Below are 41293 nucleotides of genomic sequence, written 5' to 3'. Positions count from 1 at the left end.
CCGCTCGACGTCGAAGTCCGTCGTGTAGCCGTAGCCGCCGTGGATCTGGACGGCCTCGTTCGTCACCGACATCGCGGTCTCGCTGGCGCGCAGCTTCGCCTGCGAGGCGGCGACGCGGTTGTCCTCGCCGGCCTCGGCCTGCCGGCACGCCTCGCGGACGAGCAGGCGGGCGGCGGCGATGTCCGTCGCCATCTCCGCGACCTTGTGTCGGACGGTCTGGATCTCGGCGATCGGCGCGCCGAACTGCTCGCGCTCCGCGGCGTACGCCGTCGCCTCGTCGAGCGCGGCCTGCGCGAGCCCCACCGCCTGCGCCGCGATCCCGATCCGGCCGCCGGTGAGCGTTCGGAAGGCCGCCGAGAGCCCCGCTCCTTCCTCGGTGAGCCGGTTCTCGGCCGGGATCCGGCAGTCGGTAAGCGAGATGCCGGTCGTGTCCGAGGCGCGCAGCCCGAGCTTCTCCTCCTTCTTGCCGACCTCGAACCCCTCGGTGTCGGCCGGCACGAGGAACTGCGTGATCGACCTCCCGTCGCCGTCGTCGTCCTCCTCGCCGTCGGGGTCGACGGCCTTCGCGAAGACGATCGCGACCCCGCCGCGCTTTCCGTTCGTGATCCACTGCTTCTCGCCGTTTAAGACGTACTCGTCCGCCTCCGAGTCGTACTCGGCGGTCGTCGACATCTCCGCCGGGTTCGACCCCGCGTGCGGCTCGGAGAGACAGAACATCCCGACGGGTCTCCCGTCGGTCGCCATCTCCGGGAGCCACCGCTCCCGCTGGGCCTCGCTCCCGAACTCGCCGATACAGGAGGTGGCGAGACAGTGGACCGAAAGCGCCGTCGCGACCGCGAGGTGGCCGTGCGCCAGCTCCTCGTTGACGATCGCGTACGTCGTCTCGTCGGCGTCGAAGCCGCCGTACGCCTCGGGGACCGTCAGGCCGGTGAGCCCCAGATCGGCGAGGGCGTCCCAGACGTCCTCCGGGAACGTCTCCGTCTCGTCGGCCTCGGCGGCGCCGGGCCGGACCTCCTCGGCCGCGAACTCCCGAACGAGATCCCGGACCGCCTCCTGTTCGTCGGTCAGCGACGAGCCGACGCGTGCGCCAGTCATAGCGCCTCGTTCGATCTCACACGGAAAAAGGTGAGCGATCGGGGGTGGGGATCACTCGCCCTCCCACAGCGGGTACAGCTCGTCGCGCGGCGCCTCGGCGAGCCGCTCGCCGTCGACGAGGACGCGTCCGTCCCCGCCGGAGCCCGCCCGTACGTCGCCGATCACGCCGGCGTCGATCCCGGCCGCCTCCAGCGCGTCGGTCGCCTCGTCGACGCGCTCGGGCGGGACCGACGCGAGCAGCGCGCCGGAGCCGAACGTCGCCAGCGGGTCGACGCCCAGCGCCTCACAGCAGGCCCGCGTCTCGGGTCGCACCGGAACGCGATCGCGTTCGACCGCCAGTTCGGTTCCGCTCGCGGTCGCGGTCTCGACCAGCGCGGTCAACAGCCCGCCCTCGGTCGGATCGTGGAGCGCGTTCGCGTGATCTCGGACCGCGGCCGCGTCGGAGACGACGCTCACGTCGTCGAGGAATTCGGCGGCGGCGTCGAGCGTGTCCGTCGGAACGCCGGCCGCCGCGCACTCCTCGCGGAAGTCGGTCGCGAGGATCGCGGTCGCCTCGATGCCGGCGCCTTTCGTCAGGAGCAGGCGGTCGCCGGGGGCGGCCCCGCCGCTCGACACGAACCGATCGGTGGTGCCGAGCGCGGTCATCGAGCAGAGCGGGCGCTCCAGCGACCCCAGCACCTCCGTGTGGCCCCCGACGATCGCGACGCCCAGCTCCGCGGCGGTCTCGTCCACCTGCCGGGTGACCGTCCGCCGGCGCGCCGGATCGGCGTCGGGCAGAAAGAGGGTGTGCGTGAGCCACCGCGGGTCCGCGCCGCTGGCGGCCACGTCGTTGCAGGCGACGTGAACGGCCAGCTCGCCGACCGCGTCCGCCGCCAGCGACAGCGGGTCCGCGGCGACGACGAGCGTCTCGTCCGCGCCCGAGAGGTCGATCGCGGCCGCGTCCTCGCCGTACGTCGGGCCGACGGTGACCGCCGGGTCGTCCGCGCCCGTCGCCGCGAGCACCTCCGCGAGCGCCTCCGGGCCGAGTTTGCCGGTCATCGCTCGCGGAGCCACGAAACGATCGCGTCGGGATCGGCGTCGAGACCCCCGCCCTGCGCGAACGTCGGACCGCCGCCGCCGCCGCCACCGAACTCGTCGGTGATCGCGTCGACGACCGCGCCGGCGTCGATACCGGCCGACGGATCGCCGACCGCGACGACCACGAACGGCGCGTCGCCGGCGCCGACCGCCGCGATCGCATCGGGGGCGCTCTCGCCGTCACCGCCCGCGAGCACCGTCTCCGCCGGCTCCCGAAGGTCGTTCGGGGCCGCGTCTGCGACCGTGTCGATCGCCCACGTCGCGCCGTCGACCTCGGTCGTCGGGAACTCGCGCAGGCGGGCCGCGAGCAGGTCCGCGGTGGCCGCGCGGAGTTCGGCTTCGAGTCGATCGTTCTCCTCGCGGAGCCGACCGATCTCGTCTGGCAGTTCGGCGATCCGCGTGTCGAGGCTCGTCGCGGCCGAGAGCGCCGCCGCGTGGACCGCCGCGTCGTGGTCGATCGCGGTCGGGCCGACCGCGAACTCGACGCGGGTGACGCCCTCGCCCGGATTCGATCGAGCGAGCACCGATATCGGCCCGATCTCGGCGGTGTTGTCGACGTGGGTGCCGCCGCAGGCGGCGACGTCCCACGGGGTGGCGTCCGGCCCGTCGTCGCCGATCGTCACGACTCGAACTGCTTCCCCTCCGCTCATCGCGCCCTCCTCCGTCTTCGTGTTGAACGCGATGCCGTCGACCCCCCGCGCCTCGGACTCGGTGAGCGTCTCCCACGAGACCGGCAGCGAGTCCCAGACGGCCCGGTTGGCGAGCCGCTCCAACTCGACGAGGTCGCCGTCGTCGAGCGGCTCGGCGGTCGTCAGGTCGACGCGTACCTTCTCCGGTGCGATGTCGAAGCCGGCGTATCCGAGGTCCTCACAGGTCCGGCGAGCGGCGCCGTAGAGCACGTGCGAGGCGGTGTGCGCCCGGGTGCAGTACGTTCGGAACGCGTCGTCGACGATCGCCGTGACGGTCTCGCCGGGCGCGAGCGACGGTCCGGAGTCCTCCTCAAGGACGTGGACTACCTCCCCGTCGCGCTCGGTGACGGTGTCGACGAGCGCCCCGTCGATCGTGCCGCGGTCCGCGGGCTGGCCCCCGGACTCCGCGTAGAAGTACGTCTCGTCGAGGACGACCTCGCGCCCGTCGACGCGCTCGACCGTCGCCTCGAACTCCCGGACCTCGGGCTCCGCCGGCGCGCGTGAAGCGGTCATTGGCGGTCCGTGGTGGCGGGCGAATATATATGTGGGCGACGCGGCGGCGTTCGCTTATAAACGGACCGCGGTGGCGTCGCCGGCGCGGAGCGCCGGCTGCAAGCGAGAGCTTTGCTCTCGCCCTGCGCTCCGGTGAGCGCCGCAACGCGGCGCGAATCCGAGCGCGAGGGAGTCGCTGGCGCCCCGAGCGAAGCGACGGGCGACCGACGAGGCTGGGGAGGCGTGAGGTGCGGTCACGCGCGGGACCGAGCGATGTGGGGGACCGAGCGACGCGGAGGACCGAGCGATGTGGGGGACCGAGCGGGCGCACGGTCCACAGGCCCGCAGGTTCACGACCCCGCGATAACGCCGCGGGGAAAGCGACGGCACGGCCGAGCCGTCGAAACCGCCCGCCTCGCCGGCGATCATTTATACGCGACCGGTTGTCCGCTGATCGTCCCACGACCGTCCACTGACCGTCCCACGACCGCCCCACGACCGTCCACCGACCGTCCACTGTCAGTCGACGCCGACATCGTGCCACATTCAAAAAGAACGCTCGCACGGCCGCTCCGACGGCCCGGATCTCTCCGGCCGCTTCGGCCGCTTCAGTCTTGCAGTTCGAACGCGACCTCGACTTCGGCCTGGTACTCTCGGTCGGCCGCTCCCTGCAACTCGACGCCGAACTCCTCCACCTCCGCCCAGTACACGTTTTCGAGGGTGTTCTCGGCGCGGTCGATCGCGTCGTCCGCGGCGGCGTCGAAGCTCTCCTCGCTCGTTCCGATCAGCGTGATCTTTTTGAAAACCATGTGTAGTCACCACCCGGCGCACGGCATCGCGCGCCCGGCGAACGTGTCATCTCCCCGTGAGCTATTATACGTTCGGTACAGGACGACTACGAGAGTCGGTACACTCGCGCCTCGTACGGTCGCAGGGCGATCGAACTGAGATCGGTTCCGGGGTCGTCGTAGTTGCACGCCAGCACCGATTCGACCGTCCCCGCGGATCCGAGGTCGACTCTCGACGTCCGACCGGCCCAGTTCACCGCGATCAAGACCACTTCGTCGCCGGTCCGGCGGGTGTACGCCCACACGCGCGGGTGGTCGTCGGTCAGGAGGTCGTAGACGCCGTATCGGAGCGCCTCCGTGTCATCTCGGACGTCGATCAGGTCGCTGTAAAAGCGGAATATCGAGTCGTCGCGGTCGCGGTCAGCTGCGACGTTGACGCGGTCGTGGTCCGGATTGACCGGTATCCACGGCTCGCCATCGGTGAAGCCGGCGTGTTCCCCGTCGGTCCACTGCACCGGCGTGCGGGCGTTGTCGCGCGAGCGGTAGCGGACCACGCCCTCGGCCTCCGCGAACGACTCGATCGCTCCGGACTCGATAGCGGTGTCCACGCGGTTGGTCGCGTCGGCGTCGCGCATCTCCTCGCGGGCGGACCACGGGTAGTTCGCCATCCCGATCTCGTCGCCTTGAAACAGGAACGGCGTCGCCGGCATCGTCAGCAGGACCGTCGCCAGAAGCGTCGCGGACTCGTAGCGATAGCGGTCGTCGTTGCCGAACCGGGAGACGATACGCGGGGTGTCGTGGGTCCCGAGGTACACCGTGTTCCACGCGTCGGTCAGCTCCAGCGCCCGAGCCCAGTCGCTGAGGACGGATCGCACCTCCGAGACCTCCCAGTCGACGACGTCCCACCAGCCGTCCTCGCCGACGTCCAACGAGGTGTGGCCGTAGTGATACGTCATGCTGAGTCCGTCGCCGGACGGGCCGCAGTACCGCTTCGCGTCCCGCGGCGAGAGATCCATCCCCTCGCCGACCGTCATGGCGTCGTACTCCGACAGGACGTCCTCGGACAGGCCGCGGAGGTACTCGTGGATCCGCGGACCGTTGGCGAAGTGCTCGATCCCGACCCACTCCTCCTCCGGGTCGCCGTCGGGGTACCCCTCGGGCTTCGACATGACGTTGAACACGTCGAGCCGAAACCCGTCGACGCCCTTCTCGAGCCAGAAGCGGACCTCCTCGTGCATCATCTCGCGGACCGCGGGGGTCCGCCAGTTGAGGTCCGGTTGCTTCTCGTCGAAGAGGTGGAGGTACCACGCGCCTCGCACCTCGTCGTAGGTCCACGCCGAACCGCCGAACCCGGTCGTCCAGTTGTTCGGCGGCTCGTCGGGCTCGCCGTCGACCCAGTGGTAAAACGACTCGTAGCCGTCTTTCTCACGGCGCGATCGCTGGAACCACTCGTGTTCGTCGGAGGTGTGGTTGAGGACGATATCGAGGACGACTCGGATGTCCCGGTCGTGGAGTTCGGCCAGCAGCGCTTCGAAGTCGGCCATCGTCCCGAACTCCTCGAGGATCGACCGGTAGTCGCGCACGTCGTAGCCGTTATCGGCGTGCGGGGAGTCGTATATCGGCGTCAGCCACACGGCGTCGACGCCGAGGTCGTCGAGGTAGTCGACCTTCTCTGCGATCCCCTGCAGGTCGCCGATCCCGTCGCCGTCGCTGTCGTTGAAGCTCTGCGGATATATCTCGTATACAACGGCCTCCTGCCACCACTCCCGACCCGCGTCGCCCGGAAGGACTGTCTCCTCGACGGATGTCTCCTCGACCATGCACGCACCCACTTCGGAGCGACGCAAAAACCGTTGGGAATCGCGATGCGGTGGCGGACCGTTGGAGGGGAGCGACGCCGTCGCGCTCAGGGGCTCCCCGGCGCGCCCTCCATCACCGCGAAGTCGCTGCCGTCGGCCTCGATACCGATCACCGCCCAGTCGTACGGGGGTTTCCGCGAGACGAGCTGATCGCGGAGGTCCTCGGCGCGCTCGCGCCACGTGACGAAACACCGGAGCCGCGGGGCGTCGCCGCCGTCGGCGAGATACGGGTCGATGTCGTCGCTCTCGAGACACAGCACGGTGACGAGCACGCGCCGCCACTTGCGCTCCGCGACGAACTCTCGACCGCCCTCTGAGACGGTGTACCCGAGCTCGCGAAAGACGTTTCTGGCCTCCGTCGTCGGTGGGATGCTCGCAGGGGCCATCTATCCGACCGTTGATCGTCTTTTGTGTTAAACTTTCTCACGATTCCGGCCCGGCGCGAGCCGGCTTCCGCGATCCGCTCACTCGTGAGCCGCGTCCCACTCGTCGGGCTTCCGGAAGTTCCCGCACTCGGTACACTGGATGCGTCCCATGGTGTCCATCGCGGTGTCGAACGACTCGCAGTTGCCACAGCGGAACCCCCAGCGCGCCGATCCCTCGGCGTCGGCGAACACGACGTAGAACGGGCCGTCGGTCCCTCGCTCGACGTGCGTTCGATCGGTGTACCCCCGCTCGCCGTCGGCCGTCGTCGCTGCGTCGAGACTCATACGGGTCCGTATCCGTTGGAGCGGTTTAAAAACGTGACTCGCCGATCGCTCGACCGCACCGCGGATCGCGCCGGGGGTGACGACGTTCGGGACGACTTACGTGCGGAACGACTTACGTGCGGAACGACTCGCCGCAGCCGCATTCGGAGACGACGTTCGGGTTCTCGACCTCGAAGCCGGCGGCCTGCAGGCCGTGCTCGTAGTCGAGTTTGCTCCCGCCGATGTAGTTCCGGCTCGCCGGATCGACGAAGACCCGGAGCCCGTGGTGTTCGACGACCAAGTCGTCCGACTCGGGCTCGGTGTCGAACCGCATCCCGTAGGAGAGTCCCGCACACCCTCCCTGCTGTACGAACAGCCGCAGTCCGGCCTCCTCCGTGTCGAGCCCCTCGCCCTCCAACAGCGAAAGCGCCTCCTCGGCGGCATCGACGGTTACCTCGATCGCCGGGTCGCCACCCGTTTCGACCGTTTCCGTGCTCATGCGAACACGTTCCGCTCGAACGGTAAAAACCCTGCCGGCGCCCCCGACCGCGGCGTGATTGAAGACGGTTACGTCGGCGAGGTGAGACGGTCCCGTCGCCGTCCGCGTCGGCCGCGCGCTGTGGTTCGAGCGGCGGGCGCGGACGACACGGTTTTGACTCGGTACCGAGTGAGTGTTCGTATGACGGAGTTGTCGTCCCGCGTCGGCGTGCTCACCGACGGCGATCTATCCGACGAGCAGCGCGCGGTCGTCGACTGGCTCGCCGCGCACGACGGAGTCGCCGTCGAGCCGGTCCCGTTCGACCTCCTCGCTGAGACCGACGCCGCACCGACCGCTACGGCCGCCGTCGACCCCGCGTCCGATGTCGCACCGGACGCGGCGTCGGACGCGACCTCCCTCGGCGGGTCCTACCCCGGACCGGGCGTGGGCGACAGCGCCGACACGCTCCACCGGTTCGACGTCCTCTGGTGGCACCGAGCGGCGCCGTGTCCCGACACCGACCCGCTCGGCGAGGCGGCGCCCGCGATCGAGGCGTTCCTCGCGGACGGCGGCGGGCTGTTCTTGACGCTGCACGCGCTGGCGTCGGTCGACAGCCTCTCGATCGAATCGATCGCGCCCGACCGGGTCGACGAGGAAGCGCTCGTTGAGCCGACGGGCGTGCTGTGGCGGTCGCTGTACGCCGACCACCCCGCCCTCGAGTCGCTCGACGGGCTCCGCCACCCCCTCCGCGCGCACGGCGTCGCGCCCGCGGTCCGCTACGAGCGGGTGCTCCCCGCGAACGGCGAGGTGCTCGCCTCGACCGTCCGCGGTGACACCGAGGTGCCCGGCCAGATGACCGCCGTCTCGTGGACCGCCGGCGATGGAGCGGTGCTCGGCCTCGGTGCGCCCGTTCTCTTCGCCGATCGGCCGGCGCCGGAGGGCCCCGACGCCGCCGCGCTCGCCGAGACGCGTGACCGACTCGTCGCCGGCTGTCTCCGGAGTCTCACGGTTCGAGACGGCACGCCCGGTCGCCCGACGACCGGAGACGACCTGCGCCGCCTCCGCGACCGGACCGCCGAAAGCGGGGAGTCCGGCGTCGGCGGCCGGCCCAAGTACCACCTCACGCCGCCCGCGAACTGGCTGAACGACCCGAACGGGCTGATCCGCTGGAACGGCCGGTACCACGTCTTCTACCAGTACAACCCCGCCGGCCCCTTCCACAACACGATCCACTGGGGGCACGCGGTGAGCGACGACCTCGTCACGTGGCGCGACGAGCCGGTCGCGCTCACCCCCTCCCCGGACGGTCCCGACCGCGACGGCTGTTGGTCGGGCTGTGCCGTCGACGACGACGGGACGGCGAGCCTGCTGTACACGGGCGGTGACGGCCGCGACCAACTCCCCTGTCTCGCGACCACGGACGACCCCGGGCTCCGGACGTGGGACAAGTACGACGGGAACCCCGTGATCGCGTCGCCGCCGGCGGATCTAGACGTCTTGGAGACCGACCACTGGCGCGCCGAGTTCCGCGACCACAACGTCTGGCGCGAGAACGGGCGCTGGTACCACCTGGTCGGCACCGGGCTCGAAGACGGCGGGGGCGCGGCGCTGTTGTACACCTCCGAGACGCTCACCGAGTGGACCTACGAGGGGCTGCTCCTCGCCGGCGGCCCGGACGCCGGCGCCGTCTGGGAGTGCCCCGAGCTACTCGATCTGGGCGACCGGCGGCTGTTGCACGTCTCCGACTACGAGAACGTCGTCTACTTCCTCGGCTCCTTCGTCGACGACGAGTTCACGGTCGAGTCGCGCGGCCTCCTCGACCACGGCGACTTCTACGCCCCCCAGTCGCTCGACGACGGCGATCGGACCCTCACGTGGGGGTGGCTCCCCGAGGCGCGCGACGTCGAGGGGCAGTGGAACGCCGGTTGGTCCGGCGCCATGTCGCTCCCGCGCGTGATCGAGGCCGGTCCCGACGGCGGACTCCGACAGCGACCCGCTGCGGAGGTGACGGAGCTTCGGACCGAACGGATCGCCGCGGCGACCGACGTCGCCCTCGCACCCGGCGACCGCCGTCGACTCGACGTCGAGGGAGCGGCGATCGAACTCGAGATCGAGATCGCGCTCGACGACGCCGAAGCTGTGGAGCTGTCGGTGTTCGAGACGCCGGACCGGGCGGAGCACACGCCGATCCGCTACGAGAAAGACGGCACTCTCTCGGTCGATCGGGCGCCGTCGAGCGGCGATCCGCACGCCTTCGCCGACACCCAGTCGATGTCGGTGCCGCCGTACGACGAGCCGCTCTCCCTCCGGATCTTCCTCGACCGCTCCGTGATCGAGATCTACGCGAACGAGCGGCACTGCCTGACGAGTCGGGTGTACCCGACTCGCGACGACGCGGTCGGCGTCTCCGCGGTCGCCGAGGGCGGTCGCGCCGCGCTCACGTCGCTGTCGGCGTGGACGCTCGGCGAGGCGATGCCGACGGACGACTCCTGATAAACCGCTGCCGATAGATCTTATAAACCGTCGACGGTGGAGTCGACATCGCCGCCATCGCCGCGCGTGCCGTCGTCGTCGCCGTCCGTCTCAGCGCCCCCGTCCGCCCCGCTCGGGCCGAGAATATACCCGCCGATGGCGCCGCGCTCGCGGATCTCCCCGCCGAGTTCCGCGTCGGTCGGCAGCGACGAGCCGTCCGCCGGCGGCAGCGGCTCGTCCGGCGTCGGGATGTGCCACGCGTCGAGCGTTCCGAGCAGTCGCGTTCGGTCCCCCTCGACCGCGAGTCGGAGCGTCGGCGCGAGCGTCCCGCCGAACCGCTCGCGCTGGTCGGTCTCGGGAAGGTCCGCGATCGCATCGAGCGAGTCCCCGGCGAAGTCGTAGTAGTTGAGGAAGCTCTGCACGAGCACCTCCTCGTCGTGCGCGAACGCCATCCACGAGTACGCCTGGAACGGGGCCGACGGCGGGTTCGTGGCGACCAGCCCGGAGCCGTTCAGCGCTCGGAACTCGCCGTCGAACGCGTCGGCGACGAACCCGTACAACGCGTCGGGGCCGGTGACCCCCGGCGCGAACGTGTGGACGTGGCTGCAGACGAACAGGTAGTACCGGCCGTCCGCGACGACGACGTGCGGGCGTTCGAGCTCCTGGTTCACCTCGACCGCGTCGAGCAGCGGGGGACGGAGCTCCCACGAGAGCGGGTCGCCGGACTCCGAGACGGCCACGCCGATACACCCGTTGAACTCGCGCCGCCGATCGGTCTCGGCGTCGTCGCCCGGCCGCGCCGGCGCGGGGGCGTTCCCCTCGAACAAGAGGTACGTCTCGCCGGTCGCGGGGTCCTCGAAGAACCAGGGGTCACGGAAGGTGTAGATCATGCCCCGAGACTGGTCTTCGGTCTCGTACCACTCGCCGTCCGGCGTCAACAGCGTCTCGTGAGTCCACGGCCCGGAGAGCTCGACCCCTTCGTCGGACGCGGTCACCGTCCCGCCGTGAGCGACCGCGATCCGCTGGGTGTACGTCATCTCCGCGGCGGTCTCGTCGCCGGCGGCGGTGTAATAGAGGTACAGGTCGCCGTCGTCGTACAGCGCGGAGCCCGCCCACTGTCGCTGGCCGAGCGCGCCGTCGTCGAAGACCGGCCCGGCGTCGTGCCACCGCGTCCCGTCTGCGGAGTAGAAACACCGTATCTCGGCGACGTCGTGTCGCTTCCCCGGGAGGAGATCGGCGGGCGCCGTCAGCGAGAAGGCGAGTCGCCAGCCGTTGACGTCGGCGATCTCGCCGTGTCGGTCGCGGAGCAGCCACGTGTCCCAGATGTGGATGTCGGGGAACGGATCGACCGTCGGCGGACCGGCCGGCGGCGCGACGTTCCCGTGTCGGCGCTCGATCGACGCCGCCTGCTCTCTGGTCCACCGCGACCGCCCTCGACCGCCGTCGGCCTTGGCGGTGTTACCCTCGTCGTCGCCCCCGACGCCGTCGGCCCCGATAGTGTCGTTCCCGGACGTTTCGTGCATACGCGCACTGCACGACGGACCGAATAAAGCCTTTTCAGTCGTGACGACAGAACGCGTCTCTCCGGGCCGCGCGGCTGTCCACGGCCCGCACGGCGCCTCGCGGCCCGGCGGGGCCAGCACGGAAATAAAACGTTTTATCACAGCCGTGGTAGTCCAAAACATGGTAATAGATCGGTCCAAACACGCGGAGACGAGCGCCGTGGCGCGGCACTCGAACGGGACGAAGGGGTAATCGTGGACCGCGATGACCTCACGGAGACGCTCAAAGACGCCGGCCTCTCGCCGTATCAGGCCGACGCGTACGTGACCGTGCTCGAACTCGGTGCCGCGCCGGTCACCCGCGTCGCCGACGCGAGCGGAGTCCCCGACCCGCGGATCTACGACGTGTTGCGCGATTTGGAGAGCGCCGGCTACATCGAGACGTACAAACAGGAGTCGCTGTACGCCCGCGCCAACAGCCTCGATGAGATCACCGACGACCTCCTGACGCGAGCGAGCCGGTTCACCGAGGCGACCGAGGAGATCGAGCGGCGCTGGAACGAGCCGTCGGTCGAACAGTCGACCGTCAGCATCGTCACCCGCTTCGAGACGGTGATCAAAAACGCCGACGAGTTCATCCGCGAGGCGGAGATGCAGGTGAACGTCTCGCTCGGCGTCGAACACTTCGAGCGCCTCCGACCGGCCCTGCAGGCGGCGACGGAGCGCGGCGTCCGCGTCAACCTCTCCATTCACACGCCGGACGGGAGCACCGCATCGCTTCCCAGCCCCGACGAGCTCGCCGACGTCTGTTCGGAGGCCCGCCACCGCCGGCTCCCGTCGCCGTTCGTCGTGATCGTCGACCGAACGAAAACGTGTTTCGCGCCCCACACCGGCTCGACCAACGAGTACGGCGTGCTCGTCGACGATCGGACCCACACGTACGTGTTCCACTGGTACTTTTTGACGACCCAGTGGGACACGTGGAAACCGATCTACACCGCCCTCGACGAGGAGCCCCCTATCGACTACATCGACATCCGCTACTGCGTCCGCGACGTCGCGCCGCTCCTCGACAGCGCGGCTGTCCGGGTTCGTATCGAGGGTACGGACACCGAGACGGGTTCCGACTGCGTGATCGAGGGCGTTCTCTCCGAGGTCGTCGTCACCGACGCCGACGACCCGGTCGGCTCGGAAACCATCGCGAGCTACGGCGGGCGAGTCGGGCTCGTCGTCGAGACCGAGGACGGTCCGGTCGAGGTCGGCGGCTGGGGAGCGATGGTCGAGGCCATCGAAGCCCACCGGATCACCGTCCTCGGCATCGACTGACTCGCAGATCCGAGGTCCGTCGGCGACGAGTACCCCGCAGTAACGCTCGTCGCGATATGCAGGCCGAAGAAGGGATCTGCAGAGCGGTCGGTCGCGGTGCCCGAACGGGAATCCGCCTCGGTCGCCCCGAACGTGCGCCCGAACCGATCACTCGTGCGAGCAAGCGACGCGCCGCCTACTCCAGCGAGTGAGTGATCGCGTCGCCGCTCGCCCGGTCGAAGAGGTGGATGTTCTCGCGGTCCATCACGACTCGGATATCGTCGCCCTCCGCGATGTCCGTGTCGGGTGCGAGATTGATGAGGAGCTGACCCTCACCGCGCCCCTCGGCGCTCGCCTCGACGTCGCGGTTGAACAGCAGATAGGCGTTGACCTCCTTCCCCATCGGCTCGATGACGTCGACGACGGCGTCGAACGCCTTCGTCGGCGAGGCCGCCTTCCTGGCGTCCTCCTCTAGGAACACGTCCTCGGGGCGGATGCCGACCGTGATATCCTGTCCCGGTGTGACCCCGTGGGTCTCGGGGTCGAAGTCGATCTGCGTGTACTGGGACTGGAAGCCGTCGTCGATGACCTCTCCCTCGATGAAGTTCATCGCGGGCGATCCGATGAAGCCGGCGACGAACAGGTTCGCCGGCTCGTTGTAACACTCCAGCGGCGGCGCCACCTGCTGGAGCACGCCGCCGTTGATGACGGCGATTCGGTCAGACATGGTCATCGCCTGCGCTTGGTCGTGCGTGACGTAGATGATCGTCGTGTCGAGCTCGCGGTGGAGCCGCTGGAGCTGTGTGCGCATGTGGACGCGCAGCTCCGCGTCGAGGTTCGCTAACGGCTCGTCCATCAGGAACACCTCCGGCTCGCGGACGATGGCGCGGGCGATGGCGACGCGCTGCCGCTGCCCGCCGGACATCTCTTTCGGCATCCGGTCCATCATCCCCTCTAGCTGGACGACGTCGGCCGCCTCCTCGACGCGGCGGTCGATCTCCTCCTGGTCGTACTTCCGGAGCCGGAGCCCGAAGGAGATGTTCTCGTAGACGTCCATGTGCGGGAACAGTGCGATGTTCTGGAACACCATGGAGATGCCCCGGTCCTTCGGCGGCAGGTCCGTGACGTCCCGCTCGCCGATGCTGATCGTCCCCTCGGTCGGCAGGGTGAGGCCAGCGATCGTTTCCATCGTCGTCGACTTCCCGCACCCCGAGGGTCCGACGAAGGTGATGAACTCACCGTCGCGGATCTCGAGGTTCATGTCGTCGACAGCTGTTACGTCCTCGTACTGTTTCGTGATCTCTTGCAGTGTTACGGATGCCATGGTTTACTCTTTGACCGCCCCCGCGGTCAGTCCGCTGACGATCTTCTCTTGTGCGACGATGACGAGTATCGCGACCGGCAACACCGCCACGATACTGGCCGCTGCCATGAGGTTAAACAGCACCTCGAACTCGCCTTGGAAGCGTAAGATTCCCTCCAACATCGGGGCCCAGCTCTGTGGCCGTCCGTCCGTCATCAACGAGGAGAAGAAGTACTCGTTGTAGACGGTGATGAACGTCAACACGCCGGCGGTCGCCACGCCCGGCGCCGACAGCGGCACGATGATTCGGAAGAGCGCGCCGAGACGCGTCGTCCCCTCGACCCGAGCGGCGTCCTCGAGCCCGTCGGGGATCTGTGAGTAGAACGTCATCAGAATAAAAATCGACAGTGGCAGGTACAGCGCCGACAGCGGGATGAAGATCGCGTACGGCGTGTTGTACAGCGATCCGTCCTGCATCAGCGGCCGCAGGATGTCGATGTTCCGGTTGAACAGTCGGTTCAGCGGCACGAAGAAGGCCGCGGGCGGGAAGAACGACGTGACGAGCACGCTGAGCAACAGCACGTTCTTCGCGCGGAACCGTAGTCGTCCGAAGACGTACCCGGCGAGACTCGCGACGAGCAACACGATGACGGTCGCGACGACCGCGATCAGGAAGCTGTTGAAGATGTACCGGTGGAACGGCAGCCGGGTGAAGATCTCGACGAACGCCCCCGGGTTGAACCCGCCGGGCGTGAGGACGCCGACGCTGCTGAGCCTGTTCCGCGGCGTCAGCGCCACCATCAGCAGCCAGTAGAACGGGAACAGCGTGGTGACCAGGAAGAATATCGTCGCGACGTAGAACGTCGCTCTGTACGCCCGGTCGGGGTTCGATATCATCTTTGCAGCCCACGCCTCCACTATCCCGCGGTCGAGGTCGGGCTCGTCTGTGCGTTCCATCGCCGCTAGGTCAGCTTGGTCTTTCTCGCTCATGTCACACCGGCCTCCGTATCGCGCAGACTAACCAGATACAGCAGGACTAAGACGGCGATGACGACGGCCGTCAAGAATGCGACCGCGGACGCGGTCGCCCAGCGTCGCGTGTTCTGCAGCGCAGTGATAACCAGACAGCTCATCGAGGGGACGGTCTGACAGCCGGCCGTCGCGTCGATGAGACCGTAGATACGCATCGCGTCCATCGTCCGGAACAGCATCGCGACGAGTAGCGCCGGTGCGATGAGCGGGAGCGTGATGTACTTGAACTGCTGCCACGGCGAGGCCCCGGAGACGCGCGCGACGTCGTAGAGCCCGCGGTCGATGCTCTGGAGCCCGGCCAGGATGAGCAGCGCCATAAACGCCGACGTCTTCCAGATGTCGGCCACCAGCACGATGATAAAGGAGTCGGTGGCGTTCGTCAGCGGGTTGCTCCCGAAGACGCCGATGCCCTGCATGAAATCCGCCGCGAAGCCGACGGTCGGGTTGAACATGAGGTAGAAGATCATCGCCTGAATGACGATGGGGATGGCGTACGGGATGATGATCGCGACGCGAACCCAGCGTCGTCCGTAGAAGTCCTGGTCGAGAACGATCGCCTGTCCGAAGCCGATCAGCGTCTCGAAGAGCACGCTGAGGATCGCGAACGCGAGCGTCACGAAGAGCGCCTGCTGGAGTATCGGCGTCGCGAACGACGGATCGAGGAACTGCTGTGGCAGCAGCGCCTCGCCCGTCAGCAGGGCGACGTAGTTGTCGAACCCGACGAATTCGCCGAACGGGGTCGCCGCCGCCGTCTGGTCGGCCAGCAACGAGAACGAGAACGTCCGTATCAGCGGGAAAAACGCGATGACGGCCAAGAGCAGAAACGCCGGGGCCAGCAGGATGTAAGCGAACGTCGCCTCGCTCTGGGTTTCGAGCCAGTTCAGCGGTCGCATGAGCAGCCGCGTGTCGGTGTCTTGTTTCGTTGTCACGGTTGTCTCCGGTCGTTACTGCCCTTCGTTCTCTATGCTGGCGAGCTCTTCTTCGAGGTCAGCCATGGCGTCCTCCGGCGACTTCTCGCCGCGGTACGCGTCGCTGACCTCGCCCGAGATGAGCGGCGACTCGTCGGGCCACGCCGTCGTCACCGGCCGCGGCACCGTGTTGTCGGCGGCGACGGCGAACGTGTCGAGGAAGTTCGCCAGGTCGCCGACCTGGTCTTCCGTGGCCTCCTGCGTGACGGAGGCAACCGGCGGCAGGTTGCCCAGCTCTTCGAAGACGGTCAGCATCACGTCCTCGTTGGCGAACGCCTCCAGCACCGCGATCGCGTCGTCGAGGCGCTGGCTGTTCGGGTTGACGGTGAGGTGCCACCCGCCGAGCGCGTGGCTCGTTCCGCCGGTTCCCTCGTAGTTCCCCTCGCCCTCCTCGACGCCGTACGGCATCGGCATCACGTCGTAGTCCTCACCGGCCGAGAACCCTTCGTCGAGGTTGATGTTGATCGCGTACGGCCAGTTACGCATAAACACGGCGTTGCCGCCCGTGAACGGCTCCCGCGAGGGCTCCTCGGTGAACTCCACGAGGTCGCTGTTGCTGATCTGCGGGATGTCCGGGTTGGTGTTCTCCTCGTCCGGCCCGTACATGAACGAGCGCATCATCCTGATGGTCTCGTGGAGGGGCTCCTCGTCGACCGTGATCGGCCGATCGCCGACCGGCCCGAACAGGTTCTCGTGGTCGCCGAAGTAGGCGCCGCCCATCGAGGTCATCATCTCGTTGAACGTACAACAGGCGGTGCCCTCGTAGTCGCCTCCCTGCGTGGTGAACCCGTACTCGATGTCGGGGTTCTGCTCGAGGACGTCGGCGGCCACATCGGCGAATTCGCTCCACGTCATCGGCTCCGTGCTCCAGTTGGAGGTGTCGTAGCCGGCATCCTCGACGAGGTCCTTTCGGTAGTGCATCACCGGGTAGTCAGGGAACACCGGCAGCCCGTACAGATCGCCTGACTCGGGGTGACTCGCGGTGCTGACCGCCGCGGAGAGGTAGTCGCTCTGGACGAAGTCCAGCGTGTCCGAGGACAGCTCCTCGCTGAGGTTGACCAGCTGTTCGCGGACGATGAACGGAATCGTCCAGCCGGAGTCCATCATGAAGATGTCGGGACTCGATCGCCCGGCGTCCAGCGCCGACGTGAAGTCCGTCTGTCGCGCGCCCGTCTCGAAGTCGCCCGGAAGGAACTCGACCTCTATATCCTCGCTGAGCCCGGCGTCGTACAGCGCCTCGATGATCGGATCCTGTGCATCGGCCCACTCGCCGTCCATCGACATCTGGATGGGCTGATCGCCGTCACCGCCGCCGTCGCCGCCGCCGAGACAACCGGCGACGCCCATTGCGGCACCCGTGCCCGTAGCACCGAGGAACTTCCGTCTCGAAACTCCACTCTCACCTTTGTCTGGATCTGGATGAACCATTACAGGTGTGGTTAATTCTCATCATTAATATAACTAATGGGAACAACTCGGACGGGAATAAATATAACACAACAGGGTGTACGGCCGAGAAGCGGCCGTTAAGGCCCTCTAACTGGATTATAGAGGTCGTTTGGAATAATTCGGTCATCTAGGACAGAAATAAATCTGACGGTAACGATTCGTTTAACGATGCCGTCATGCCCGTGTTTCACAACCCTATTTTCAACTAGCAGACATGCTACCCACGTGATGTAACCAGGTCGGAACGGAGCGATCTCGAACGACATTTGGAGCGGTCTACCCGCCACTACTGAGACCGTACTCGACACACCAGCGCGGTGAACGCGACTGCGAGAAGCGTTCGTCCTGCGCCTGTCGGGTGAGTGCGTCTCGAAACACCTGCGCGTACGTTGTCGCGTCAGCAACTTCCGGCTGGCGGACACACCGGATGAGACCCGACGACACCGAGGGAGGAGTACCGATGGCCGGCACCGTCCCCAGAGCGCGCTGGGCTCTGGTCGAGTTCCGCTGCGAAGCGGTGTCGGAGTCGTCGAACGACTTATCATTCTGCGGTTGAAACCCACGCCGACTAACGATGAGTGGATGGTACACGCGGTTCTTCGACTGGCTGGAGGGTATCTTCTTCGGCGGCATGGAACTCTCTTTTCTCTCGTCGCCGGGGTTCGCCCTCGTGGTGGTCTTTCAGGACGTGTATCCCGACGCGGTGTCGCTGGCGGGGTTACTCGCTATCGGCACCGGGAGCGTCGCGCTCGCCGAGTTCCGAAACCGAACCATCGACGTCGGCGCGTGGCCGCAACGGAGCGAGTTGACTTCGCTTCCGCTTCGAGTCGGGTACTTCAGTCTCCTGTTTCTCGCGTCGTCGATGGGGGTCGCAGCCGTCGTTACCGCCGTCGACAACTGGTGGCTCACGCTGCTCGGCGCCGTCGTGCAGGTGGGCGGTCTCGCCGCATTCCCGACCGCGTACCACCTCGTTTACGGCGAGCCGCTCGGCGACAGCGCGCTCCGCGCCTGATCGCTCGCTCGTCCCGGAGATTTATCCCGCCGCGACCCACAACTCGACCGATGACCGGATTCGAGTCGCTTCGCCGGACCGCCGACCGTCTCCGACGGCCGGAGTACACCGGCGAAAACCGATGTCTTCCGTGTACCGTTCTCAACGCCGCCATCGTCGGCGTCGCCGCGATAGCGCTCTCCCGCCGAAACCGTCCGCTCGGAGTGCTCGCGCTCGTGGCCGGCGCCGCACTCATCTCGCTCCGCGGATACGTCGTCCCGGGGACGCCGCAGTTCGCCCCCGCGCTCGTCGAGCCGCTTCCCGTGGAGGTCGGCCACGAATCGCCTGCGGGCGTCGAGTCGGGATCTCTCGCGGACGACCGCGATCCAGAAGCCATGATGGCGGCGCTCGTCGAGGCCGATGTCATTGTTCCCGACGGCGACCAACTGTACCTCGACGACGCGTTCCAGACGGCCTGGGAAGAGCGGATGGCCGAACTCCGGGACCTCTCGGGAGCGGAGCTCGCCGCTCGTACGGCGGCGGTCTCTCACGACTCGGTCGAGGGCTCGTACCACGACGGTCGCGTGCTGTTGGCCGGGAACCGAGACGCGTGGCTGAGTCAGGCGGTCGCGATCGCCGAGACCGCTGCCGTCGAGACGCTGGCAGACCGAGGTCTCTCACACGAGGTGCGGGTGCAGGCGGCCGAGCCCCTTCGCACCTTCGTCCGCACCTGTCCGGTCTGCGGCGGCGACGTCACCGACACGACCCTGCGGAACTGCTGTGGGGGTCCCGGCGGCGTCAGCGGCAACCCCGAGCGTCCCGTCAGGGCCTGCGCCGACTGCGACGCCGTCGTCTTCGCCGACCTGTCCTGAGCGAGCCCGCCGCGAGCGTTCTCCTGCACCTCGGTCCGTCGGCCTAGCCGCTCACGCCGGCGGTACCGACGACAGCTACAATCTCCTTCGATCCGATGGAATGGTATGGGTATCGGTAGCACGGCTGAGCTCGCGTTCCGGCTCGCGGTCGCCGCGGTCGCGATCGGCGGCCCGACGGTCCTGTACCTCGGGCTCTGGCGCTTCCTCGCGTGGCTCCGCGACGACGCGCTGATCGATCGACTCGCGGCGCAGGGGGTGGTCGAAGAGCCCCGACCGGCGCCGGTCGACGTGCTCGCGTCCGCGACTGCGGGCATCGACGGCCGGCGCTGCTCGGCGTGCGGGACCCGGGTGGTCGCCGGCGGGGCACGGTGTCCACGCTGTCGAAGGGATCTCGGTTCGGACGATAAACGGTGACCCTCGCGGGACACGCGCCCGCTTCGAGGGCGATCAGCGCCCGCGAACGAGCGGGACGAGCTCGTGGAGACTACCGATCTCGACGGTCGGCTCCACGTCGAGCTCCAGCGAGGCGTTGTGCTCTCTGCGGACGAACACGCCGTCGAGGCCGGCGCGTTCGGCGGCGATGATGTCGGTGGCGCGGTCGCCCACGTAGAGGCCGCCGGACGCGTCGAGCGCCTCCAGCGCCTCGTTCAGGTAGTGCGGGTTCGGCTTGCGTCGGCGGAACCCGGCCGCCCCGAGGTCGCGACCGCGGACGAAAGAGAACGCGTCGAGCCGGAAGTGGTCGACGACGAAGGCGACGGTCGGGTCGTAGTTGTTGCTCACGAGGCCGACCGACGCGTGCTCGGTCAGCTCGTCGAGCGCATCGACGTCCGGACAGAGGCGCCGGGTTCCGGCCGCCAGCCGCTCGACCGACCGCTTCGCGCTGCGCTCCTCGCGCGCTCGATAGAACGCCGCCGGATCGACGCCGAGCTCCTCGCAGGCGGCCCGGAAGTCGTCGTCGTACTCGTGGGTCTCGAGCGGGCGTCGGAGGTCGCCGGTCACCCGCATGTCGCGCTCGTCGAGGACGTCCTCGAGCGCGCGGCTGTGAACCACGGCTTCCGTCCCCCAGCCTTCGAGGATCACGCCGTCCATGTCGAACAGCAGCACCTCGTCGTTCGTCCGATCGATGCGAGCGTCGGTGTCGTGAACCGTCGTCATGTGTATCTCCGTGTTCCGCGCCGCGTCGTCCGTTCCGAGCCGCTCGGATCCGTTTCGTGCCGCGTCGTTCTTCTCCCTGTCCGTCGTCGGGGTGCGCTCGCCGTGTCAGCGCACCTTCCGGCGCGCGTACGCCGAGATCCCCTCGCTCACCAGCACGACCGCGAGAATGGCGAACAACAGCGCCGACACCGTTCGCCAGGCGAACGAGTCGATCGCCTCGAACAGCTGGACGCCGATACCGCCGGCGCCGACGAAGCCGAGGATCGTCGCCGCGCGCACGTTGATGTCCCACCGGTACACGGTCAGCCCGACGAGCGCGGGCTTGATCTGCGGGACGATCCCGTAGATCAGCAGCTGGGCGGGGCTCGCACCGACCGCCCGGATCCCCTCTACTTGCCCGAAGTTGATCTCCTCGATCTCCTCGCCGAGCAGCTTCGCGAGGAACCCGATCGACCGGACCGCGGTCGCGACGGTGCCCGCGAGCGCGCCCGGCCCGAACATCACGACGAACAGCAGCGCCCACACGATCGTGTGGACCGACCGCGACACCGTGACGATGAGCTTCCCGAGCGCGTACGTCGCCCGGTTCGGCGTCGTGTTCTCGGCGGTGATGTACGCGACTGGCGCCGCCATCGCCACCGCCGCGATCGTTCCGACGACGGCGATCTGGATCGTCTCGGCGAGCGGTCCGACCGCGTTCGGCAGGTACCCCCAGTCCGGTGGATACATTCGACCGAGGAGGTCGCCGACCTGCGCCGGCGCGGTGGTCACGTACTGCAGGCTCATGTCGAGCCACTCCCACGAGGCGACCACGACGGCGACGGCGACGAGCGCACCGCCGATCCGGAAGAGCCGCTCTCGCGCGTCAAATCGACTCCACTCGCGCGTGGCACCCGCCATCACTGGACCCTCCGTCTGACGACGGCGCTCACGAACTCGGCGACCAGGACCACGGCGATGATCGCGACGAGGATCGCCGCCACGTAGTCGTACTCGTACCGGGAGTAGGCCCGCTGGAGGAGCACGCCGACCCCGCCGGCCCCGACGATCCCGACGATCGTTGACGACCGGATGTTGATGTCCCAGCGGTACACGGCGAGCCCGGCGAAGCGGGGGACGACTTGCGGGACGACCCCGTAGACGAGCGTCTGAAAGCGGGAGGCGCCGGTCGCCTCCACCGCCTCGACGCCGCCCATGTCGATGTCCTCTAGGTCCTCGGCGAACAGCTTCGAGAAGAAGCCGATCGTCTTGAAGCTGATCGCGACGATCCCCGCGAGCGGGCCGAACCCCAGCGCGATGACGGCGACGATCGCGACGATCAGTCCGTCGATCGCCCGCGAGACGCTGATGATCCCGCGGCTGAGGTAGTAGGTCGGTCGCGGCGAGATGTTCTCGGCCGCCCCGAACGCCACCGGGAGGCTCATCCCGATCCCCGCGACGGTCGCGACCATCGCCATCGCGATCGTCTCGACCATCCGGTCCGCCAGCCGAAGGAGGTTCTCTTGGCCGGTCTCGGGCGGCAGCATCGAGTTGATCAGTTCGTAGCCGTACCCGAACCCGGAGAGGAAGCGGCCCGGCGTGATCCGGAGGCTCGTGACCGACCACGCGATCACCGCGAGCACGATGCCGTACACCAGCCACTTGACCCGGCGGCTCCGGAACGCGGTCGGGCGCTGCCACGTCCGTCGGTCCGCCGCGCCCGCCGATCCGGTCGGCGAAGACGACTCGGTCGCCACGGTCAGTCCTCCGCCGGCACGCGATCGGAGCCGGCGTTCGACCCGTTCCGCGAGCTCGATTCGTCGCTCGCCCCCGACAGCCAGTCCGGGTCGGTCGCCGCCGACTCCGGCGGCTCCTCGCCGCGGTAGATGACGCCCTTCGACTCCTCGGTGAGGTCGCTCGCCGGCCCGTCGAAGACGAGCTCGCCGGCGTGGAGGCCGAGGATTCGGTCCGCGTACGCCTCCGCGAGGTCGACCTCGTGGATGTTGATCAGCACGGGCACGTCGCGGTCCTCGGCGATGTCGGTGAGCAGCTCCATCACGTCGCGGGAGGTTTCGGGGTCGAGGCTCGAGGTCGGTTCGTCGGCCAACAGGATCTTCGGCTCCTGGACGACCGCCCGGGCGATCCCCACTCGCTGTCGCTGGCCGCCGGAGAGCTCGTCCACTCGCTTGTTCTCCATGTCGTCGAGTCCGACGAGATCTAACAGCTCGTAGGCCCGCTCAACATCTTCCGGGGGGAAATTCCGCCGGAGCGCGGCCCAGTTCGAGACGTAGCCGAGTCGCCCGGAGAGCACGTTCTCCATCACGGTGAGCCGCTCGACGAGGTTGTACTCCTGGAACACCATCCCGATGTTCCGGCGCGCGTCCCGCAGCTCGTCGTCGTCCAGCGCGGTCAGCTCCGTGTCGTCGAGGCGGACGCTTCCCGTCGTCGGCTCGACCAGCCGGTTGATACACCGGACGAACGTGCTCTTGCCGGCCCCGCTCGGGCCGATCATCGCGACGACTTCGCGGCCGTCGATCCGCACGGAGACGTCCCGGAGCGCCTCGTCGCCGGTCGGGTACGTCTTTCCGAGCTTCTCCGTTTCGAGCATCGTTACAGGTTCCCGCTCTCGTACTCGACGCCGTTGTACCGCTGGATGACCATGATGTCGTTGAAGACGGTCTTGTAGTCGATCGGGACGTACTCGGCCTCGCCGGTCGCCTCCGCGTAGTCGGTCCCCGTCCAGTCGGTCTCGATGTAGGCCTCCTTGATCCCCTCGACGAGGTCCGGGTGGAGGTTGTAGCGGTGGACGACCGGCCCCGGCGGGAACGGGTTGCTGGCCCAGACCACTTTGAAGTCGTCGTAGTCCATGTCGTCGTTCGCCTGGATGAGGTCGTCCACGCACGTACTACAGATCGGGCCGCAGTCGTAGTCGCCCACGGAGATCCCGCGCCCGGACTGGTCGTGGCCGCCCGAGAACTCCACCTCGTAGTCCTCCCCGGGGGTCACGTCGAAGTACTGATCGAACAGCGCCGACGGCGCCTGATTCCCGGAGTTCGACGCCGGCTCCGTGTGGGCGACGTCGTAGTCCGGGAAGTCCTCGACCGACTGGATCTCGTCCATGTCGGCGCGGGTGATCGCCAGCAGTCGGTACCCGAACTGGCCCGTGGGGCTGATGGGGTCCGCGAACGGAACGGCGCCGCCGAGATTGACCGCGAACGCCGTCGTCCCCGTCGAGACGTTCCCCAGGTGGGCGCGCCCAGACCGGAGCGCTTCGACCGACGCCGCGTTAGAGTCGACGGGCTGCCACCTGACCGACCGGCCCGTCGTCTCCTCGATCCGGTCCAGCATCGGCTGGATCGTCTCCTGGAACTGCGCCTCCCCGGACTCGCCGGGTTTGTCGACGAACACGAGCTCGTCGGGATCGACCCAGTCGCTCTCGTCCTCGGGCAGCTCCCGCGGCGGCTCACCGTGGGCGACCTCGTCGATGTCGCGGTTCTGCATGTTCTCCAGGTCCGTCGAGCTCCCCTGGAAGTAGTCGTTCTCCGCGATGGCCGTCATCAGGTAGTTGTTTTCTTCCCAGTTGGGCTCCGCGGGATCGAACTCCGAGGCGTCCGTGAGCATCGGGTCGCCCGACCCGCCGTCGTCACCGTCGCCGCCGTCGCTACCATCGCCGCCGTCCTCGCTGCTCGACTCCAGACCCGCGCCGGCCCCGTCGCCGCCGGCCCCGTCGCCGCCGCCACCGGTACAGCCCGCTACCCCGGCGATTCCGACGGCCCCGCCGGCCAGGATGAATCGGCGTCTCGAACTCGTTTCCGTCCGTTCGCCGGTGTGTTCCACCATTACGACCGTACGATCTCTATTTTTGTGTAAGAAGGCTGCTATGAGGTGTATTTTGGGGATCTAACTAGTCAGTACCGGACCGAGAGTCCACGTATCTGTATGTGCCGATCGATCCGGTACATATCGATCCAGAGCGCTCCTGATCGGCTCCGTGTCTTCACTCGAACCGCTTGCGGACGCTCTCGGCGTGCGCCTCCAACCCCTCCGCCTCCGCGAGCGTCGTGATCGTGTCCGAGAGGTCGGCGAGCGCGTCGCGGTCGAGCCGCTGGACCGTCGACGAGCGGAGGAAGGTGTCGACCGAGAGCCCGCCGTAGCGCTTCGCACCGCCGTTCGTCGGCAACACGTGGTTCGTCCCGGTCGCGTAGTCGCCCGCGGCGACCGGCGAGTGCGGCCCGAGGAACACGGAGCCGGCGTTCGTGATTCGGTTTAATAATGCCTCGTCGTCGTCGGCCATGATCGAGAGGTGCTCGGCGGCGTACTCCTCGGCGAACAGCACCGCCTCGGGCATCGATCGGGCGTGAAGGACCCCGGAGGCGTCGTTGCCGAGCGCCGCCCGGATCGTCTCCTCGCGCTCGCGCTCGCCGGCCTGCGCCTCGACCGCCTCGGCGACCGCGGCGGCGAGGTCGGTGTCGTCGGTGACCGCGACCACGGACGCGTTCGGGTCGTGTTCGGCCTGCGCGACGAGTTCGCTCGCGACGAGTTCGGGGTCGGCGGTGCCGTCGGCGAGCACGAGCACCTCGCTCGGCCCGGCGAGGAAGTCGATCTCCACGTCGCCCTGCACGACCGCCTTCGCGGCGGTCACCCACTTGTTGCCCGGCCCCACGACCTTCTGCGCGTTGGTGACGGTCTCCGTCCCGTACGCGAGCGCCGCGATCGCCTGCGCGCCGCCGACCTGGTACACCGCGTCGGCGCCCGCTTCGTGGATCGCCGCGAGCGTGACGGGATTGATCTCGTCGGCCGGCGGGGTCGCGACCGAGACGTGGTCGACGCCCGCCACGGTCGCGGGGATCACGCCCATCAGCGCGCTGGAGGGGTACGCCGCCGCCCCGCCGGGCACGTACACTCCGGCGCGGTCGATCGGGCGGAAGCGCCGCCCCAGCTCCCGGCCGTCGAAGTCGTCGCGCCAGTCCTCGGGGCGCTGTCGCTCGTGGAACTCGCGCACGTTGGCGGCCGCGTCGCGGACCGCGTCGAGCACCGGGTCGTTCGCGTCGTCGAGCTCGGCGTGGGCGCGCTCGGCGTCGTCGGTGATGTCGATGTTGCCGACGGCGACCCCGTCGAACTCCTCGGAGAACTCTCGGAGCGCGACGTCGCCCTCCGTCCGGACCCGGTCGACGATCCCGCTCACGTCGTCGCGGACCGCGTCGACGCCGGCGTCGCGCTCGAAGAAGGCGTGACGCTCGGCGGGCGAGAGGTCGGCGACGGTTCGTACGTCCATGCACCCTCTCTGCGCCGCGGTCAAAAGGGCGTTCCGACTTGCTCACTCCGGCGAGCGGCCTCGACCGCTTCTCCGGATCGTTCACGTGCAAAACAGCCGGTCGTTGGCGGCCACTGCGTGAACGATGGCAAGAGTACGTGAATCGACCCGGTGGAGCGGCTATTTATAAGCGAAGCAGTGGTGTTGCTGGCGGCCGCTTATAAACCACTGAACGAGGGGCGAACGGTGACAATGGCTCACCTGCGCCACACAGCCCCGCACCTCACGCCTCCCCAGCCTCGTCACCGGCGCCACGCGCCGGTTGCAAGCGAGAGCTTGCTCTCGCCCTGTCGCTGGCGCTTATAAACGCCGAGCCGACTCCAGCGAGAATCGGAGATTCTCTGGCAGCCGGCGCAAAGCGCCGGCGACCTCGCGCTCGGATTCGCGCCCGATGGGCGCTCACCGGAGCGCGCCACCGCCGTATCTGTTTATAAATGGTCATCGCCGCCGCGACAGAGTTCAACAGCGCAGGTTACTCCAGCCGACGGATCCCGGTCACGTCGAGTGCCGCGAGCACGACGAGCGCGGCCAACAGCCCGGCGGCGGCGAAGAGAATCGGCGCGGACAGCGCGACCGCCAGTTCGTAGGGCGCGAGAAGTCGGGTCGTGCCGCGGACGACGAACGAGAGGAACACGAGCCCGAACGCGAGCAGCGCGAGACCGACGAAGCGGGAGCGGTTCATCTGGGGTGCGAGAGACGCCATCTCGGGTACGAGAAACGGTTCATCGGTGGCGACGGGGCACGTCGCACTCAGTCCGACTGGGCGACGCCCGGGCCGTGCGGCCCGTGCTCGCGGTGCTCCCGGCTGCCGTCGAAGCCGTGGCACATCTCGTAGAACACGGCTTCGGGGTCCTTGTTCCACTGCCACTTCCACCGGGTCCGGACGAGCAGCGAGATTTTGCGGGTGAACGACAGCTCCGGGGTCGTCGACACCGTGTCGTAGTCGAGGTTCCGGATGAGCCGGTGGTGGTCGGCGTACAGCACGGCCGCGAGCAACACCGCTAGCTGGCAGTCCTCCGGGAGGTACTTGATGCCCGCGACCCCCTCCTCGTAGAGCCGCTCGGTGCGGGCGAGCTCCTCGCGGATCGCCGCCGCGACGTTCGCGTCGAACTCCAACTCGAGGATCTGCTCCTCGCTCACGTCGTGTCGCCGGAGGGTCTCCAAGGGGAGGTACACCCGGTCGCGCTCGATCACGTCCTCGCGAACGTCGCGGAGGAAGTTCGTCATCTGGAACGCCTCACCGAGCCTCGTCGCGTGCGGGAGCGCCGCGGCCTCGGCCGCCTCGTCGAGCTCCATGATCGCCGTCATCATCCGCCCGACGGCGGCGGCGGAGCCGTCCATGTACGTCTCCAACTGGTCGTAAGTCTCGTACCGGTCGGTGTCGATGTCGCTCGCCATCGCGTCGACGAACGAGTGAACGTCGTCGTCGGCGATGCCGTGCTCCTCGCGAACCGCGGCGAACGCGTCCAACACCGGATCGTCGGTCGGCTTTTCGCCGAGTGCGGCGTCGCGGAGCCGGTTCAGCTCGGCGCGCTGTTCGTCGGGCGGCGCGGTCTCTTCGGCGTCGACGACCTCGTCGGCGATCCGGAAGAACCCGTACAGCACGTACGTCGGGTGACGGATCCGCTTCGGCAGCAGCCGGGTGGCAACGTGGAAGGTCTTCCCGGTGCGGCGCTGGATCCGCTTGCTCCGGGCAACCTGTGTCTTCTCTACCATGCGGACCTCGTGAGGTCGGCAGGGAGGATTGCGAGCGGGTCGCCCATCATGGAGAAAAAGTCGGCCTCCAACAACATAACAGTTCGCACATCAGTTGTTGTTTTCACTTCGTGGGCGGTTGATTTCGCACCGCTCAGAGAAACCCGAAGTCGCCCCTCGACGCGACTCGCCGCGGTCTCGGTACCGCGATCTCGCCCCGGAATTTCCCGCCGCGATCGATCAGTAAAACGTGTCGCTGCAGTCGTAGACGACGCCGTGTTCCGGACAGACGTATTTGCAGTGTCTGTGGTACATCGGCGTCTCACAGAGCGGACAGGGGCGACCCCCACCGTCCGCCTGCGATCCGCCGTCCGCTCGGTCCGCGGTGTCGCTCATGCTCGCCTCGACGGTCGCCCGCGTAATAATCGCTCTCCATCGATCCCGGATCGGCTTACCCCCCCTCCGTCGATCAGGCGTCGTCCGCCGCCAGCGACGCGTACACGTCCTCGGCGACTGAGGCCTGTTGAAACGGGAGCGTCAACACGCCGCCCCACTCCGCGTCGGTGAGCGCGTCGACCGTCGCGTCGTCCAGCTCGACGCGTCTGACCTCGATTCCGTCGAGCGTCATCGACACGGCGAACCCCGTCGGATCGTCGGTCGCGCCGGCGTCGGCGAGCCGCGACTGGAACGCGTCCACCCCGTCGTCGCCGAGCGCGACGTACACGAGATGTTCGCTCTCCTCGGAGATGACGCCCTGCACTCGGGCCAAGTCGCTCGCGTCGAACAGCCGCCGGTCGTCGTCGCCCTCGCGGCGCAGCCGCGCCTCGAACGGCGCGTCCGGATCGGCCGCAACCGACCCCCCGTCGGCGCTACCGTCTCCGCTGCTTCCGCCTGCGTCACCGCCGAACGCGCCGTCACCGGCATCACCTCCACCGCCGCCATCGGGTCCGTCGTCGGTCACCGAAGCCGCCCCGGCGAATCCGACGACCCCGAGCGCACACGCGCTCCCGAGTCCGCCCAGCATCTCGCGTCGAGAGAGTTCCATACGCGACGGTTCCGGCCGGTATTCAAAAGGCTTACACGCCGATTCACGCGCCTGATAATCGTCTCCGACGTCTCTCGTCCGGTCTCGGGTCGGTGCCGGCACGGCGCCGTGCCGGCACCGTGCCGGCGGTTCGCTCATCCCTCGAACGCGACGGCCTCGCGGGTCGTCGTCTCGCCGAACAGCCAGTCGGCGTGGTCGACGGCGTACTCCCGGTGGTCCTCGGTGATGTAGCCGAGCGCGTCCTCGACGACGACGGGCCGGTAGTCGCGGAGCCCGGCGCTGCCGGCGGTGTGGAGCACGCAGACGTTCGCGAGCGTTCCGCAGATCAGCAGGTCGGTCACCCCGTGCGCGTCGAGGTACCCCTCCAGCCCCGTCTGGTAGAAGGCGTCGTAGGTGTGTTTCTCGACGACGCGGTCGCGGTCGCGCACGTCGAGTTCGGACACGAACTCGGCGTCCCACGACCCCTCGCGGACGTGTTCGCCCCAGCGGTCGAACTCGTCGTAGTAGTGGGCGTCCTCGAACTGCTCGGGCGGGTGGACGTCGCGGGTGTACACGATCCGCGCACCGGCCTCGCGAGCCCGGTCGACGAGCGCTGTCACCGGCTCGATCGCCGCCTCGCTCGGTCCCGCGTGGAGGCTCCCGTCGGGGTGACAGAACCCGTTTTGCATGTCGACGACGATCACCGCGGTCTCGGTCGGGTCGTACGCCATGACGGGCCGTTCGTGGCCGAGCGTGAAAAATCCGAATCAGGGTCGTGACGCTTCCACACCGGCAAACTACTTACCGGGCCGGCCGTAATCGACGGTATGCGACGGGCTCTCATTCCCCCGCTCGTGGTCGCCACACTCGCCCTCCTCCTGGTCGCTCCGGGCGGCGCCATCGCCGCTCCGGGCGCCGCCACCGCCGTCTCGGGCGCCGATGCACCGACCGCTGCTTCCTTCGACGCGCCGGCCAGCGCGACCGCGGCCGAGTGCGACACCGGCGACGGCACCGAGCTGGTCGGCTGTTGGAACGGCACGCACTACGAGGACGAACTCGCGTTCAACCAGAGCGACGGGCTGACCGACGCCGAGCTCGAAGCGCTGACGGACCTGACGATGGCCCGCGTCGAACACGTCCGCGAGCGACCGTTCCGCGAGGACGTGCCCGTCGAGACGGTCACGCGCGAGGAGTTCATCAACGACACCGCCGGAGGCGCGTCGGGGCCCGACGCGGGCGACGACGACTCCGACGCCGAGTTCCAGCGCTGGAACGATCAGGTGTGGAAGGCGCTGTTCGTCGTCGGCGAAGACGAGGCGAGCGGCGACGCCATCGACACGGTGTTCGGCGGTGCAGTCTCCGGCTTCTACTCGCCGTCCGAGGATCGGATCGTCCTCGTGATCCCGGAGGGCGAAGCGGTGCAGATCAGCCCGTCGACGCTCGCTCACGAGCTCGTTCACGGCATGCAAGACCAGTATCACGATCTCACGCGACCGCGGTACGTCGGCGCCACGCAGGACGGGGACCTCGCCGTCGACGGCATCGTCGAGGGCGAGGCCGTTCACGTCGAGGAGCGGTACGACGCGCGCTGCGCGGACGAGTGGCGGTGTCTCGACGAGCCCGACGCCGACGGTGGCGGCGGCGGGTCGGCGGCCGACTACAACTTCGGGATCCTGCAGACCGTACTCCAGCCCTACTCCGACGGCGCGCTCTACGTCGAGGAACTCGTCGAAACGGAGGGGTGGGTGGCGGTCGACGCGGCGATGGAATCGCCGCCGGAGTCGACCGCGGAGGTCATCCATCGGAACCCCGACTACGAGACCCGCGAGGTCGACTTCGAGGACGAGGCGACCGGCGGCTGGGAGACGTATCCCGAGCAGGGCGTCGACGGCGCGGAGACGACGGGCGAGGCCTCGATGTTCGTCATGTTCTGGTACCAGAGCTTCGCGTACGAGTACCCGGTTCTCGACCCGTCGGCGAGCGTCCGCGAAAACGTCCGCATCCACACCCGGCCCGACGAAGAGCTCCGGACCCGCGCGAACTACAACTACGCTCACGAGGCGACGGACGGGTGGGCGGGCGACGAACTCTACCCGTACCGGAACACCGAGGCCGAGGGAGACGACGCCGGCGACACCCGCGACGGCTACGTCTGGGTGACCGAGTGGCAGACCGCGGGGGACGCGGCCGACTTCCACGAGGCGTACCTCCGGATGGTGACCGCCCACGGCGACGGGGGGTACGAAGCCGGAACGGTGTACGAGGTCGAAGACGGCGACTTCCGCGGGGCGTACGGCATCGAGCGCGACGGCACGACCGTGACCGTCGCTCACGCACCCGAGCCGGCCGGCGTGCTCGAACTCCGTCCCGACGCCGACCTCGAACTTCCCTCGACCGACGACGGGATCGGGACGGACGACGATGCAAACGAGACGGACGGCGACGTGTCCGACGACGACCCGGCGAACGGGGAGAACGACTCGGAGAATGACTCGACGAACGGCTCGGATGACGACGGCGGCCAGACGACCGACGACGCGTCCACCGGCGAGGCGCCCGGATTCGGTATCGCCGTCGCGGTCGCGGGGCTGCTCGCGGCGTCGCTGCTCGCGCGGCGATCTCGACCCTGACCCACGTCCCCAATTTCTCTCCCGATCGATGGGGCGACGAGACGCGGGCGGCGCCGGCCGACCCGGTTGGCTTTTCGTCCCCGGCGGGCGTACCCCGTGTATGACCGAGTTCGACATCGTCGACGCGGCCGCGATCCGGGACGGTCGCGCGACCGACGCGTACTTCGAGCGGACCGAGGCCGCCCTGGCGGCGGCCGGAAAGAACCCGCACGTCGTCGCCGAGGTGACCGCCGACCAGTTCCCCGACGGCGACTTCGAGCTGTTCGCCGGGCTGGAGAACGCGGTCGCGCTTCTGGAAGGCCGCGACGTCGACGTCGACGCCGTCCCCGAGGGGCGGCTGTTCGACGGCGGCCCAGTGATGCGGATAACGGGACCCTACCGGTCGTTCGCGCGGTTCGAGACGTCGCTCTTAGGCTTCCTCTCGCACGCGTCCGGAATCGCGACCGCCGGGCTGGACTGTCGGGTCGCCGCGCCCGACTCGCAGGTGCTCTCGTTCGGCGCCCGGCACGTCCACCCCGCGATGGCGGCCACGGTCGAGCGCTCGGCCTTGGTGGCGGGCTTCGACGGCTTCTCGCACGTCGCCGCCGGGGACCTGATCGGCCGGGAGGCGTCGGGAACGATGCCGCACGCGCTCGCGATCTGCTTCGGCCGCGGCAACCAAGAGGCCGCGTGGCGCGCCTTCGACGAGGGCGTCGACGAGGCGGTCCCGCGGATCGCTCTCTGTGACACCTACTCCGACGAGGTCGACGAGGTGTTACGCGCCGTCGAGGCCCTCGGCGATCGGCTCGACGGCGTCCGGCTCGACACCACGGGCTCGCGGCGCGGCGACTTCCGGCACATCGTCCGCGAGGTCCAGTGGGAGCTCGACGCCCGCGGACACGAGGACGTGGACGTGTACGTCTCCGGCGGCCTCGGGCCGGCCGATCTCCGCGAGCTCCGCGACGTGGTCGACGGGTTCGGCGTCGGCGGGTACGTCTCGAACGCCGAACCCGTCGACTTCGCGCTCGACATCGTCGCGGTCGACGACGAGCCGGCCGCCAAGCGCGGCAAGCTCTCCGGGGCGAAGGCCGTGTACCGCACGGCCGACGGCGCACACGCGGTCGGGCTGGCCGACCGGTCGGGTCCCGACGGGGCCGAGTCGCTCATGGAACCGGTGATCCGCGGCGGCGAGGTCGTCAGCGAGACGCCGTTCGACCTCGACGCCGCGACGGACCGGGCGCTTGCGGATGCGGACGCGGTCGGATACGGGACGGAGTCGGAGTAGGCTCGGAATAGAGGGTTCGAGGCGGACGATTGGGCCCGCCTCGCGGTGCTGACGAGTCGGGAAAAGTGCGGACGGTTCGAGGTCGGGATTCGAGAATCGCGGCGACTACAGCTCTTCGACGGCGCCGCCGTCGGCGCGCTCTCGGAACACCTGTCCCTCGATGAGCGTCACCATCGTCTCGTCGTCGTCCCACGCGTTCGGGGGCAGCTTCGCCTTCCGGCAGGCGCGCGAGAGGAACTCGGCGCCGGACCAGCCGTTCTCGACGGGGACCGTCGGGTACAGCCAGCCGTGGGAGTTCCCGCCGTCGACGGCGACGCCGTGGGTGCCGATTTCGAGGTCGGCGAGCGGATCGTTGGTGAGCACCGTGTTCGAGACGACGAACACGGAGACCGTGATGTTGTCGAGCTCTTTGGGCTCTACCTCGGAGCCGCAGGAGTCGCCCGAGGCGGCCTTGATGGCGGCCTCGACGATGGCGTGACCCAGCTGGTCGGACGTGTCCCACGCGCCGGCGCAGCCGCGAAGGCGACCGCGGCCACGGGTGGATTCGAGCCGGACGAAGGCGCCCGTTCGGGCGTAGAACGCCTCGCGCATGCTCCCTGGTTGTTCACGTTGTCCGTGTCGGACGAACGACTCGACCGCCTCCCGCGCGAGTTCGACCGCTCGTGCACCGTCGTCGTACGACAGCTGAACGGTCTGAGCCTCGGACATGATAGTCCCTTACGTTGCTGTCGACTTGAACGCTTCCCTTACGAAGCCACTATTCCCGCCTCTCGGCGGGGGTAAGTTCCGGACTAACGGGACCCGGTAGAGTATATGTTGCTTGAACAACAATAACGTCCCGAGGACCACGTCGCCGACCGAACCGCTTATTCCCGGCGGCGGGCAAGCCGAATCCGGACAGAGGGAGCCCGACTCCCGTGCCTCTGGCATGAGGAAAGTCCCCCCACCGGCCGGACAGGCGACCGGGCACACGCCCGGAGTTGGAGACGGCTGGCTCTGGAACAGCAACGACACCCCCCGCCCCGATCGATGAGACGCGTTCGGTCGCTTCGGCGACCGACGGCGGTCGCGGGGTCACCCGCGAACGCGCGAACCGACCCGCAAGGGAAGGGAGTTAACCCGTCGAGAGCCGACGGGCGGGAACGGATGGAACGGCGAATCCTCGCCGGTGCAAGTCCGCGCCACAAGGTAGTCCGGCCACGGCGCGGACGCTTAGCCGAATGTCGGGATGAACCGAAGGGGGCTTACTCCCCTCAGTCCGCTCGTACCGCTGAGTGGGTACGCCGTCGGGGATCGCCCGTCGCGGCTCACCTCACAGCCCGAGCAGCGCCGCGCCCGCTTGCGCCGACTCCTCCAGTTCGGGACCGTAGGTGATCGCGATGTAGCCGATGGTCAGGAGGAAGCTGTTGTACAGCCCGTGCATCAGCGCGACGACGACGAGATTTCCGGTGTACTCGTACACCGCGCCGAAGATGAGCGCCGGCACGAACAGGATGCTGACCGTCGTCAGCATCGCCGTGAGGCCGCCCGCGAGCGAGACGACGTGGAGCGGCGCGAACACGGCCGCGGCGAGGAAGATCGCAGGAGCGGCGGAGAACGTCTCTCGCGCCCGGTTCTGGATGACGCCGCGGAACAGGAACTCCTCGCAGGGCCCGACGACGAGCAGCATGGCCGCGATCATGATCGGGATGATCGAGGGGTTCTCCAGCGCCGTCTGTGCCCCCTGGTTCTGTGCCGGCTCCGGGGCGAACAGCAGCACGATGGACCCGACGGTGAGCGCGGTGAACAGCACCACGACCGGCCCGAAGACGCCGATCACGAACTCCAGCGCGCTCGGTCGGCGGAGACCGAGGTACTCGACGATGTCACGCCGGTCGAATCCCCGCCAGCGTAGGTACGCGAGGCCGACGCCGAGGAACGCGACGATCTGGCTCATGACGAACGGGAGGACGAACGAGACGGCCAGCGACGGCTGCTGACCGGTGATCGTGGCGACGAGGAAGACGGCGCCTCCGACGACGGTGGCGACGGCGAGGAGCACGAGGATTCCCAATATGCCGAGCCCGAACGCGGCGCCGACCGCTCTCAGCGCCGAACCGCCGCCGGGCCCGTCCGACGGTCGAGCACCGACCGAATCGACCGTGCCGGTGCCCGTGTCGTCTGGATCGCGGCCGCCGCCGGTCGGGTCGTTTCCGGTCGAATGGCCGGCCGGATCGGCGCTCGAGTCGGTGTGCGCTGCGGCGCCGCCGTCGGTGCCGGCGTCGGGAGGATCGCTCATTGGCCTCGATACGGGCCGTTCGCTGAAAGGCTTGTCCCGTTACCCCGGCGGCCGTCGGCTTCCCCGGCTCACCGGTACAGCAGTTCGTACCACAGCACGGCGGTCACCGCTCGCCCGTCTCGGAGCCCGTCGTCGACGACGGCTTCGAGCAGGTCGTCGTACGGGACGGTCTCGACCGCGATCGACTCGTTGTGATCGAGGTCGCGCTCGGCGGTCGGCTCACAGCCCCGCGCGAGGAAGTGGTGGTGGACCGCGTTCGCCATCCCGTTCGCCGGCTCGACCGTCGTCAGGCGCTCGAAGGTGTCGGCCTCGTAGCCGGTCTCTTCGGCCAGTTCGCGGGCGGCGGCCGCTTTCAGGTCGTCACCGTCGTCCGGTTCGATCGTCCCGGCCGGGAGCCCGCGGTTGGTCCGTCCGACCGCCTGTCGCCACTCGTCGATGACGACGACGTCGCCGCCGGGGGTCAGCGGGAGCACCACGACCGCGGGCGGCTCGTCGACGTAGTGGAACCCGTCGGTCTCGCCGTCCGGGAACCGCACCTCGTCGCGGCGCACGTCGAACCCGGGACAGCGGTAGTCGATGGCGGTGTCGAGCGTCTCCCACGAGAGATCGTCCATACCTCGGACTCCGCGGTCGATTACCTAAAAGTGCGGGCTCGACGCCGGCGATGCGTTTCGCCTCACCGCGGCGGCCTCGACGACTAGGACCAGTCTCCGAGCGACGCCTGTCCGCCGCCGGGCCGCCGCGACCGGCGGTCCGGGGTTCCGCCGCCCGTTTCGTCGTCGCCCTCGTCGCCCTCGCCCCCGCTCTCGGCGCCCTCGTCGCCCTCGCCCCCGCTCTCGGCGCTCCCGTGCGTCGGCTCCTCACCGACCCAGTCGGTGAGCTTCCCGCCGTCCCTGTGGCCGCCGCCGTCGTCAGGTGCGATCGACCGGGATCTGGACCCGCGGTCGCGCTCCACGCCGTCCGTGTCCGCCGGATCGAACCCCGTCAGCGTCGCCTGATCGGTCTCGGCGAAGTCGAGGTTCGAGACGCGGACGCCGAGTTTGCGGACCCGATCGCCGGCGAACTCCGCCAGGAGGTCGAGGGCGACCGACTCCACGAGGTCCGGGTCGTCGACGGGCCCCGAGAGGCTCCGCGCTCGGGTGTTGACCTCGAACGGGGGCTCGACCGCCTTGATCCCGATGGTGCGGTAGAGACAGCCCCGCTCGCGAGCGCGCCGGGCCACGTCGGCCGCGAGCGCCGCCACCGTCTCCCGCTTCGTCTCGTCGTCGCCGGTCGCCGGGAGTGACGACTCTCGCGAGAGGCTCTTGGGGAGTCCCGTCGGGGTCACCTCCCGCTCGTCGTCGCCGCGCGCTCGTCGGAACAGCTCCACCCCTCGATCCCCGAGTTCGTCGCCGAGGCGGTCGGGATCGGCCGCGGCGAGGTCGCCGGCGGTCTCGATACCCAGTTCGGCGAGGGTGCGTTCCGTCACCGGCCCGACGCCGTGGATCTCGGCGGTCGGCAGCGGCGCGAGGAACGACTCGACGGCGCCCGGCGGGACCACGACGAGCCCGTCGGGCTTGTCCGCGTCGCTGGCGACCTTCGCGGTCGACATGTTCGGCGCGACGCCGACGCTCGCCGGTACCCCCGCCTCGCGTTCGATCCGCTCTTTGACGTACCGGGCGTACCCCTCCGCGAGGGTTCGGGCCTCCGCGGGACCGGCCGCGGCGCTCGGCGGGGGATCGGCTTCCTCCCCCACCACGTCCCACGCGGTCCGGTCGGTGACGTCGAGGTACGCTTCGTCGATGCTCACCTCTCGCAGGACGTCGGCCGCGTCGCGGAGCACCGCTTTCACGTCGCTCGCGACGTCTTTGTAAAAGTCGAGGTCGACCGGAAGGTAGCGTCCGGTCTCGGTGGGATCGGGGGCGTCCGGATCCGTCGGGTCCGCGTTCGTGCGCCGCGGAAGCAGCTCCAGCGCCTCGGAGATGGGCATCGCGCTCTCGACGCCGAACGCGCGGGCCTCGTAGCTCGCGGTCGCGACCGCGCCGATCGTCTCGCCCGCCTCGTACCCCATCCCGACCACGAGGGGCTCGCCCGCGAGTTCGGGTCGGCGGAGGCGCTCGCAGGAGGCGTAAAAGCAGTCCATGTCCACGTGAAACACGACGCGGTCGCTCCCGTCGGCGTCGTCGTTCGCCGTCGTCCCGGGGAGCGTCTCGCCCGCCATCGTCGGACCGTCCGCGCGCGACGCCCTTAAGAATCAGCCACGCGCGGTGGGAGTGAAACTCCCCTCGGCTAATCTCCCCGTTCCCTCCGTTGATCGGCTGCACGCCCGGATCCAGAACCGATAGCTAGGCCGGTATCCGTTTATGCTGTGCGAGAGTATCGACCGCTATGTCCGAGCAGATCGGCGTGTTACACGTCGACGACGACCCCTCCGTGTTGGACCTGACGGAGGCGTACCTCGAACGCGAACTGGACGCGGTTGCGGTGACGAGCGTAACGGACCCGTCGGCGGCGCTCGAGCGCCTCGACGAGACGGCCTTCGACTGCGTCGTCAGCGACTACGACATGCCCGGGATGGACGGGTTGTCCTTTTTCGAGACGCTCCGTGAGCGACACCGCACGATCCCGTTCGTGTTGTACACCGGTAAGGGGAGCGAGGAGATCGCCAGCCAGGCGCTCAACGCGGGCGTCACCGGCTACTTCCAGAAGGGCGGCCCCGAGCAGCTCCGGCGGCTCGCGAACCGCGTCGATCAGGCGGTCGACGAGCACCGAACTCGGGAGATCGCCGACCGGTACTCGACGGTGATCGAGGCGCTCGGGTACCCGGTGTACGTCGTCGACGACGTCGGCACGTTCCGGTTCGTCAACGAGCCGTTCGCCGAGCTGACGGGGTACGACCGCGAGGAGATCGTCGGCAGCACGCCCGAACTGATCAAAGACGAGACGGCGGTCCGCGAGGCGGAGAGCCGCCTCGGCACCATCCTCTCCGGCTCCGGGCCGGACGTCCAGCACTTCGCCGTCGACATCGTCCCGAAGGACGGCGAGCCGATCCCGTGCCGCGACCACATGGCCGCCCTGCCGTACGAGGGGCCGTCGTTCGAGGGTAGCGTCGGGATCCTCCGCGACGTCACACACGAGCGCGAGCAGCGCGCCGAGTTGGAGACGAAGACGCGGGCGCTCGACGAGGCGCCGGTCGGGATCACGATCACCGACCCGACCCGTCCGGACAACCCGATGGTCTACGTTAACGATCGGTTCGTCGAGATGACGGGCTACGACCGCGAGGACGCGGTCGGCGTCAACTGCCGGTTCCTCCAGGGGCCCGACACCGATGAGGAACCCGTCGAACGGCTCCGCGAATCGATCGCGGCCGCGGAGCCGACCAGCGTCGAACTGCTGAACTACCGGCGCGACGGGACGGAGTTCTGGAACCGGGTGAGCGTCGCCCCGATCCGCGACGACGACGGTCGCCCCATCCAGTGGGTCGGCTTCCAAGAGGACATCTCCGCGTTCAAAGAGCGGGAGGCGGCGCTCGAACGTCAGAACGAGCGGCTCGACTCCTTCGCCGGGATCGTCTCACACGACCTGCGGAACCCCCTCAACGTCGCCCAGGGTCGCGTCGAACTGGCGCGCGAAGCGGGCGCGGCCGACGAGCACCTCGCCGCCGCCGCCGACGCGCTCGACCGGATCGAGTCGATAGTCGAGCACACGCTCACGCTCGCCAGGGAGGGCGAGACGGTGGGCGACGCGGAGCCGGTCGCGCTCGCGTCGGTCGCCGCCGACAGCTGGGAGACCGTCGACACGGAGTCGGCGTCGCTCGCGATCGAGACGGACCGCGAGGCGCTCGCCGACCCCGACCGCCTCCGCAACCTGTTCGAGAACCTCGTCCGAAACGCGGTGGAACACGCCGGCGACGACGTGACGATCCGCGTCGGCGACCTCGAGGACGGGTTTTACGTCGCCGACGACGGTCACGGCATCCCGCCCGCCGTCAGGGACGACCTCTTCGAACCGGGACAGAGCACCGCCGAGGGGAACACCGGATTCGGGCTGGCCATCGTCCAGGAGATCGCCACCGCGCACGGCTGGACCGTCACGGCGGTCGACGCGGCCGACGGCGGCGCGCGCTTCGAGATCCGAGGGATCGAGCGGCCGCCCGATCCGGTGCCGGAGCCGTAGCGACGCGCTCGCGGCCCATCTCGAACCGGGTTCGTTCTCCGCCGACCGTCCCGAATCCGGCCCGTTCTCCGCCGATCGCCTCGAAACCGGAACGACTCCCGCCGTTCGCAAACGCCTTTGTGCTCGCGGGCGAATCGGGAGGTAGATGGGGTTGCTCTCGGGCGTCGTCGACACCGACCGCCGAGTCATCGTGCTCGCGCTGGCACGGATGGTCGGGGCGCTCGGCAACTCGTTTCTGATCGTCGTCTTACCGCTGTACATCGCCAGCGACCTCGTCGATATCGACGCGTTGCTCGGCACCGCCGTCGGCGTCGGCGCGGCCTCGGTCACGCTGACGGAGCCGCTTCTCATCGGCGTCGTCCTCTCGCTTTTCGGCTTCCTCAACAGTCTCTCCCAACCGTTCACCGGCCGGCTCTCCGACCGGATGGGCGTCAGGCGGCCGTTCGTCCTCTTCGGAATCCTCCTGCTCGGGACCGCGAGCGGACTCTACACGATCGCGGACTCCTACTGGCTGCTCGTCGCCCTCCGGGCCGCGCAAGGGTTCGGCGCGGCGCTCATTATCCCCGCGACCGTCGCGCTCGTCAACGAGTACGCCGCCAGCGACGCCGACCGCGGCGGCAACTTCGGCGTGTACAACACGTTCCGGCTGATCGGGTTCGGCTTCGGCCCGGTCCTCGCCGGCGTCGTCGTCGAGGCCGGACCGTACGACCTCTCCCCGGTCGGCCTGCCGGTCGTCGACGGGTTCGACGCCGCGTTCGTCGTCGCCGCCGCCGGCGCGTACCTCAGCTTCGCGCTCGTGTACCTCCTCGTGCAGGACGCCGCCGAGTCGAGCGAGGCGAGCGACGACCTCTCGATCCGCGTCCGCGGCGAGGACCGCCTGCTCGACCCCGTCTTCGCGCTCGGGCTGGCGACCGTGTCGATGGGGCTGTGTATCGCGCTGTACGCGACGCTCCAGAACCAGGTGAACGTGCGACTCGACCAGGCGCCGGTGTGGTTCGGGCTCCAGTTCGCGGCCGTCACCATCGCGAACGTCCTCCTGCAGGTGCCCGTCGGACAGGCCAGCGACCGGATCGGCCGACGGCCGTTCCTGCTGGCCGGCTTCGTGCTGCTCGCGCCGACGACGCTGTTGCAGGGAATCGTCACCGACCCGGTAGTGATGACGCTCGTTCGACTGGGCCAGGGCGTCGCCGTCGCGTTCGTGTTCGCGCCGTCGCTCGCGCTCGCCGGCGACCTCGCGCGGGAGGGCGAGTCCGGGACGACGCTGTCAGTGCTCACGATGGGGTTCGGCTTCGGCGTCGCGCTCGGGCCGCTGGCGTCCGGGTGGCTCGTCGGCTTCGGGTTCGTCGTCCCCTTCGCCGTCGGCGCGGTGCTGGCGGTCGTCGCGCTCGTCGGCGTCGTGACGCAGGTCGAGGAGACGCTCGGAGCGGGTGACGGCGCCGCGGACGCGGCGGCGGCGGACTGAGGCCGCCGTCGATTGAAGTGTATAAGTTCTCGACGCCCGAACCGTCGGGCGTGTCTCGCGACCGCGTGTACTGCGTCGACTGCGGAGAGCCCGTCCCGAGCGACGCCCGCATCTGTCCGCACTGCGAGGCTGTCCAGCCGTCGCCGCTCGTCGACGTCGGCGTCGCCGTCGCCGGCGTGTTTTCGTTCGTGTTCGGGGCGGTTCTCGCGCTGATGACGCTGGGGACGACCCGCATGCTCGGCTTCGTCCTGATCGTGCTCGGCTTCGGCCTCGCCGTCGGCGGCTACACCCGACACATCGACCGGCAGGCGGGACGGCGGGCGCGGTAGGAATCGGTTACCCGGTGCGGTCGGTCGAACGGATCGCCGATCGCTCCCGCGGCCATTTATAAGGGACGAGGGGAAACGAGGGCGCATGCTCTCTCCGCTCTCCGTCGGACTGGTTCTCGCCGGCCTCCTCCTCGCGTTCGTCGGCGCCGCGGTCTCCGTGTACGCCGTCACGCTGACCGGGCTCCTGATCGGCGCCGGCGCGGGGTACCTCGCCGCGCCGAATCTCGCCGGGCTGATCGCGGTCGACGGGGTGGTCCTCACCGGAATCGCCGTCGTCTTGGGCAGCGCGGTCGGCGGCTTCCTCGCGTACGCCGGGCTCTCGTTCGCGGTGCTCGCCATCGGCGGAGTCGTCGGCGGGTTCGTCGGCAGGTTCGCGGTCGGACCGCTGTACGCGGCCGACGCGGCCGGGATCGAGGGAACGCTGCTGCTCGTCGGGGCGACCCTCGCCGGCGTCGCCGTCGGCGCGCTGTTCGGGTTCGTGTTGAGCCGGACGACGCTTGTCCTCTCGACCGCCTTCATCGGCGCGGCGTTCGCGTCGCGGTCGATCACGTCCGCGACGTTCGAGGCGGCCGCCGCCGAGACGGCGTTCGAACCGCTGCTGTTCGACGTCACGGCCCCGGCGTTCCTCGCGGTGTTCGCTCTCGGCGCGCTCTCGCAGTTCGGGCTGTTCAAGTTCGGCTACGTGACGAAACTCGTCGGTGTCCTGCCCGGCGCACGGCGCTGGACGGCGAACGACGACCGCGGCGCGAAAGGTAGTTAAAAGGGTAGCCGACTGCCGTCGTTTTCGCTTATAAATACGGCGTAACGGCTCGCGCGCGGACCGCCCGTCCGCACGCTGACTCGTCGTCCGCGCGCTACTTGTACTCGTAGAACCCGCGTCCAGTCTTCTTCCCGAGGTCGCCGGCCTCGACCTTTCGCTTGACCAGATACGCCGGCTTGTACCG

At 68.8% G+C, this 41293-nt stretch carries 40 protein-coding genes and 1 other RNA gene (1 of these 41 only partly in view); 12 read left to right on the top strand and 29 right to left on the bottom strand.

Annotated elements, in window-relative coordinates; translation table 11 throughout:
- The 8 genes from C461_RS11645 to C461_RS11610 all read right to left on the bottom strand — a co-directional run.
- Window positions 1-1095 (bottom strand): acyl-CoA dehydrogenase family protein (locus C461_RS11645; protein WP_008001451.1); only part of this gene is annotated, 1095 nt, incomplete at its 3' end.
- Between the two features lie 51 nt (window positions 1096-1146).
- Window positions 1147-2133: an AIR synthase family protein gene (locus tag C461_RS11640; protein WP_008001450.1), complete on the bottom strand. Its 987-nt coding sequence runs from the start codon at window positions 2131-2133 to the stop codon at window positions 1147-1149.
- A complete protein-coding gene (locus C461_RS11635) occupies window positions 2130-3374 on the bottom strand; it encodes an alanyl-tRNA editing protein (protein ID WP_008001447.1) in 1245 nt (414 codons plus the stop codon). Before C461_RS11635 ends, C461_RS11640 begins: the two co-directional genes overlap by 4 nt.
- Before the next feature lie 587 nt (window positions 3375-3961).
- Window positions 3962-4162 carry a dodecin gene (locus C461_RS11630; RefSeq protein ID WP_008001445.1) on the bottom strand — a complete coding sequence of 67 codons (201 nt, stop codon included), beginning with the start codon at window positions 4160-4162 and terminating at the stop codon, window positions 3962-3964.
- An 86-nt stretch (window positions 4163-4248) separates the two neighbouring features.
- The gene (locus C461_RS11625; RefSeq protein ID WP_008001444.1) at window positions 4249-5961 is read right to left on the bottom strand and encodes a glycoside hydrolase family 13 protein; all 1713 of its coding nucleotides are present in this window, start codon (window positions 5959-5961) and stop codon (window positions 4249-4251) included.
- A gap of 86 nt (window positions 5962-6047) precedes the next feature.
- Window positions 6048-6386, bottom strand: a complete 339-nt coding sequence (locus C461_RS11620) for a DUF7116 family protein (RefSeq protein ID WP_008001443.1) — start codon at window positions 6384-6386, stop codon at window positions 6048-6050.
- Between the two features lie 78 nt (window positions 6387-6464).
- On the bottom strand, window positions 6465-6710 hold the full coding sequence (locus C461_RS11615) for a DUF5816 domain-containing protein (protein WP_008001442.1): 246 nt from the start codon (window positions 6708-6710) through the stop codon (window positions 6465-6467).
- A 112-nt stretch (window positions 6711-6822) separates the two neighbouring features.
- Window positions 6823-7188, bottom strand: a complete 366-nt coding sequence (locus tag C461_RS11610; protein ID WP_008001441.1) for a HesB/IscA family protein — start codon at window positions 7186-7188, stop codon at window positions 6823-6825.
- Window positions 7189-7368: 180 nt separating this feature from the next.
- Between C461_RS11610 and C461_RS11605 the strand changes: the two genes are divergently transcribed.
- Window positions 7369-9660, top strand: a complete 2292-nt coding sequence (locus C461_RS11605; protein ID WP_008001440.1) for a glycoside hydrolase family 32 protein — start codon at window positions 7369-7371, stop codon at window positions 9658-9660.
- A gap of 20 nt (window positions 9661-9680) precedes the next feature.
- Here C461_RS11605 and C461_RS11600 read toward each other — a convergent pair whose 3' ends face one another.
- A complete protein-coding gene (locus C461_RS11600) occupies window positions 9681-11162 on the bottom strand; it encodes a glycoside hydrolase family 68 protein (RefSeq protein ID WP_008001439.1) in 1482 nt (493 codons plus the stop codon).
- A 234-nt stretch (window positions 11163-11396) separates the two neighbouring features.
- On the opposite strand from C461_RS11600, the gene C461_RS11595 reads away from it, so the two are divergent.
- Window positions 11397-12467, top strand: a complete 1071-nt coding sequence (locus tag C461_RS11595; RefSeq protein WP_008001438.1) for a TrmB family transcriptional regulator — start codon at window positions 11397-11399, stop codon at window positions 12465-12467.
- Window positions 12468-12642: 175 nt separating this feature from the next.
- On the opposite strand, the gene C461_RS11590 is transcribed toward C461_RS11595, so the two are convergent.
- Genes C461_RS11590 through C461_RS11575 form a run of 4 tightly spaced genes read right to left on the bottom strand, consistent with a single transcriptional unit; the run spans window position 12643 to window position 17096 of the window.
- Entirely contained in the window at window positions 12643-13770 is a 1128-nt protein-coding gene (locus C461_RS11590) for an ABC transporter ATP-binding protein (RefSeq protein WP_049906566.1), read from the bottom strand.
- Between the two features lie 3 nt (window positions 13771-13773).
- Entirely contained in the window at window positions 13774-14739 is a 966-nt protein-coding gene (locus C461_RS11585) for a carbohydrate ABC transporter permease (RefSeq protein ID WP_008001435.1), read from the bottom strand.
- Window positions 14736-15674, bottom strand: coding sequence for a carbohydrate ABC transporter permease (locus C461_RS11580; RefSeq protein ID WP_193365813.1), 939 nt, complete (start codon window positions 15672-15674; stop codon window positions 14736-14738). The genes C461_RS11585 and C461_RS11580 overlap by 4 nt, the downstream gene beginning before the upstream one ends.
- Window positions 15675-15725: 51 nt before the next feature.
- Complete coding sequence (locus C461_RS11575; RefSeq protein ID WP_008001431.1) at window positions 15726-17096, bottom strand: extracellular solute-binding protein; 1371 nt, start codon at window positions 17094-17096, stop codon at window positions 15726-15728.
- A 676-nt stretch (window positions 17097-17772) separates the two neighbouring features.
- On the opposite strand from C461_RS11575, the gene C461_RS11570 reads away from it, so the two are divergent.
- The 3 genes from C461_RS11570 (at window position 17773) to C461_RS11560 (ending at window position 19475) form a co-directional block, all read left to right on the top strand.
- Window positions 17773-18210, top strand: coding sequence for a hypothetical protein (locus tag C461_RS11570; protein ID WP_008001429.1), 438 nt, complete (start codon window positions 17773-17775; stop codon window positions 18208-18210).
- A 50-nt stretch (window positions 18211-18260) separates the two neighbouring features.
- Complete coding sequence (locus C461_RS11565; protein WP_008001427.1) at window positions 18261-19061, top strand: hypothetical protein; 801 nt, start codon at window positions 18261-18263, stop codon at window positions 19059-19061.
- 105 nt (window positions 19062-19166) lie between these two features.
- Window positions 19167-19475 carry a hypothetical protein gene (locus C461_RS11560; protein ID WP_008001424.1) on the top strand — a complete coding sequence of 103 codons (309 nt, stop codon included), beginning with the start codon at window positions 19167-19169 and terminating at the stop codon, window positions 19473-19475.
- Between the two features lie 33 nt (window positions 19476-19508).
- Here the strand turns inward: C461_RS11560 and C461_RS11555 are convergent, their stop codons facing one another.
- The 11 genes from C461_RS11555 to C461_RS11510 all read right to left on the bottom strand — a co-directional run bounded on the left by C461_RS11555 (window position 19509) and on the right by C461_RS11510 (window position 28959).
- A complete protein-coding gene (locus C461_RS11555; RefSeq protein ID WP_008001423.1) occupies window positions 19509-20216 on the bottom strand; it encodes an HAD family hydrolase in 708 nt (235 codons plus the stop codon).
- 105 nt (window positions 20217-20321) lie between these two features.
- On the bottom strand, window positions 20322-21116 hold the full coding sequence (phnE, locus tag C461_RS11550; protein ID WP_008001422.1) for a phosphonate ABC transporter, permease protein PhnE: 795 nt from the start codon (window positions 21114-21116) through the stop codon (window positions 20322-20324).
- Complete coding sequence (gene phnE / locus C461_RS11545; protein WP_008001421.1) at window positions 21116-21952, bottom strand: phosphonate ABC transporter, permease protein PhnE; 837 nt, start codon at window positions 21950-21952, stop codon at window positions 21116-21118. The genes phnE (C461_RS11550) and phnE (C461_RS11545) overlap by 1 nt, the downstream gene beginning before the upstream one ends.
- 2 nt (window positions 21953-21954) lie before the next feature.
- Entirely contained in the window at window positions 21955-22803 is an 849-nt protein-coding gene (gene phnC / locus C461_RS11540) for a phosphonate ABC transporter ATP-binding protein (RefSeq protein ID WP_008001420.1), read from the bottom strand.
- Window positions 22804-22805: 2 nt separating this feature from the next.
- A complete protein-coding gene (gene phnD, locus C461_RS11535) occupies window positions 22806-24035 on the bottom strand; it encodes a phosphate/phosphite/phosphonate ABC transporter substrate-binding protein (protein WP_008001419.1) in 1230 nt (409 codons plus the stop codon).
- Window positions 24036-24192: 157 nt separating this feature from the next.
- Window positions 24193-25470, bottom strand: a complete 1278-nt coding sequence (gene hisD / locus C461_RS11530; RefSeq protein ID WP_008001418.1) for a histidinol dehydrogenase — start codon at window positions 25468-25470, stop codon at window positions 24193-24195.
- 511 nt (window positions 25471-25981) lie between these two features.
- A complete protein-coding gene (locus C461_RS11525; protein WP_049906564.1) occupies window positions 25982-26191 on the bottom strand; it encodes a hypothetical protein in 210 nt (69 codons plus the stop codon).
- 68 nt (window positions 26192-26259) lie between these two features.
- Complete coding sequence (locus C461_RS11520; protein WP_008001415.1) at window positions 26260-27225, bottom strand: phytoene/squalene synthase family protein; 966 nt, start codon at window positions 27223-27225, stop codon at window positions 26260-26262.
- A gap of 219 nt (window positions 27226-27444) precedes the next feature.
- The gene (locus tag C461_RS15860; RefSeq protein WP_008001412.1) at window positions 27445-27600 is read right to left on the bottom strand and encodes an HVO_2523 family zinc finger protein; all 156 of its coding nucleotides are present in this window, start codon (window positions 27598-27600) and stop codon (window positions 27445-27447) included.
- Window positions 27601-27673: 73 nt separating this feature from the next.
- The gene (locus C461_RS11515) at window positions 27674-28249 is read right to left on the bottom strand and encodes a hypothetical protein (RefSeq protein WP_008001409.1); all 576 of its coding nucleotides are present in this window, start codon (window positions 28247-28249) and stop codon (window positions 27674-27676) included.
- A gap of 134 nt (window positions 28250-28383) precedes the next feature.
- Window positions 28384-28959: a cysteine hydrolase family protein gene (locus C461_RS11510; RefSeq protein WP_008001407.1), complete on the bottom strand. Its 576-nt coding sequence runs from the start codon at window positions 28957-28959 to the stop codon at window positions 28384-28386.
- Between the two features lie 96 nt (window positions 28960-29055).
- Between C461_RS11510 and C461_RS11505 the strand changes: the two genes are divergently transcribed.
- Both C461_RS11505 and C461_RS11500 read left to right on the top strand, forming a co-directional pair.
- Window positions 29056-30858 (top strand): Hvo_1808 family surface protein, encoded by a 1803-nt coding sequence (locus C461_RS11505; protein WP_008001406.1) that lies wholly within the window; start codon window positions 29056-29058, stop codon window positions 30856-30858.
- A gap of 100 nt (window positions 30859-30958) precedes the next feature.
- Window positions 30959-32122, top strand: a complete 1164-nt coding sequence (locus C461_RS11500) for a nicotinate phosphoribosyltransferase (RefSeq protein ID WP_008001404.1) — start codon at window positions 30959-30961, stop codon at window positions 32120-32122.
- A 105-nt stretch (window positions 32123-32227) separates the two neighbouring features.
- On the opposite strand, the gene C461_RS11495 is transcribed toward C461_RS11500, so the two are convergent.
- A complete protein-coding gene (locus tag C461_RS11495; protein WP_008001402.1) occupies window positions 32228-32830 on the bottom strand; it encodes a TIGR00296 family protein in 603 nt (200 codons plus the stop codon).
- Between the two features lie 188 nt (window positions 32831-33018).
- Between C461_RS11495 and rnpB the strand changes: the two genes are divergently transcribed.
- An RNA gene (rnpB, locus tag C461_RS11650) (RNase P RNA component) lies at window positions 33019-33381 on the top strand.
- Between the two features lie 53 nt (window positions 33382-33434).
- Here the strand turns inward: rnpB and C461_RS11490 are convergent.
- From C461_RS11490 to C461_RS11480, 3 genes are all read right to left on the bottom strand, one after another.
- Entirely contained in the window at window positions 33435-34400 is a 966-nt protein-coding gene (locus C461_RS11490) for a type II CAAX endopeptidase family protein (protein WP_008001400.1), read from the bottom strand.
- 68 nt (window positions 34401-34468) lie between these two features.
- The gene (locus C461_RS11485) at window positions 34469-35014 is read right to left on the bottom strand and encodes an NUDIX domain-containing protein (RefSeq protein ID WP_008001398.1); all 546 of its coding nucleotides are present in this window, start codon (window positions 35012-35014) and stop codon (window positions 34469-34471) included.
- 83 nt (window positions 35015-35097) lie between these two features.
- A complete protein-coding gene (locus C461_RS11480; protein WP_008001396.1) occupies window positions 35098-36600 on the bottom strand; it encodes a Y-family DNA polymerase in 1503 nt (500 codons plus the stop codon).
- Window positions 36601-36767: 167 nt separating this feature from the next.
- On the opposite strand from C461_RS11480, the gene C461_RS11475 reads away from it, so the two are divergent.
- The 4 genes from C461_RS11475 to C461_RS11460 all read left to right on the top strand — a co-directional run bounded on the left by C461_RS11475 (window position 36768) and on the right by C461_RS11460 (window position 41109).
- Complete coding sequence (locus tag C461_RS11475; protein ID WP_008001395.1) at window positions 36768-38558, top strand: PAS domain S-box protein; 1791 nt, start codon at window positions 36768-36770, stop codon at window positions 38556-38558.
- 145 nt (window positions 38559-38703) lie between these two features.
- The gene (locus C461_RS11470; protein WP_008001393.1) at window positions 38704-40020 is read left to right on the top strand and encodes an MFS transporter; all 1317 of its coding nucleotides are present in this window, start codon (window positions 38704-38706) and stop codon (window positions 40018-40020) included.
- A gap of 50 nt (window positions 40021-40070) precedes the next feature.
- Entirely contained in the window at window positions 40071-40349 is a 279-nt protein-coding gene (locus tag C461_RS11465; RefSeq protein WP_049906562.1) for a zinc ribbon domain-containing protein, read from the top strand.
- An 85-nt stretch (window positions 40350-40434) separates the two neighbouring features.
- Window positions 40435-41109, top strand: a complete 675-nt coding sequence (locus C461_RS11460; protein WP_008001389.1) for a hypothetical protein — start codon at window positions 40435-40437, stop codon at window positions 41107-41109.
- A 94-nt stretch (window positions 41110-41203) separates the two neighbouring features.
- Here C461_RS11460 and C461_RS11455 read toward each other — a convergent pair whose 3' ends face one another.
- Window positions 41204-41293: the end of a 3-hydroxyacyl-CoA dehydrogenase family protein gene (locus C461_RS11455; protein WP_008001387.1), read on the bottom strand. The gene runs 768 nt beyond the window's last position; only the last 90 of its 858 coding nucleotides appear in the window; its start codon lies beyond the right edge, outside the window — the gene reads right to left on this strand; its stop codon occupies window positions 41204-41206.

It is taken from the genome of Halorubrum aidingense JCM 13560, assembly GCF_000336995.1.
Lineage (GTDB): Archaea > Halobacteriota > Halobacteria > Halobacteriales > Haloferacaceae > Halorubrum > Halorubrum aidingense.
This window is presented reverse-complemented; position numbering and strand designations above follow the sequence as displayed.

Excerpts from the sequence above, each read along its gene's own strand:
- C461_RS11640 (WP_008001450.1), bottom strand. The coding sequence starts at position 2,133 with ATGACCGGCAAACTCGGCCCGGAGGCGCTCGCGGAGGTGCTCGCGGCG.
- C461_RS11635 (WP_008001447.1), bottom strand. The coding sequence starts at position 3,374 with ATGACCGCTTCACGCGCGCCGGCGGAGCCCGAGGTCCGGGAGTTCGAG.
- C461_RS11630 (WP_008001445.1), bottom strand. The coding sequence starts at position 4,162 with ATGGTTTTCAAAAAGATCACGCTGATCGGAACGAGCGAGGAGAGCTTC.
- C461_RS11625 (WP_008001444.1), bottom strand. The coding sequence starts at position 5,961 with ATGGTCGAGGAGACATCCGTCGAGGAGACAGTCCTTCCGGGCGACGCG.
- C461_RS11620 (WP_008001443.1), bottom strand. The coding sequence starts at position 6,386 with ATGGCCCCTGCGAGCATCCCACCGACGACGGAGGCCAGAAACGTCTTT.
- C461_RS11615 (WP_008001442.1), bottom strand. The coding sequence starts at position 6,710 with ATGAGTCTCGACGCAGCGACGACGGCCGACGGCGAGCGGGGGTACACC.
- C461_RS11610 (WP_008001441.1), bottom strand. The coding sequence starts at position 7,188 with ATGAGCACGGAAACGGTCGAAACGGGTGGCGACCCGGCGATCGAGGTA.
- C461_RS11605 (WP_008001440.1), top strand. The coding sequence starts at position 7,369 with ATGACGGAGTTGTCGTCCCGCGTCGGCGTGCTCACCGACGGCGATCTA.
- C461_RS11600 (WP_008001439.1), bottom strand. The coding sequence starts at position 11,162 with ATGCACGAAACGTCCGGGAACGACACTATCGGGGCCGACGGCGTCGGG.
- C461_RS11590 (WP_049906566.1), bottom strand. The coding sequence starts at position 13,770 with ATGGCATCCGTAACACTGCAAGAGATCACGAAACAGTACGAGGACGTA.
- C461_RS11585 (WP_008001435.1), bottom strand. The coding sequence starts at position 14,739 with ATGAGCGAGAAAGACCAAGCTGACCTAGCGGCGATGGAACGCACAGAC.
- C461_RS11580 (WP_193365813.1), bottom strand. The coding sequence starts at position 15,674 with ATGCGACCGCTGAACTGGCTCGAAACCCAGAGCGAGGCGACGTTCGCT.
- C461_RS11575 (WP_008001431.1), bottom strand. The coding sequence starts at position 17,096 with ATGGGCGTCGCCGGTTGTCTCGGCGGCGGCGACGGCGGCGGTGACGGC.
- C461_RS11570 (WP_008001429.1), top strand. The coding sequence starts at position 17,773 with ATGAGTGGATGGTACACGCGGTTCTTCGACTGGCTGGAGGGTATCTTC.
- C461_RS11565 (WP_008001427.1), top strand. The coding sequence starts at position 18,261 with ATGACCGGATTCGAGTCGCTTCGCCGGACCGCCGACCGTCTCCGACGG.
- C461_RS11560 (WP_008001424.1), top strand. The coding sequence starts at position 19,167 with ATGGGTATCGGTAGCACGGCTGAGCTCGCGTTCCGGCTCGCGGTCGCC.
- C461_RS11555 (WP_008001423.1), bottom strand. The coding sequence starts at position 20,216 with ATGACGACGGTTCACGACACCGACGCTCGCATCGATCGGACGAACGAC.
- phnE (WP_008001422.1), bottom strand. The coding sequence starts at position 21,116 with ATGGCGGGTGCCACGCGCGAGTGGAGTCGATTTGACGCGCGAGAGCGG.
- phnC (WP_008001420.1), bottom strand. The coding sequence starts at position 22,803 with ATGCTCGAAACGGAGAAGCTCGGAAAGACGTACCCGACCGGCGACGAG.
- phnD (WP_008001419.1), bottom strand. The coding sequence starts at position 24,035 with ATGGTGGAACACACCGGCGAACGGACGGAAACGAGTTCGAGACGCCGA.
- hisD (WP_008001418.1), bottom strand. The coding sequence starts at position 25,470 with ATGGACGTACGAACCGTCGCCGACCTCTCGCCCGCCGAGCGTCACGCC.
- C461_RS11525 (WP_049906564.1), bottom strand. The coding sequence starts at position 26,191 with ATGAACCGCTCCCGCTTCGTCGGTCTCGCGCTGCTCGCGTTCGGGCTC.
- C461_RS11520 (WP_008001415.1), bottom strand. The coding sequence starts at position 27,225 with ATGGTAGAGAAGACACAGGTTGCCCGGAGCAAGCGGATCCAGCGCCGC.
- C461_RS15860 (WP_008001412.1), bottom strand. The coding sequence starts at position 27,600 with ATGAGCGACACCGCGGACCGAGCGGACGGCGGATCGCAGGCGGACGGT.
- C461_RS11515 (WP_008001409.1), bottom strand. The coding sequence starts at position 28,249 with ATGGAACTCTCTCGACGCGAGATGCTGGGCGGACTCGGGAGCGCGTGT.
- C461_RS11510 (WP_008001407.1), bottom strand. The coding sequence starts at position 28,959 with ATGGCGTACGACCCGACCGAGACCGCGGTGATCGTCGTCGACATGCAA.
- C461_RS11505 (WP_008001406.1), top strand. The coding sequence starts at position 29,056 with ATGCGACGGGCTCTCATTCCCCCGCTCGTGGTCGCCACACTCGCCCTC.
- C461_RS11500 (WP_008001404.1), top strand. The coding sequence starts at position 30,959 with ATGACCGAGTTCGACATCGTCGACGCGGCCGCGATCCGGGACGGTCGC.
- C461_RS11495 (WP_008001402.1), bottom strand. The coding sequence starts at position 32,830 with ATGTCCGAGGCTCAGACCGTTCAGCTGTCGTACGACGACGGTGCACGA.
- C461_RS11490 (WP_008001400.1), bottom strand. The coding sequence starts at position 34,400 with ATGAGCGATCCTCCCGACGCCGGCACCGACGGCGGCGCCGCAGCGCAC.
- C461_RS11485 (WP_008001398.1), bottom strand. The coding sequence starts at position 35,014 with ATGGACGATCTCTCGTGGGAGACGCTCGACACCGCCATCGACTACCGC.
- C461_RS11480 (WP_008001396.1), bottom strand. The coding sequence starts at position 36,600 with ATGGCGGGCGAGACGCTCCCCGGGACGACGGCGAACGACGACGCCGAC.
- C461_RS11475 (WP_008001395.1), top strand. The coding sequence starts at position 36,768 with ATGTCCGAGCAGATCGGCGTGTTACACGTCGACGACGACCCCTCCGTG.
- C461_RS11470 (WP_008001393.1), top strand. The coding sequence starts at position 38,704 with ATGGGGTTGCTCTCGGGCGTCGTCGACACCGACCGCCGAGTCATCGTG.
- C461_RS11460 (WP_008001389.1), top strand. The coding sequence starts at position 40,435 with ATGCTCTCTCCGCTCTCCGTCGGACTGGTTCTCGCCGGCCTCCTCCTC.